Below are 56,783 nucleotides of genomic sequence, written 5' to 3'. Positions count from 1 at the left end.
GCTTTACCAGCTCTTTTGCCAGGTCACCGGCTATGGCGGCACCACGCAGGTAGCGAGCGAGGCGCCCAAAGGCCTCATCGACCGGCAGATGACCGTGCGCTTCGATTCCAACGTCGATGGTGCACTCGCCTGGAGAGTCACGCCCTCGCGCCCCGTCACCGGTCAAGTCGGGGGGCTCGAGACCGTGACCTACCGGGCGACCAATTTGACTGACAAACCCATCACCGGCATGGCCGTGTTCAACGTCACGCCCGAGGCGGCCGGCTACTACTTCAACAAGATGGAATGCTTCTGCTTTACCGAGCAGACCCTCGCCCCTGGTGAGACCGTCGACATGCCCATCGTTTTCTTCGTCGATCCGGAAATCGATGAGAACCACGATCTCGATACCGTGCGCGAGATCACACTCTCCTACACCTTCTACGCTTCAGACAAAGAGGGAAGCTGACCTATGGCCGTCCACGCCAAGAATCACGACTATCACATGGTAGAGCCGAGCCCGTGGCCGATCGTCGGCTCGGTCTCGGCCTTCATCATGGCCATCGGCGGCATTGCCTGGATGCAGGACTGGACCCCATGGGTCTTCTTCATCGGCCTCGCCGGCGTCCTCTACACCATGTACGCCTGGTGGGCGGACGTGGTGAAGGAGGCCAACAACGGTGTCGACCACACGCCGGTCGTGCAGATGCACCACCGCTACGGCATGATCCTCTTCATCGTCTCCGAGATCATGTTCTTCGTCGCCTGGTTCTGGGCCTATTTTGACGGCTTCTTCCGGGGTGACGATGCGCTGCAGGAGGCGCGTGTCGCCTTCACCGGTGGCACCTGGCCGCCGACCGGCCTCGAGCTCTTCGATCCCTGGCATCTGCCGCTCTTCAACACCATCATCCTGCTGACCTCCGGCACCGCGGTCACCTGGGCGCACCATGCGCTCCTCGAGAACGACCGAAACGGCCTGCGCTGGGGCCTGGTGCTGACTGTTTTGCTCGGCGTGCTGTTCTCCTTCGTGCAGGCGCTCGAATACATGAATGCCCCGTTCTCCTTCTCGGGCAATTTGTACGGCGCCACCTTCTTCATGGCCACCGGCTTCCACGGCTTCCATGTCTTCATCGGCACCGTCTTCCTGCTCGTCTGCCTGGTGCGGGCGCAGCGCGGCGATTTCACCCCCCAGCGACACCTCGGTTTCGAGTTCGCCGCCTGGTACTGGCACTTCGTCGACGTCGTCTGGCTCTTCCTTTTCGCTTCGGTCTACGTCTGGGGGGCCTGGGGCGTGGAAATCCATCACTAGCCGCACAGGCGGCAGAGCTGGAGGGCGCGGTAAAGGTCCGCGCCCTTTCTTTTACCGGAGAAAAGGTAAGCGTGAGCGGCGCCTCTCCCCATCCTGCCCGTTTCTGGGCCTTCATCATCTTGATGCTGGCGCTGACCGCAGGCTTCGTTGCCCTTGGCGTCTGGCAACTCCAGCGCCTTACCGAGAAGGAAGCTCTGATCGCAGCCGTCGAGGAGCGCACGGGATTGCCACCCGCACCGCCGCCGCCCGCTGCCGACTGGCCCTCCCTCGACCCGGCTGAGATGAATTTCGTTCCCCTGGCACTCACCGGCAAATTTGCCGACGCGCCCGCCATCCGTGTCTTCACCAGTCTTTCGGCATCGACTGCGAGGGGCGAGTCCTCGGGCCCCGGCTACTGGATCGTTTCCCCCTTCGTCCTCGACGCCGGCGGCACCGTCTTCGTCAATCGCGGCTTCGTCCCGCAGGGGCGTGAAGACGGTTTCGTCACGCCCCCCGCCGGTACGACGACTATTACCGGCCTCGCCCGCGCGCCGGAAGCGGCCGGCCTGTTCACGCCGTCCGCCAATGTTCCCGAACGCATCGAATGGGTGCGCGATCCCACCCGGCTCGCCGCGCTCGTCGATCCGGCGCTCGCACCCTTTGCTCCGTTTACGCTGGATCGGGCGGCAGGCACCGAAGGCGGTCTGCCCCAGGGCGGCGAGACAGTAGTCGAATTCCCCAACAATCACCTCGGCTACGCCATCACCTGGCTCGGCTTCGCCGCCCTCACTCCCGTCCTGCTGGCTTTCTGGATCGGCCGGCAGTTGCGCCGATGATGCCGCAGAGGTTGCGGTAGCGGGCCTCTTTGACTAGGTTGCACACGAGTTTCCTGAGGTTCCTTCCTCGATGCAGTTTGTTTCCACGCGTGGCCAGGCGCCCGCGCTCGGCTTTTCCGACGCGGTCCTGACCGGTCTTGCCACCGATGGCGGGCTCTATCTCCCGCAACAGTGGCCGCAGCTTTCCCATGCTGAGATCGCCGCCCTCGCCGGCAAGCCTTATGCCCACGTCGCCTTCGACATCATTTCCCGGTTCGTCGGTGGCGATATCCCCGACGCGGCGCTGCGCCGTATCGTTGAGGACGCCTACGCCACCTTCCGCCACCCCTCGGTGACCCCGATTCTCGAACTCGAGCCTGGCCACTTCCTGCTCGAGCTCTTCCACGGCCCGACGCTCGCCTTCAAGGACGTCGCCATGCAGTTCCTCAGCCGGGTGATGGACCACATCCTCGCCGAGCGGGGCGTGCGGGCCACGATTATCGGCGCGACCTCCGGTGATACCGGCTCGGCTGCGATCGAAGCGTTCCGCGGGCGCGAGACCACCGACATCTTTATCCTCCATCCCGAGGGGCGTACGTCGCCTATCCAGCGCCTGCAGATGACGACGGTCATGGACGAGAACGTCCACAACATCGCCATCCGCGGCACGTTCGACGACTGCCAGTCGATCGTCAAAGTCCTTTTCAACAACCACGATTTCCGCGACCGCGTGCGCCTTTCGGGCGTCAATTCCATCAACTGGGGCCGCATCGTCGCCCAGATCGTCTACTACTTCACCGCCGCTGTTTCCCTCGGCTCGCCCCATCGCAAGATGAGCTTTACCGTGCCGACCGGCAATTTCGGCGACATCTTCGCCGGCTACTGTGCCAAGCGCATGGGCCTGCCCGTCGAGCGCCTCATCATCGCCACCAACGCCAACGATATCCTGCGCCGTACACTCGAAACCGGGCGCTATGAGATGGCAGGCGTCACTCCCACCACCTCGCCGTCGATGGACATCGAGGTATCCTCCAACTTCGAGCGCTTGTTGTTCGAGAGCGCAGGCCGCGATCCTCAAATGCTGCGGCAGATGATGGAGAGCCTCAAGCAGTCCGGTGGTTTCACCTTGCCGCCATCGGCGCTCGCCGCCATCCGCGCCGGTTTTGCAGCCGGCACCGCCGACGAAGAGGCGACCGGCCGCACCATCGCACGGACCCACGCAGATGCCGGCTATCTTCTCGACCCCCACACCGCCGTCGGCGTTCACGTCGCCGGTGCCGCCCGCGCAGCGCAAGTGCCGATGATCACGTTGGCCACGGCGCATCCGGCCAAGTTTCCGGCCGCCGTCGCGGCCGCCACCGGTATCGAGCCGACCCTGCCGGCCTGGCTCTCCGACTTGGCGCAACGCCCGGAACGACTTAGCGTTCTGGACAACGACCAGAAGCTGGTTGAAGAATTCATTCTGGCGCGCACGCGCGCCTGACCGCAAAAAGAACTCGGGGACCAGACGGCCCACGAGCCGTTGGCGGTCCGGGAGGATTGAGTGACGGTACGACAGACGACCCTCGACAACGGCATGGTGGTGCTGACCGACGATATGCCCCATCTCGAAAGCGCCTCGCTCGGGGTCTGGGTCCGCGCCGGTGCGCGCAGTGAGCGCAAGTCCGAGCACGGGGTTTCCCACCTTCTCGAGCACATGGCCTTCAAGGGCACGGCCAGCCGCTCGGCCCTCAATATCGCCGAGAGCATCGAGAATGTGGGTGGCGATCTCAACGCCGCCACCTCGATCGAGCATACGGGATACTTTGCCCGCGTCCTCAAGGACGACGTGGTGCTCGCCGCCGACATCCTGGCCGACATCCTGCAGAACTCCGTGTTCGACGAGAACGAGCTCGAGCGCGAAAAACACGTCATCGAACAGGAGATCGGGGCGGCGCGCGACAACCCGGACGATCACGTCTTCGATCTCTTCCAGGCCGCCGCCTTTCCCGACCAGCCGATCGGCCGCACCATCCTCGGCACTGTCGATTCGGTGAGCGAATTCACCCCGGATGTCATCCGCAAGTATATGCGCCGCAACTATGTGGGGGACCACATGACCATGGCGGCGGCCGGCAATGTCGACCACGACGAACTCGTGCGTGTTGCCGGGGAGCGTTTCAGCGACCTGAAGCCCAACGGGGCCCCCGCTCCGCAACGCGCCGAATACAAGGGCGGCGAGGAGCGCCTGGTCTCCGATCACGAACAGGCCCATATTGTCCTCGGCTTCGAGGGGCGCGCCTACAACTCGGACGGCTTCTATGCCGCCCAGATTCTCGCCTCCATCCTCGGGGGCGGCATGAGTTCCCGTCTCTTCCAGGAAGTTCGCGAAAAGCGCGGACTTTGCTATTCGGTCTATGCCTTCCACTGGGCCTTCGCCGACAGCGGGGTGTTCGGTGTTGCCGCGGCCACCGGCGAGGACGAAGTTGGTGACCTCGTTCCTGTCGTCGTTGAGGAGCTGCGACGCGCGACCCAGACGATAACCGACGAGGAAGTGGTGCGCGTGCGCAACCAGATTCGCGCCGGTCTCCTGATGTCGCTCGAAAGTCCCTCGGCCCGCGCCGGCCAGATTGCCCGTCAGCAGATCCTCTGGGGCCGCCCGATCCCGCTTCAGGAAACTGTCGAGCGTATCGGGCGCATCACCGCGCAGCGCGTCAAGGACATTGCCGAGCAGATCTTCTCGACCGGCGACATTTCGCTCGCTGGCATCGGGCCCATAAGCGGACTGCCGGATGCCTCGAGCATCGGTAAGACCCTCAAACGCTAGAGCGGGATGCGAAAAAGTGAGAACCCGTTTTTCGCGGAGAATCCCGCGGCAACACAGACTTAGGGCGCGCGATTTGACTACGTCGAATCGTATCGCGCCCTAGAAGGGTTTGGAAATGGCGCATGCCAGGGCCGGAATTGGATTTTGCAAGCACCGCGGTGGTGCGTGCATGGTGGTAGATGAGCGCCGGAGCGCAGCAGGACGCCAATTGCGTCCCGGTGTCGGCCGCTTTCCAAAAGCTCCCTGAGCTGGCGGCGGGATTGGAGGCTCGGCGGCGATGTTCTGGCCTTGGTCGGTAGCCGGCGAAACGCCTGTCCTGCGTGGACCACATGTTCTCCTCCGCCTGCCGCAGATGCGCGACTATGAGCCTTGGTATGCCTTGCGCCGCCAGAGCCGCGATTTCCTCAAGCCCTTCGAGCCGCGTTGGTCGGAAGTTGACCTCGGCCAGCGTGTTTATGCCGCCCGGGTGCGTCGCGCCCGCCAGGAAGCTCTGGACGGCACCGACTACTCCTTTCTTATCTTCCGCATGGATGCCGGCCGCGAGGAGTTGGTCGGCGGCCTGACCCTCTCCAACATCCGCCGCCGGGCCGCCCAGTTCGTCAATCTCGGCTATTGGATGGGCCAGCCCCATGCCGGAAGGGGCCTGATGACCGAGGCCGTCGCCACCGTCATTCCCTTCGCCTTCGATACCCTCGACCTGCACCGCATCCACGCTGCGTTCCTTCCCGACAACACCGCTTCGCGGCGGGTGCTCGAAAAGAACGGCTTCGTCGAGGAGGGTTTTGCCAAGCACTACCTTCAGATCGACGGCCGCTGGGCCGATCACGTGCTCTTCGGGTTGACCCGCGAGCGCTACGACCAGCTGCGCCTTGGTCGCATCCGTTATGTGTGATCGATCTGCAACAGGTATCGATGCTTGTCGGAGCCTGCAAACCCCGCTACCAAAGGCGCCGTCCTGCTGGTCCGCATGCGCGATTGTCCGGCTCTCGGCTGTCCGTCGCGGTGATGGCATAAGAACAAGGACGGCGGCACGGCGCTGCGACATCTTGCGCGCAGGTGGTGCCGCTCAGCGTCACAATGAAGCCTATCGCAGGATATAATCGCCCCGAATGCGTCACCTTCTTGCCCTCGCGACTGTTCTTGCGGCCGTCATTCTCTGCTCTTTCCCGGCCGCTGCTTTCGAGGTCATCACCGTCCCGCCGGACATCAACGCGATCAATCTCACCGAGGCGATCGACATCGAGCCCGGAGAGAACGGGCGCGTGCAGCTTTCGACCGCACCGGGCGAGGATGGCATCATCCGCCGCATCGAGGTTCTGGGGACCGCGCCCGAGGCCGACCCGTTCTGGGCGCTTTTTGCCCTGCGTAACGAAAGCGACCAACAGATCGAGCGCCTGCTGGTCGCGCCGTTCTTTCGCCTCCCCGGCTCCGGCGTCTTCCAACCCGATCTCGGCAATGACCGCGTCCGGGCATTGACCCCCAGCGCCGGCATCCGCCCGGTACGCCTCGCCGACCCCGAAGCGGACGTTTTCGAGATCACCCTCGATCCGGGCGCCACCGTCACCTTTGTGGCCGAGCTCAATTCATCCGAGCTTCCCGAGCTCTATCTCTGGGAACCTGGCGCCTATCGCGATTACGTCAACTCGTTCACGCTCTTTCGCGGCGTCGTTCTTGGCGTCGCCTCGCTCGCCGCCGTGTTCCTGACCACAATGTTCGTCGTCAAGGGCAGGGGGGTCTTTCCGGCGACCGCTGCCTTTGCCTGGGCAGTTCTGGCATACCTTCTCATCGATTTCGGCGTCATGGGACGCCTCCTCGCTCTGCCGGCCGGCGCCATGCCGCCGCTGCGCGCGGCCGCCGAGGCCGGCATCGCCACCACGCTGGCGGGCTTTCTCTTCATTTATCTCAACCTGCACCGCTGGCACCTGCGCTTCATCCACCTGGCGCTGGGCCTCGGCACGCTGTTCCTGGCGCTCTTCGCCTTCGCCTTCTTCCAACCGGCTATCGCTGCCACCATTGCCCGGCTCGTCCTCGTCCTCCTCGGCTTCTCCGGGCTCTTCCTCATCCTGCTGCTGGCGCTACGCGGCTACGACCGGGCGGTGCTGCTGGTGCCGACCTGGATCATCGTCATTGCCTGGTTGTTCTATGGCTTCCTCGTCATTTCCGGCCAGGTCACCAACGATGTCGCCCAGCCCGCCGTCGGTGGGGGACTCGTCCTCATCGTCATGCTTTTGGGGTTCACCGCCGTCCAGCACGCCTTCTCCGAAGGTCAGGTGACCATCGGCACGCTGTCGGAGGTCGAGCGGCGCGCGCTGGCGCTGACCGGCTCGGGCGATTTCGTCTTCGACTGGAACATCGAACGCGACCGCGTAATGGTTTCGGACGAGCTGGCCGTGCGTCTCGGCGAGAAGCGTGGGGCCCTGCGCGGCGCCGTCAAGCGTTGGCTCGACCGCGTTCACCCCGAGGATCGCGACCGCTTCCGCACGGCCTTCGACACGCTCGTCGAACTGCGCCGCGGCAAGGTTTCCGCCGACATGAGGGTCGCCGCGCATGACGGCAGCTACCGCACCTTCCGCATGCGGGTCAAACCGGTGCTCGGCGGCGACGGCCAGGTGAACCGCATCGTCGGCACGCTGCAGGACGTCACCGAAGACCGCGCCACCCGTGAGAGGCTCCTGCACGATGCCGTCCATGATAGCCTGACTGGCCTGCCCAACAAGCAACTCCTCCTTGATCGGCTGGAGCGGGCCCTGGTGCGCGCTCGAACCCCCAACGGCATCAAGCCTGCGGTTTTCCTCGTCGATCTCGATCGCTTCGTCGAGCTCGAGGAGCGCATCGGCAAGACGGCCGCCGACAGCGTGCTGCTTGCGGTCGCGCGCCGCATCGCCCGGCTGATGCGCCCGCTCGACACGGTGGCGCGCATCTCCGGCGACCAGTTCGCCGTCATCCTCGCTTCCGAGCAGGCCGCCGGCAAGATCGCCGAGATGGCCGAGCAGATCCGCAAAGCCCTCAAGGCGCCGTTCAACTTCGGCGACCGGGACCTGACGCTGACGGCCTCGATCGGCGTCACCATCTACGATTCCAATCCGGCAACCGCCGCCGACGTGCTGCGCGATGCCGAGCTTGCCATGTACTACGCCAAGCGCCTGGGCGGCGACCGGATTGAGGCCTACCGCGCCTCGGCCCGCTCGATCAGCGCCTATAACCGCGCCAACGAAGAGGACCTCCAGCGCGGCATGAACGAGGGCGAGCTGCAGGTTGAGTTCCAGCCGATCATGGACATCCTCTCCGGCAAGATCGCCGGCGCCGAGGCGCTCATGCGCTGGAACCATCCAACCCGGGGGCTGGTGGCACCCGAAGAGTTCATCGCCCTCGCCGAACGGGCCAATCTCATCGACCGCCTGGGTCGCATCGCCTTCGAGCAGGCCGCCTTCCACACCCGCGACTGGATGACGGTGATGCCCACCCTGCCGGAGGATTTCTTCGTTTCGGTCAATCTCTCACCCACCCAGCTTGCCAGCGAGACGCTGCTCGGCGACATTCGCAGCACTGTCGGCCAGAACAAGGCTTTGGCGCGGCACCTGAAACTGGAGCTGACCGAGTCGCAGGTGATGACCAACCCGGAGCATTCCGCCTATATGCTCGCGGCCCTCAAAAATCTCGGTCTGGGCCTGGCGCTCGACGACTTCGGCACCGGACACTCGTCTCTCAGCTATCTGCATCGCTTTCCGGTCGATACCATCAAGATCCCGGCCGATTTCGTGCAGCTGAACGAGAGCAAGGGCGTCGCCCACACCCAGGGTCCGATCATTCGCGCCATCGTCGCACTCGCCAACGAGCTCGAACTGTCGGTCGTGGCCGAGGGCGTCGAGACCCTCGACGAGCTCGAGCGCCTGCGTACTCTCGATTGCCGCCTCGCCCAGGGCTTCGCCTTCGGCGCCGCCATGAGCGCCGCCGAGTTCGGCAAGCAGCTCCAGGCGCAACTGTCGCGCTAGGATATTTCTCTCTTTAGGAAAGTGGATCAGCCATGCCCGTCGTTCCGGCCTCAATTCCGCCTGTGGCGAGCCTGACCCAGGGTGTTTGGCTGAAGGGCGACTGGCACATGCATTCGCGCCACAGCACGGATTCCACCAACAACCCGCAAGCCAAGATCATCGGCTTTGCCGAAAAACTCGGGTTCGACTACCTCGCCATCACCGACCACGACGTGCACGTTTTTGGCGATGTCGCCAACAACACCTGGAGCGATCCGGAATTCAGGTCGAGAACGGTGCTGCTGTTCTATGGCGCCGAGCTCACCGCCGCGCGCGGCCACATCAATATCCTGTCCTCGGTCCCTTACGACCATCAGCGGGTCTTCGACGCGCGCGATGCTCGTGACTGGGATCTACTGTCGCTCAAACGAGAGCTTGGCGTCCACTTTTCCGCCAACCATCCCAGCACCAAGAACCACTACGGCTATTCCTTCGATCTGGCCGATTCCATCGAGGTGTGGAATACGTGCGTCTGGCCGAAGAATGTTCCGGGCGTAAGGATCTGGGACGACATGCTGAAATCCGGCCGCATGCTGGGCGCCCGGGGCGGAAGCGACTCGCACCATGGTGTACCCGACACACCAGAGCTGACGACACCCCTCAGTGTCGAAGCCACCGCCAACTATGTCGGCACGCCGACAACTTGGATCTTCGCGACGGCCCGCACCAGGGAGGCTCTTCTCGAGGGGCTGGTGAAGGGACGGGCCTCGGTCAGCGCCAATCCCTACAATCCTCGTGTCGAGTTCTATGCCGATCTCGATCAGGATGGCCGCATGGACATGATGATGGGCGACAACGCCAGGCCAACCGGCGGACCCGTCACGTTCGAGGTGAGGCTGGTCGGTGGCGGCATCGGCGGCGTGTCCTACAAGATCACGGTCGTCAAGAACCGGGACCTGTTCGGCAGCTTCGCCACCGACCCCGACACGGGGACGGTTCGGTTCACCGATACGCCAGAGAGCGATGCCCGCAACTACTACCGCGTCGAGGTGGAAGGGCCGCAGACCCCTTATCCCGAAGTGCCCTATTCCATGGCGCAAAGCGGCAACATGATCGGGCTCTCCAACCCGATCTACTTCAACTACGATCCCAGTTTTTGAGCGCTCCAGTTCTTTCGTATCGCGCTCCAGGGTGTGTTGAGATTCAGGTCAGGCCGAGGCGAAAATGGCTGTTTTCGAGAACCGGAGCGAAGCGTACCTGTTGGTACGTGAGCACCGGCCTATGCCGGCCGTAGCCCTTCCTGGAGCGCTGACGCTCGTGAAAGCTTCGGCCGGCGAAGGCCGGAAGCACAGAAAACGGCCATTTGCAGACCGGCATCACCTGAATATCAACGCACCCTAGGCGTGCCCGGCATCCTGGCTGAAGCTCGCCCGGGTGATGTGGAGCGTTTCGAGCGCCGTGTCGTACCTCTTGTCATAGGGCACGTCGAACAGCAGATCCGGCGAGAAGGATGTCGTCAGCCAACCGTTCTGCAGCATCTCGCTGTCGAGCTGGCCTGGACCCCAACTGCAGCAGCCGAGCGCGAAGAGCGAGGATTTCGGTGCCGGACCGAAGGCGATGGCCCTGAGGATATCGAGTGTGGCGGTCAGGCATATGCCGTTGGCGGTCGGAAACGTGTTGAGACTCGAATAATCGGGTGAATGCAGGACGAAGCCACGCCCGCGCTCCACAGGTCCGCCGCGGAGCACCCGCCGGTCACGGATCGTGTCGGGCAGGCGGATGATCATGTCCGGGTCGCCGAGGTCGAGCTCTTGCAGAATGTCACCGAACTTCATCTCGGCGAATGAGTGGTTGATGACGAGCCCCATCGCTCCGTCGGCGCTGTGCCCAACGAGATAGATGACGCTTTCGGCGAAACGCTCGTCGCCCATGTCGGGCATGGCAACCAGAAACTGGCCTTCGAGACTATCCATATCGTCAGTCTAGGCCCCCCGCCGTCCCCTGCCAATCCCGGCAAGGGGATTTGATCGCGCTCACGAAGGCCTGATGCCTTGGGAAGTTGTTTCTTCATCTTTGGCTGGGCTAAATGCGCGCCATCATGCGCCCACTTCTGCTTTCAGCCCTCATCGTCCTGTCGTCTGTGGCCGCCTCGTGGGCAGGCGAGACCGCTTGGCAGGAGGTCGCCCCCGAGGTCTCGATTCGTCTCGTCAGCACCGGCGAGGTCGCTGCCGACGGACGCACGCTGATTGGCCTCGAGATCGACATGCCCGAGACCACCAAGACCTATTGGCGGATACCCGGCGAGACGGGCATCCCCACCGAACTTGACGTTTCGGGATCGGAGGGCGTCCGCGCCCACCGGGTGCTCTGGCCGTATCCGACTGTCGAGACCCGCGACGGCTATGTCGACTATGTCTATTACGGCCCCCTGGTGCTGCCGGTCGAGCTGACGGTCGAGGGTTCGACCGCCCAACTCGAGCTGAAGGCGCTTCTCGGCATCTGCTCGGACATCTGCGTGCCCGTCACCGCCGCTTTCTCCCTGTCCCTCGCCGGCGAGCGTGATACCGGCAACGCTTTGCGCCTGCGCCAGGCTTTTGCCCTGACGCCCGCCGCGTGGACCGATGCCGACTCTCCGCTCGGCGAAGTCCGCTACGATGGAGAGGCCAAGGCGCTTTCCGTCGAGCTGAAGGGTAAGGAGCTGAACCCCACGAGCCTCATCGGCGCCTTCGCCGATGGCACGCCTCTCCTCGGTCCTGCTGAACCCGACCCTTCCGGGACGCGCGCGGTCTTGCCGGTCCTCGACAAGGTCGATGCGCGCACGCTCGCGGGGCGTCCGCTCGAGCTCGTGTTCCGCACCGACCTTGGCGCCTTCAGTATCGACAGCACTGTCGCCGCGGACTGATGCTGCAGGCAAAACCGTGATCGCGCCTTGCATGCCATGACAAAGCCGCATATCCGGTGGACATGGGCTCGCAGCCACAGGACGACAGGTAATGATTGAAGCCGGCCAAGCTATCCCGTCGGTCGCCGTCAAGCTCGTGACGGGCGAGGGCATCAACGATGCGACGAGTGACGAGGCTCTGGGCGCCGGTCGCGTGGTGGTGTTCGCCGTGCCTGGCGCGTTCACCCCCACCTGCAACGTCAACCATCTGCCGGGGTTTGTCGCCAATACCGGAAAGCTGCGTGCAGCCGGCGTCGACCGCATCGTCTGCGCCTCCGTCAACGATCATCACGTCATGAAGGCCTGGGCGGAAGCCTCCGGTGCGCTCGGCGAGATCGACTTCCTGGCCGACGGCGATGCGGCCCTCGCCAATGCGCTTGGCCTTGCCAAGGACATGCCTGGCATGGGCACGCGTTTCCGGCGCTCGGCCATGATCATCGAGAGCGGCGTCGTTCAGGTGGCGTTCATAGAGGATGCGCCAGGGGTCAACGCCAGCGGCGCGCCGGCGATTCTCATGGCGCTCGAGGCCGCCCGGGTTTAGGCTTTTCTTCAGGAGAAGAACTTTATGCACTATAGCGCATTGGTGTCGGTCGGGACGCGCGGCCTCGCAGCGGGCCTTGTCGGATTGGCGCTCGCCGGCTGCTCGATGGGGTCGATGTTCGGCGGCGGCTCCTCGACTGCCGACGTCAATCTCGTCAATGCCACGCCCAGCCAGACGCAGATCGCGCAGGCCCAGGCCAATGCGCTTCCCGCCATCGCCACCGAATGTCCACCGATCAAAGTCCGCAACGGCGGTGAGGCCATGTTCCGCTATGCCGGCGGCCGGGTGAACGCCCAGTCCTTGCAGTACCAGGGGGTCATCGACGAAGTCAGCCGCAACTGCACAGTCTCCAACGGCCAGATTCGCGTCAATATGGGCGCGGTCGGGCGCGTCCTCCTCGGGCCGGTCGGCAGTCAGTCGTCGGTGACCGCGCCGGTACGCTTCGCTGTCGAGCGCGACGGCCAGGCAGTGTTCAGCGAGAAGTACGACATTCCCGTTGCCATTACCCCGCCCAGCCAGTCCGCCCAGTTCGTCAAGGTGGTCGAGAACGTCGCCATCCCCTATGTCGGGGGAGAGACCATCACCATCTGGGTCGGATTCGACACGCGGGGCTAACTGCTCAATCAACCGTGCGCAGACCGTTGCGCCTGATTGACGCCAGCCGGATTCTCCCCCATGGTGCCTGCGACTACGGGAGAGACTGGTCTTCCAGCGCCGAAGGAGCAACCGCCCCGGAAACTCTCAGGCAAAAGGACCGTAGTCGTTTTGAACTCTGGAAAGCGGACGGATCCTCGGGTCGCGTCCCACCGAAGGAGCAACCGGACATAGGTTCCGGGAAATCTCTCAGGTGAGGGGACAGAGGGGGCACGCGCCGGCCGGAAGGCTGGCCGAGTGTCGACCCTTGTACCCGGAAAGAGTTATGGGCGAACCTTACGCCGAAGACCTCCAATTCACGCCGCTGCACGCGCAGCACATCGCCCTGGGCGGCCGCATGGTGCCGTTCGGCGGCTACGAACTGCCGGTGCAATATCCGACCGGCATCATGGCCGAGCACAAATGGACCCGCGAGCACGCCGGCCTGTTCGACGTCTCGCATATGGGCCCAAGCTTCCTGATGCTTGCCGAACGCAGCGGCGACCCGGAAGCCGATCACGCGGCCGTCGCTGCCGTCGTCGAGACGTTCGTGTGCGGAGACATCAAGGGTTTGAAGCCCGGTCAGGTGCGCTACACGCTGATGCTCAACGCTTCGGGTGGCACCATTGACGACCTGATGGTCGCGCGCCCAGCCGATCCGGCCTGGTCAGGCGTCCTCTACATCGTCGTCAACGCCGGCACCAAGGAGGACGATTTCGCCCTCATCGAGAAAGCCGCCGCCGGCAAGGCGGTCCTCAACCGGGCTGACGACGGTGGGCTCCTTGCCCTGCAGGGGCCTGAGGCGGTCGAGGTCATGGCCGGGTTTGTGCCCGATGCCACCGATCTTTCCTTCATGACCTATGGTTCGTTCGACTGGAACGGCACAAGGCTCGTCATTGCCCGCTCCGGCTATACCGGCGAGGACGGCTTCGAGATCCTGACCGACGCCGAGCACGCCGTTGCTGTCTGGGAGAAGCTCCTGGCCGACGAACGGGTCAGGGCGATCGGGCTTGGCGCCCGCGATAGCCTCAGGCTCGAGGCCGGTCTCCCGCTCTATGGTCACGACCTCGACGAAACCGTCTCGCCCATCGAAGCCCGCCTCGGCTTTGCGGTCTCCAAACGGCGCCGGGAGGCAGCCGATTTCCCCGGCGCCGCGCGTATTCTTCGCGAACGGGACGGCGACCTCAAGCGCGTGCGTATCGGCTTGCTGGTCGAAGGCGCCCCGGCCCGGGAAGGCGCCGAAATTCTCGATGCAGAGGGCGGGGCCGTTGGCGTCGTCACCAGCGGCGGTTTCGCCCCGACGCTGACCCGCGCCATCGCGCTCGGCTTCGTGCCGCCCGGTCACGCCGCTCCCGGCACCATGCTCCAGGTCTCGGTGCGCGGCCGCCTGCAGGCGGCGCAAGTTGTCGAGACCCCATTCGTGCCGCACCGCTATGTGCGCAAGGCACGAGAAACTATCTAAAGAATCGTTGAGGGACGTCATGACCATCAAGTTCACGCAAGATCACGAGTACATTGCCGTCGAGGGTGCATCGGGTACCGTCGGTATCACCGCCTATGCCCAGGACCAGCTCGGCGACATCGTCTTCATCGAATTGCCCGTCGTCGGCAAGGTCCTGAAAAAGGGCGACGAGGCCGCCGTGGTCGAGTCGGTCAAGGCCGCCTCGGAAATCTACGCGCCTGTCTCTGGCACCGTGACGGAAGTCAACGCCGTACTGTCGGGCGAACCCGGTCTCGTCAATCAGGATCCGGCCGGGGCGGGTTGGATGTTCAGGATGTCAATCGCCGACGCCGGCGAGCTCGACACGCTGATGGACGAGGCGGCCTATCAGGACCACATCAAGTAGAAGATTCATGCGATACCTTCCTCATTCCGAAGCCGAACGCGCCGAGATGCTCGGTGTCGTCGGTGCGGCCGGCATCGAGGCCCTGTTCAGCGCCGTGCCCAATGGCGCGCTGCTGAAAGCGCCCGTAGACCTGCCGTCACATAGTCCGGAGTTTCTGGTCGAGGCGCATATGCGCACGCTTGCCGCCAGGAACCAAGCCGCTGGCGATGGCCCGTTCTTCGTCGGCGCGGGCGCCTACCGGCACCACGTGCCGGCTACCGTCGATCACCTCATCCAGCGCTCGGAATGGCTGACGGCCTACACGCCCTACCAGCCGGAGATCTCGCAGGGCACGTTGCAGATGCTCTTCGAGTTCCAGACGCAGGTTGCCAAGATCACCGGCATGGAGGTGGCCAATGCCTCCCTCTATGACGGCTCGACCGGCACGGCCGAGGCGGTGCTGATGGCCCGGCGCCTGACCAAACGCAGCAAGATCATCCTCTCGGGCGGCCTCCACCCGCAGTACCGAGATGTGGTCAAAGCGTATCTCAGGGACGATCCGGGTCTCGTCTGCCTCTCGGCCTCCCCTGATGGCCAGGGTGACATCCTCGACCGTATCGATGTGGACACCGCCGCCATCGTCGTGCAGACCCCCGACTTTTACGGCCACCTGCGCAATATCGAGGCCGCCGCGCAAGCCGCGCATGCCAAGGGTGCATTGCTGATCGTCGTCGTGACCGAAGTGATCTCGCTCGGACTTCTGGAAGCACCCGGCGCGCTTGGCGCCGATATCGTCGTTGCCGAGGGCCAGTCGATCGGCAATGCCCTTAATTTCGGCGGTCCCTATGTCGGCCTCATGGCCACCCGCAAGGAGTTCGTGAGACAGATGCCGGGGCGCCTTTGCGGCGAGACGGTCGATGCCAATGGCGAGCGCGGCTTCGTGTTGACGCTCTCCACCCGCGAGCAGCATATCCGTCGCGAAAAGGCGACCTCCAACATCTGCACCAATTCGGGCCTCTGCGCGCTGGCCTTCTCGATCCACATGGCGCTTTTGGGCGAAGCCGGCTTTACCCGTCTCGCCCGCCTCAACCACGCCCGCGCCTGCGCACTCGCAGATGCGCTCGAGACGGTTGCTGGCGTTGTGCTCCTCAACAGGACATTCTTCAACGAGATGACGATCCGGCTGAACAAGCCCGGCGCCGAGGTCGTCGAGGCACTCGCCGCCAATGGCATCCTCGCCGGCGTACCGGTCTCTCGCCTCGTCCCCGACGATCCGGCCGTCGAGGACCTCGTCGTCCTCGCTGCCACCGAGCTCACCACCGACGACGACATTGCCGCGCTGGTCTCCGGCCTCAAGGAGGTTTTGGCATGAGCATGAACAGTACGGGTCGGCCGACCCATATCGGCACTGGCGCCGATATCACCGCCCATGGCGCCGCGCTCCTGCCAAACGAGCCGCTGCTCTTCGAGATCGGCGATACTCATCACTCGGGCGTCGACCTGCCCGAAGTCCAGATTTCGACCGCACGCCTCGGTGGCTTCGAGCGTAGATCGGATCTCGATCTTGCTGGCCTCACCGAGCCCGAAGCCATGCGCCACTATGTGCGCCTGTCGCGTCTCAACCACTCGATCGATGGCGGCTTCTATCCGCTGGGCTCGTGCACCATGAAGCATAACCCGCGCCTCAATGAGAAGGTGGCGCGGCTGCCGGGCTTTGCCGACATCCATCCGCTGCAGCCGGTATCGACTGTGCAAGGGGCGCTTGAGCTCATGCAGCAGCTCGCCCACTGGCTGATGACCCTGACCAACACCGCCGCGGTCGCCCTGACCCCCAAGGCCGGCGCCCACGGCGAACTCCTGGGAATGATGGCGATCAAGGCTGCCCAGGACGCCAGGGGCCAAGGGCACCGCAAGGTGGTCCTGGTGCCCGAGAGCGCCCACGGCACCAACCCGGCGACCGCCGCCTTCCTCGGCTATACGGTCAAGCCGATCCCGGCACGCGAGGACGGCACGGTCGACGTTTCGGCGGTCAAGGCTGCGCTTGCGCCCGATGTCGCCGCCATCATGCTGACCAACCCCAACACCTGCGGCCTGTTCGAACCGCAGGTCGTGGAAATAGCTGAAGCGGTCCACGAGGCCGGCGCCTATTTCTACTGCGACGGCGCCAATTTCAACGCCATCATGGGGGTGGTGCGCCCGGGCGACCTCGGCATCGATGCCATGCATATCAACCTGCACAAGACCTTCTCGACGCCCCATGGCGGCGGCGGGCCCGGCGCCGGGCCTGTGGTGTTGTCGCAGGCGCTGGCGCCGTTTGCGCCCGTGCCCTTCGTCAGGAAGACCGGTGAGGGTCTGGAGCTCGTCGAGCACGCCGAGGGGGAGGCGTTGGGCCGCATCACCGCCTTCCATGGCCAGATGGGCATGTATGTGCGAGCCTTGACCTTCATGCTCAGCCACGGCGCCGACGGCCTTGCCCAGGCCGCCAAGGATGCCGTGCTCAACGCCAACTACATCAAGGCGCGGCTCGGTGGCGCGTTCTCGCTACCCTTCCCCGATTACCCAACCATGCACGAGGTGCTGTTCGACGACGCGTTTCTCAAGGGCACAGGGATCACCACACTCGATTTCGCTAAGGCGCTGATCGATGAAGGCTTCCACCCGATGACCATGTATTTCCCCTTGGTCGTCCACGGAGCAATGCTCGTCGAGCCGACCGAGAGCGAGAGCAAGCAGACTCTCGATCAGTTCTGCGATGTCATGCTTGAGCTGGCAGAGGACGCCAAGGCGGGGGATGCCACGCGCTTCACCGCTGCACCGATGAAGGCTCCGCGCCGCCGGCTCGACGAGACCCGCGCAGCACGCCAGCCGGTTCTGAGGTGGGATCGCGGGCAGGATTTGCCGCAAGCAGCCGAGTGAGGCGCTATGCCGAGCGCGGAAGGACTATGGGCACGGGCTGCCGGTAGCTTTCGGCGTTGGCGATGAAGCGGTTGAGCAGGGCGTTGAACACTTCCGGCCGCTCGAGGAAGGGCGCGTGGGCGGCGCCCGCGATCACGTGGCAGCGTCCGTCCCAGAGGGTCTGGTAGTCGAGCCCGTCAATATAGCCGAGCCGCACGATCGGCTCGTGCTCGCCATTGACCATGGCGATAGGCACTTCGGCCGTTTCCACCGTGCGCTTCTGGTCGGCGCCGTCGCCGCGCATCATGCCGTTGACCGCTATCGCGCGCACCCGTCCGTCCGCGCGTGCGATCGCCCCCAGCATCTCGGTACTGCCGTGGTCGCCGAAGCACAGGTGATGGAACCGCGCCACGTCGCGCTCGGTGAAGTGCTCCTTGGACGCGAGCAGCATGTCCCAATGCGCCTGGAAGCCGCGTAGCATGCCGAGGGGGCCGGGTGCGATCGGCGGTGTGCCGGTCAGCATGAGCCCCGCGATGATCGGCTGGCGAGCCAGCATCTCGATGGCGATGTGGCCGCCCAGCGACCAGCCGAAGACAGCCATGCGCTTGACGCCGAGCGCGGCGACCACGTCCGCGGCGCTTTCGGCAAAGCCGGTAAGCGTATAGGCCGGTCCGGGATACTCGGCATTGGCCGACTGACCGTGACCCAGCAGGTCGAGGGCGATCAGCCGGTAGCGTTCGGCCAGCGGGCTTTCCAGTTGCGGCAGGAACACTTCCTTGCAGTTGGACGAGCCATGCAGCATGAGCAGGGGGAAACCGCTACCGCCGGTGTCTGCCACACTGACAGCGCCGTGCCGGGTCGCGATCACGCGATACGTTGGAGACATTGCCAGGACCAATATGCTCTGTTGTCAAACGAAGAACATCTTGGCCCACAGAATCTCCACATCACGTCTACAGGGATGGTGAATCAAAGTTTGCTCGCTACGATGCAATCGTGCGCTGGCGAGTTCTAGCGTGGACTGTCGTCCGCACCAGCTTGCCAAGGTTGTAGCGCGGTCTTACGGTCAAAAAGCTGGTTTGAACCAGCCTGGGGGAGCATACGACGGTGCAGTTCTTTTTCGATTTGGTGATTTCGATTGTCGGCGTGGCTGTGGTCAGCCAGTACTCTTGGTCGTTGAGGGCGCATTTTTCCTCCCGGAGGTTGCCTGGCGGAACGATCTTGATCTCAGTCGTGGTGGTGATCACCACGTTTGCGTTTCTTTATCTGCAATGGGCGCTGGTACAGCCACTGCCGGCGGTGCTGGCGGGATTCCTGGTGCAGCTCGCCGGGCTCGCTCTCTTCTGGGCGGCGATCTTTGCCTCGCGCGAAGCGCGCCTCCGCCTGGCGTTCGACGCGGAAAATCCCGACAGCCTGGTCACGAGCGGGCCCTACAAATACCTGCGCCACCCCTTCTATACCTCCTACCTCGTCTTCTGGGTCGGCTGGGCCATCGCTGTCTGGACGCCCTGGACGCTGCCGTTCCTCGCCGTCATCCTCGCCATCTATACGCACGCCGCCCGCGGCGAAGAGCGCAAGTTCTCCAACTCGCCACTCGCGGGCCAGTACGAGGAATATCGGCGGCGCACTGGATTCTTCTGGCCGCGCATGCGGGCCTGAACGCTGGATGTCGGCTGTCACAGGCGCTCTGGCTGTGGAGCCTCAACAAGGGGTGTCTCGGAGAGAGTAAGTCGGCTTCCCGGTTGGTGATATTTTCCTGCCCCGTTACACACCCTGCGGCTGGTGCGGGATCTCCATCGGGCCGCTTGCCATGGCGCGGGCAGCCAGCAGTTCGAAGAGGCTCCGTTGGGCTGGGTGGTCGATGAGCTCTTCCGGATGCCATTGGACGGCGAGGATATTGCGGGCGCCGCTCTCGTATCCTTCGATGAGGCCGTCTTGCGTAAAGACCGTGGCCTTAAGGCCGTGACCGAGGACGTTTATGCCCTGGCGATGGATGCTGTTGACCTCGAACGGATCCTTGCCGAAAACGGCCTGCAACTGGCCGCTGCGCGCATGAACCGTGTGCGCCATGGTATTGCGGGGCGCGTCGGGGCGATGGACATCCTTCCACTGGCCCGCGGCGAGATTCTGGGTGAGCGTGCCCCCGAAATAGACGTTGATCATCTGGAAACCCCGGCAGATGCCCAGGATGGGCAGGTCGCGCGCCAGAGCCTGACCCATCAGGTCCCATTCCATCTCGTCGCGCGGTTCGTCGACGGCCTTCTTGATATTCGGGTCGAGGTCCTGACCGAAGCGGGAGGGGTGCACTGCCGCACCGCCGCAGAACATGATGCCTGCAATGTTCGGGGAGAGCACCGGTCGTTGCGGACCCGGCACGAATACCTCGCCCGTGCATCCGACGCGTTCGATGGCACGAACGTAAGGCAGGGGGTCGGTGGCCGGACCAACGGAAATGGCGATCAGGGCATGTTGCATCGTCACAGCGGTTTCATTCGAGGGCCTGCCTTGTCTAGGACGCGGCGGGGACGCGGTCCACGATATTGAGCGATCGAAACGACCCATCAGCATTGGCAATGGGTCACCGTCGCAAATCTCCAAGATGGAGCCGTATGGCTATAATCCTGCCTTATGGACTCAACGGCTCGTTCAATAACGTTTTTGCACCGACACGGACCCGCTAGTTTTGCTCGCAACGCCCTCAGAGGCGGGACGACACGGAGCCGAACAAAGTGAAGCTGGACGCCGCGCTGATCGAGGACGCCGCGACCGATACCGCGGTGACGGTGAAGTGGGTTTCCGATGCCGCGGTTCCGCTCCTGCTGTCTTTTCCTCATAGCGGCGACCGTTATCCTATTGATTTCGGCTATGCGCAGAGCCTGCCGTTCAACGTCATCGACTATCCATCGGACAAATATGTCGATGAGCTCTTTTCCCATGCCGACGAATTGAAGCTCAGCACCATCAAGGCCAACTTCCCGCGGGCCTATATCGACGTCAATCGCCACCAGCATGATATCGACGAGACCATGCTCGAAGACCCGGCACTCTGGTATGGCCGCCTGCAGCCGACGGCGCTGGCAGACGGAACGACGCTGTTCTGGTCCAAGGCCAAGGAGGTCGACATCTACGACCGAAAGCTCGGGCGCGCGGAAGCCAAGCGGCGGCTTGCCACCTGCTACGTTCTCTATCATCAGGCGCTGACTTCCATGATCGAAACGGCGCGCCGCAGGTTCGGGTGCGCCTATGTCATCGATTGCCATTCGATGATGCAATTCGATACCACCGCCCGGGGCGGACGGGCGCGGCCGCAGATCGACATCGGCACACGGTATGGGGAATCCTGCGCCCCCGAAATCGCCGAAAAGCTGGTCGAGGCTTTCGCGAGGCGCGGCTATGAAGTCGGCCTCAACCGGCGGTTCGCCGGCGGCGAGATCACGCTGCGCTATGGATGGCCGGAGATCGACCAGCATCTCGTCCAGATCGAACTGCGGCGCGACCTTTATATGGACGAGGAAACGCGCCTCAAGACCGACCGTTTCGAGGCAGTCCGGCGCGACTGCTCGGACGTCCTCGCCGAATTCAAGCAGTTCATAACGGATCGCATGGCTGGCCGCGCGCCCGCCAGCGAGGGGGAACATCGAAAAGAAATGGGGAACACCGATGCGTAGATCACTTCTTGCCGCACTTTTGCTGTCCGTCAGCCCGCTGGTCGCCGGCGGCGCGGAGGCGCAGGCTTTGCGGATGGCCTACTCGACGGCGCCGGTCAGCGCCGATCCTTATCCTTATAGCGATACCCACACCGGGGCTCTGGCCGAGCACGTCTTCGAAATGCTGGTCGGGCTCGACGACTCTCCACTGCTTTCGACCGGCTGGACCTGGGAAAGCCCGACCTCGATCGTCTTCGAACTGCGCGAGGGTGTGACCTTCTCCAATGGCGCCCCCTTTACCGCGCGCGACGTCGTCTACAGCATGTGCCGCATGATGTACCGGGTCGACGGGCGCGCCAATGTGGTGACCTCTTCGCTCGGTCCGGTGACGGACGTCGTTGCGGTCGACGATCATACCGTCCGCTTCGAGACCACCGCGCCCTATCCCATCATCACGCAGAAGCTCAAATTCATGAAGGTCCTTTCGGCCGACGCGGCGGGGATCGAAGGGGAGATTGCCTTCGATCGCGAGGGCGATTGCGGGATCGTCGCCTCCTATCCGACGCAGGCCGATTTCGATAACGGCGATGCCGCGATCGGCACCGGTCCCTATGTCTATGAGAGCTTCCAGGCGACCGGAGACGCCGATCTTGTCCGCAACGAGACCTATTGGGGCGAGCCGCCCGAATGGGACCGGGTCGAGATTCGCTCCGTCCCCAACAACGGGGCGCGCATCGCCGGGCTCCTGGCGGGCGACTACGACATCGTCGAGCAGCCGAGCGCGGAAGACCTCGAGGTCATCGGCCGCGAGGAGGCCTTCACCTATAGCGGCGTGCCCGGCCTGCAGACGATCTTCGTCGTTCTCGACACGAGCGCGGACGGCGCCGGCGGCGTCTCGGCGCCGGATGGGTCGAGCCCGCTCGCCGATGTGAGGGTCCGCCAGGCGCTGTCGATGGCCATCGATCGCGAGGCGATTACGCAGAGGCTCTTTGCCGGCAACGCCACCGTCGCAAACCAGTTCGCGCCGCGCTACATGGCCGGGGCCCCCGAGATGCCCGAACTCGAAACCGATGCCGAGGCGGCGCGGGCGCTGCTGGCCGAGGCCGGTTATGCCGACGGCTTCGCACTCGAACTCTCCGTCCCGGCCGACCGCTATACCAACGGCCAGCTGGTGGGGCAGGCGATCACCCAGTACTGGACGCGCCTCGGTCTCGACGTGACGCTGCGTAGCGAGCCGTGGTCGGTGTTCCAGACCCGCCGCACCGAAGGGGAGCTCGGTGTCTTCATCTATGGCTGGGGACATCCGCAGGGGGCCGCCCAGCTGGTCTCAGGCGCCTTCGCCCAGAAGGACCCTGACCTCGGCCTCGGCTCGGCCAACTATTCGAACTACAACAACCCCGCCTTCGAGGAGGCAATCCGTGCCTGGGCGGTTGAGGTCGATCCGGAACGCGCCGAAGAGTATTTGGCAGAGGCGATGGAACAGGCGGTCGCTGACCTGCCCGGCATTCCGCTCTTTTATAACCACGAACTCTGGGCGCATCGCGCCGACCTCGAGCTCACCGGCGGCGCGGAAGGGCGGACCATGGCAACGATGGTGACCTCGAAGTAAGAAGGTCACCGAACAGGCCCGTGGTCGGCTCCGGCGGTGGGCCTCAAGGGGGAGGAGGGGAGCAGGTGCATCGTTCATACACCTCGCGGCTCGGGCGGTATCTCAGCATGGGCCCCTTGAAAACGCTAGAGCTCCAACATCCACGGGGTCATTCCCGCGAAAGCGGGAACCTCCGTTTCCCTTGCCGCTCTGCCAACAGAGGTCCCCGCTTTCGCGGGGACGACTCCGGGGCTGTAGTGTACTCAAGAGCCAATACCCTGGAATGGCTAACCAAGCTGACCCATGGCCGATCGGCCATGGGTGATGCGCGCGGACAGCTAAAACCATGACCAACTTTATCCTGCGCCGCCTCGGTCAGAGCCTCATCCTCCTCATCATCATGTCGGTGATCGTCTTTGCCGGCATGTATGTGATCAGCGACCCGGTCGCGGTGATGGCCGGCGAGGATGCGACCGACGCGGATCGGGAAGCTCTTGCCCGCTCGTTCGGGCTCGATCAGCCGCTGCCCATCCAGTACCTGACCTTTCTCGGCAATATCGCGCGCGGCGATTTCGGCACCTCGTTCGTCTATGGCCGTCCGGTGCTTCCGCTGATCCTCGAGCGCCTGCCGGCAACGCTGGAAGTGGTGCTGCTCGCCGTGGTCGTCGGCCTCCTTGTCGGCATCCCGCTCGGCATCTATTCGGGGCTCAACCGCAGGAAGGTTCCGACCAAGATCATTAGCCTGGGCACCACCGTCGGCTATTCGATCCCCAATTTCTGGCAGGCGCTGCTCTTCATCCTGATCTTTGCGGTGTGGCTGCGTGTGCTGCCGGCCTCGGGCCGGGGGCCGACGACCGAACTGTTCGGCATCGGCTGGTCTATCCTCAACGCCGAGGGGTTCCGCTACGTGATCCTGCCGGCGGCCAATCTCTCAGTCGCGCTGATCTGCATGCAGACCCGGCTCGCCCGGTCGGGAACCCAGGAAGTGATGTACCAGGACTACATGATGTTCGCGCGCGCCAAGGGCATTGCACGCCCGCGCCTCATCGGCCGGCACCTCTTGCGCAACATCCTCATTCCGATCGTCACCATCACCGGCCTCGAGCTCGGCACGCTGATCGCGTTTTCGACCGTCACCGAGACCGTGTTCTCCTGGCCGGGGATCGGCAAGCTCCTGCTCGATTCCATCTATCGCTCCGACCGGCCGGTGGTCGTTGCCTATATGATCCTCATCACGCTGATGTTCGTCCTCATCAACCTTGTCGCCGACATCCTCTATGCAGTGCTCGACCCGAGGATACGCTACGCATGAGCGAGATGATCTCAGAACCGCCCATCGGGCGTCTGGAAGGGTTCCGCGCGGTGTTCGGTGGCTATCCCGCAGCGATCGCCGGGCTTTTCGGCATCGTGTTCTTCAGCCTCATCGCGCTGCTCGCGCCAGTGCTGGCGCCCCAGAACCCGTTCGACCAGAGCCGGCTCGACATCATGGACGGCCTGTTGCCGCCGGTGTCGACGCTGATGGATGGCACCATCAGCGTGCTCGGCACCGATGCGGTCGGCCGCGATATTCTTTCGGCGGTGATGTATGGCATGCGCACGTCGCTCTTTGTTGCCCTCGTTGCCGTTAGCGCCGGCGTTGCGGTGGGCGTTGTCCTCGGGCTCGTTGCGGTGATGCGCGGCGGCTGGATCGATGCTGTGATCATGCGCGCGGTCGATCTCACCCTCAGCTTTCCGGGCGTGCTCCTCGCCCTGTTGCTGCTGGTGGTGTTCGGCTCGGGCGCCGACAAGGTTATCCTCGCGCTCGCCATCGGCATCTGGGCGCAGAACGCCCGGCTGGTGCGCGCGGTGGGCTTGTCCGAAATGAAGAAGGATTATATCGCGGCCGCGCGCCTCGCCGGTATCGGGCAGTTGCGTATCATGTTCCATTTCCTCCTGCCCAACGCGATCTCGCCCGTCCTCGTCATCACGCCGATGGCCATTTCCGGCGCGATCGTTGCCGAGGCGACGTTGTCGTTCCTCGGCGTCGGCGTGCCGATCACCGAGCCGTCGCTGGGCCTCCTGATCGCCAACGGCAACGACTATCTGCTCTCGGGACGCTGGTGGATCAGCGTCGCGCCCGGCCTCGTCCTGGTCATGATGGTCCTGTCGATCAACGTCGTCGCCGACCGGCTGCGCGACCACGCCAACCCCTATCTGCAGGTGAAAGCCTGATGGCCCCGCTGCTTGCGATCGAAAATCTCAGCATCGCCTATATGCTCGGCGACGGGCGAAGCGCTGAGGCGATTTCGGATTTTTCGCTGCGCCTCGAGCGCGGGCGCATCGCGGGCATCGTCGGGCAGAGCGGGGCGGGAAAATCGACGATCGGCAAGGCGATCCTCGGCCTCTTAGGCGAGAATGCCCGCATCACCAGCGGAACCATCACGCTCGATGGCACCGTTATCACGCGTTTTTCCGAAGGTGAATTCGCCGCCATCAGGGGCAAGCGCATCGGCTATATCTACCAGAACCCGATGACGGCATTGAATCCCGTGCTCTCGATCGGCGAGCAAATGATCGAGGCCATCGAAGCCAACACGGCCCGGCGTGGCGAGGCGGCGCGGACCTATGCCCTCGAGCTGTTGAAGAGCGCCGAGGTCAGCCATGCCGAGGAGCGCCTTTCCAAATACCCGCACCAGCTATCGGGCGGCCTTTGCCAGCGCATCGTCTTTGCCATCGCCATTGCCGCGCAGCCCGACCTGATCATCGCCGACGAGCCGACCACCGCCCTCGACGTGACCGTGCAGAAGGCGGTGCTCGCAACGCTCAAGCGGCTCGCCTGCGAACAGCAGATCGCCATCGTCCTCATCACCCATGACATGGGGGTGGTGTTCCAGATGTGCGATGAAGTCAGCGTCCTCTGCCGCGGCCGGCTCGTCGAGCACGGCAGCACGGCTCAGGTGATTGGCGCTCCGCGCGAGCGCTATACCAAGGATTTGATGGCGGCCATTCCCAGCGTCGATCTGAAGCGCGACCGGTTCGATGTCCTCGATTCCTTTGCCAACACACCCGGCAGGCGACGCGGGATCGCGTTCCTCAAATCCGGTATCGCGGCGGCGCGGGGCGGGGAAGCACTCCTTACGGTCAATGGCCTCTCCAAGACATTCGACACGCGCGGCCGGCGCGCGGCATCGGGGGGTTTTCGGGCCCTCGATGATGTCGGTTTCGAGGTCTTTGCCGGCGAAACGCTGGGGATCGTCGGGGAGTCGGGTTCGGGCAAGTCGACGATCGGCCGGGCCATCCTGGGTCTCATCGAGCCAGACGCGGGCGCCGGGATCGCGTTCCAGGGACGCCCGATCGCCGACATGCGCAGCCGCCGTGACCGCATCGCGCTGTCGCGGTCGTTGCAGTGCATCTTCCAGGACCCGTATTCATCGCTCAATCCCAGGATGAGCGCGGGGACCAACATCACCTATGGCATCGTCGCCCAGGGGCTTATTAGCCGCGCGCACGCCAAGGTCCTGGCCGAGGACCTGCTCGAGGTCGTGGGGTTGCCGCGCCAGGCAGCAGGCAGGATGCCGCATGCCTTTTCCGGCGGCGAGCGCCAGCGCATCGGTATCGCGCGGGCGTTGGCCTTCCGGCCGGAACTGATCTTTTGCGACGAGCCGACCTCAGCGCTCGACGTGACCGTGCAGGCCGAGATCCTCAACCTGATGAAGGAGCTGCAGGAGACGCTGGGACTGACACTGGTCTTCGTCAGCCACGACCTGGCCGTGGTACGCCAGATGTGCGACCGCGTGATCGTCATGCGCGCCGGACGCCTGGTCGAGGAGGGCAGGGCCGATCAGGTGCTCACCTACCCGCGCGAGACCTATACGCGCGAACTGCTGGCGGCGATGCCGCGTATCGCGCTCGAGGGAGCGCGGTAACGGATCGTTGTGCTTGAGTTGCCGGCGATGGTGGATAGGTTGGCGACATCTGTAAGGGAGAAAAGATGAGCCAAACCCCGCCGCGCAATATCAGGCGGCTCAAATATATCGAGGCGTTCTCGGCGGTCATCCTCACCGGCTCGATCTCAGCTGCCGCCCGTCAGCTCAACATGTCGCAGCCTGCGGTCAGCCAGCTGATCAGTAATCTCGAAAAGTCAGTCGGGGTATCGCTCTTCGTGCGCCGGAATGGTGCGATCTTTCCGACGCAGCGGGCCGAGGCGCTGAACGACGATGCGCGCGACCTACTGGCGCTGATCGACCGCATCGAGATGCATTTAAAGCCGCGCACCGACAAGCTTTTATCCCACATCCGCATCTCGGCAACGGTCTCGTTCATGAACGAGATCCTGCCGTTGCTGCTGGCCGAAGTGCATCGGCAGCACCCCAAGGGCAATTATTCGGTCGTCTCGCATCCGGTCGATGAAATGACCAATGCCGTCGCGGAGGGACACGTAGACTTTGCCTTCCACACCAGGCCGCTCGAGCATGCGAACATCGTCAACATTCTCCAGTGCGAAGTGCCGCAGGTGTGCGTGATGCATGCTGACCATCCACTGGCGAGCTTTGAGCGCCTCGAGCTCAGCCAGATCAACGGCCACGACGTCATCTGGCCGTCGCGCCGGGACCCCTATTTCCAGTATTACCGGGACCTGTTCAGCCGCAACCGGCTCAACTGCCGGAACGCCCTGCAATCGCCGTTCGCCAGCTTTTCTATCCGCATGACGGAGATGCTCAATGCCCTCTCCTTCAACAACGCCCTGATGGCCTCGATCGTTTGCCAGAAGACCCCTGGCCTCGTCTGGCGCCCGGTCAACGGCATCGAGGCCAAGACCAAATTCTACCTGTCATTCCCCGAAGTGCTGTCGGGGACCGAAACGCAGAACCTCATGCAAAGAAGCTTTGCCGCGGTCACGGCCGATGCGGTCACCGAGCTCGAAGGGGCCGGCGCCAGATGACCTGAGAGAGCTGAGGACAGAGACGAAGATTCCTCCAACCAGGGGGTTACTACTGACGAAGGTTGATCCCCCGTTTCCCTTGCCGCTCTGCCGATGGAGATCCCCGCTTTCGAAAGCGGGATGACCCGGGATTGGCGGTTTCTGTCCGTTCACATACCTCGGTGGCTAGCGCGCGATTGCAGGGCGCCCTATCCAAGGGCAACCAAACCGAGGAGGCATCGAAAGCCATGGGTGCGGAGGACAATGGGTGGGAGGCGTCCGCCTCGGCCTGGATTGCCGACATGGGCGACCTTGGCGACTACGGCCGTCGATACGTGCTTGATCGGCCGATGCTGGAACGCACAAGCGGGCGGGGGTTCGAGAGCGCGCTTGATGTCGGATGCGGCGAAGGCCGTTTCTGCCGGCTTCTGAAGGCCGAGGGAATCGATGCGACGGGCATCGAACCGACGCGCACCCTGCGGGAAACCGCACTCGCTCGCGATCCAACCGGCCGCTATCTCAATGCGCTGGCGGAAGAGCTGCCGTTCGAAGCTCGAACGTTCGATCTTGTGGTCAGCTATCTGACCCTGATCGACATTGATGGAATCGAGGTTGCCATCACGGAAATGGCGCGCGTGTTGAAGCCGGGCGGCTCACTGCTGATCGCCAACCTCAACAGCTTCAATACTGCAGGGGGATGGGAGACGCGCGAGGATGGAACACGATATTTCGTCATCGACAACTATCTCACCGAACGGTCCGAGTGGTTCAGCTGGCGCGGGATTTCGATCCGAAACTGGCACCGGCCTTTGCGGACATATCTCCAATTGCTGCTCGCGACAGGACTGCAACTCGTTCACTTCGACGAACCCGCCCCCACCGGCGGCGATCCGGCGCAGGCCGAGCGCTATCGCAGGTTACCGTACTTCCACATCATGGAATGGACAAAGCCCTGAGGCCGCGTCCCGACGTCAACCACCCTCTACCGCACCGCACGTCAGCGCGGTGAAGAACTCTGCCATGCCGGGTGTCGAGGCCAGGATCGGGCTGCCGGTGTGCAGGCCGTCATTGAGGGGGTAGTCGCTGACGATGCCTCCGGCCTCCGTGACGAGGACGAGGCCCGCCGCGACGTCCCAGGGATGGATGAAGGCTTCCCAGAACCCGTCGAACCTTCCGGCCGCGACATGGGCGAGGGCGAGGGCGCCGGCGCCGGGCATGCGATAGACGGCGCCTGCGGCGAAGAGCCCGGCAAGCACACTGAGGTGGCGCTCGACGGGCGCCTTGAAGTTGAAGCCGACCGAGAGAATGGCCCGCGTCGGATCGCTGGTGGAACTGGTCCGCACGGCCATGCCGTTGAGCATGGTGCCGCCTCCCTTGTGGGCGCAGAACATCTCGTCCCGGCATGGGTCGTAGATGACGCCCACCGCCGGTACGCCATCGATCACCAGGCCGGCGGACAGGCACCAGAACGGGATGCCGCGAACGAAGTTGGTGGTTCCGTCGATGGGATCGACAATCCAGGCGCGGTTCCCGACCGTGCCGCCGTTTTCCTCCCCGAGCACCGTGTCGTCGGGAAAGAGGGTGGTCAGGCTCTCGCGGATGAAGGCTTCCGTTTGCCGGTCGACTTCGCTGACGAAATCCTGGATGCCCTTTTCCTCGATCTCGAAGGCGCGGCTGACGAAACGCTGCTGCGCGCGCTTGCCGGCCTCTCGGAGGACTGCTTCGGCAGCGAGGCGACGCTGCAGCAGGAAAGGTTGGGAAAAGGACAAGGGGCGCTCCTGTTTTGCTGCGGATCAGCGGAAATAGAGATATTTGAGCGGTAGCAGAGCCGCGCCGGTGGCTGCGGGATCGCCTGGCGATTGTCCCATGATGAGCTTGGGGCGCGGCATGCCGACGCCGTAGCGGTGCTCGCCTTCGAAGCGCGCGCTGGCGATCAGCAGTTCGCCTAGCGCTGCGGGTAATTCGCCGCCGAAGACGATCGCCTCTGGATCGAGGACTGCTGACACGGTGTTGACCATGCGATCGAGCTGCGGGCTGACCATCTCGATCCACTCGGCGACACCAGGCCAACTGGGATCGAATCTTTCGCGCAGATCCGCGACGCCTTCGACGGCGACGCCGCGCGCGTCGAGGATCTCGATGAGGGACCGCAGAGCCGGGCGCTTCGTGGATTCGTCTTGGGTATAGATGCCGGAAAACTCACCGGCATTGCCGTGCCGCCCGAGATACGGCCTGCCATCGATGATGACGCCGCCGCCGAAGCCGTAGTTGAAGGAGAGATAGGCAAAGGTTTCATACCAGCGGCCGACGCCGCTGAGGCTCTCGCCGATGGCGCCGGCCGTGGCATTGTTCTCGACATAGACCGGCAGCTCGAAGGCGGCCCTGAACTCGGGCTCGAGCGGCACCAGCGACCAGTCCTGGAGGGGCTCGGGCGCGTTCATCGCCCGCTCGCCATCGACGAAGAAGCCGGCCATCGAGAGGCCAAGCCCGCAGAGCGAGCGCCGGTCGACGCCGCTTTCGGCGATCATCTCGTCGAGCGTTGCCCGCAGCTTCACAATCCCGGCCTTGCGGTCCGAGAGGGGCCCGCGCAGCCGCTTTTCAACGACCGTCCGGCAGTTGAAGTCGACCAGGTTGATGATCATGGAGTCAGTGTTGATCGAAACGCCGACGGCATGGACGGCACCGGCGGCGAGCGACAGATGCGGGCTTGGCTTGCCGCGCCCGATAGGCTTTGCCCGTTCCGACTGGACGAGCCCGTCCCCGATCAGGCCTTCCAGTAGGCGATGCACGGACTGCTGCGTGAGGTCCGTCAGGCCGGTGACCGCGGCGCGGGCAATGGGCTGCTGCCTTCGCACGATGTCGAGGAGCAGCCGCTCATTATTCGAAAAATCCCGCCGCGTCCGAGGTTTATCCGGCATTTCGTTACCGCGCACTGGGCCTCCCTGACGCCTGCTTATACCGCTCGACGCATTTTTTCATTGCTGTCATAAATATTACACGTTAAATGTAATAATCAAGTGCGGATGCGGAATACCGTAGCGTCCAGCGGATCGGGGAGGGGACATGGCCAGGTTAGTGGCAGAAGACATTGCCGTGCGGTTCGGGACTTTCGAGGCCTTGCGGGGCGTCGACCTGACCGCGGAGTCGGGTTCCTTCGTGACCCTCTTGGGTCCCTCGGGTTGCGGCAAGACAACACTTCTCAATGTCATCGCAGGATTTCTGCAGCCGAGCCGCGGGCGCCTTGCCGTCGATGGCAAGGACATCACCGCGCTTCCACCGGAAGCGCGCGATTCGGCCATGTGCTTTCAGTCCTACGCGCTGTTCCCGCACCTCAGCGTTGCCGACAACATCGCCTTCGGACCGCGCCAGAAGCGGGTCGCCCGGGATGAAACCGTCCGCCGGGTCGATGGTCTCGTGCGGCAATTGGGTCTGGTCGATCACGCCGGGAAGCTCCCCAACGCGCTGTCGGGTGGTCAGCAGCAGCGGGTCGCCCTGGCGCGAGCGCTAGCTGTCGCGCCGGGCCTCGTTCTCTTCGATGAGCCGCTCTCCAACCTCGACGCGAAGCTGCGTGACCAGGTGCGTAACGAAATCCGCGCCTTGCAGCGCGACGTCGGCTTCACCGCCATCTATGTGACGCATGACCAGGCCGAGGCTCTGGCCCTCTCGGACATGGTGTGCCTGATGAACAAGGGCGTCATCGAGCAGAAGGGCGCGCCACGCGACATCTATTTCCGTCCGCGCACGCGCTTTGTCGCCGACTTCATCGGTGCCGCCAATTTGCATCGGGGAAAGCTCTGCGGTGGCGCCATGTCGACGCCGTTAGGCGTGCTGCACTGCTGCCACGAGGACGGCGAGGACGTTGAGATCTGCTGGCGCCCCGAGGCTGCGCGCCTCGGCGGAGATCTTTCGGGCACGGTCAAGGCGGTGGCGTTCCAGGGCGCACATGTCGATGTGTTCGTCTCCGCCGGGCCCGAAACCGTCAGGCTGCAGGTCCCGGGTGAGCTCAACGTCTCGATCGGCGACACGCTGCAATTCAGCGTCCCGCCCGAGGGGGTCATCGCGCTCGAGGCAAGCGCCAATGCGTAACGCCATCCGCATCGGCCTGCTACTTGCGCCCGGGGTCGGCCTGGTGCTCGCCTTCATGGGCGCCGTGCTCTATCGCGCGGTCGCACAGGCGTTCGGGCTCTATGATTTTTCCGGCACCAGCGACGGGCTGTCCCTCGCGCACTGGCAGGACGTGCTGACCACAAAACGCTTCTGGCGCGCCTTCCAATGGTCGGCCTATATCGCGGCCTCGTCGGCGGTGATCGCCGTCGCGCTCGCCTATCCGATTGCCCTCTGGCTGCGCAAACCGTTCAGGGGATCCCTGATCCTCTCGGCCATGCTCAAGGCGCCGTTGCTGGTGCCGGGGCTGGTGGCGGCGTTCCTGCTCGTCAATGTCATTTCCTACCACGGCTTCGTCAACGAGTTCCTCGTCTGGGCCGGGGTCTGGGCTGAGCCGCGCCGCATGCAGAACGATTCAAACGGCTTTGCCATAATCGGCCTGCAGGTCTGGAAGCAGATGCCCTTCGCATTCCTCCTACTTTCGGGGGCGGTGCAGGCCATTCCCGATCCCGTGCTCAACGCCGCCCAGGATCTGGGGGCGGGCAAGTTCGCCCGGTTTCGCAAGATCATCCTGCCGCTCACCACCAAGGCCATGCAGGCTGCGCTGGTGCTGATCTTCATCGGAGCGGCGGGCGACTTCAGCTTCCAGACGGTGGCCGGTCCGCCCTCGGTCAACTCGATGGCCAGCTACATGGCTTCGCTGCAGGGAAGCGAAGGCGACTGGAACGGCGCCGCGGTCGTGGCGGTGATGCTGATGGCGCTCTCGCTGTTCGGCGCCATCGGACTGACGGCCCTCGTCCAGCTCATCACCCGCACCCTGGGGAGGCTGGCATGAGGAAATCGCCTTTCAACACAATCCTCTCGGGCCTGCTGATCGCCGTCATGACCGTGTGGCTGGCGGTGCCGTTCGGCATGGCTCTGCTCTGGTCGCTGGTCGACCCGAGCCAGGCCTGGAGCTATCCCGACATCCTGCCGCCCAAGCTCTCGTTCGAGCGCTGGTCCCTGATGTGGGACAGCACCTCGCTGCCGATCGCCATGTTCAATTCCTATAGCTTGGCGCCCATGGCAGGGGTCGGGGCGGTGCTTCTCGCCATGCCGACGGCCTACGCGTTCGGCCGCCTCGAGTTCAAGGGCAAGGCCGTCTGGCAGACGCTGGTGCTCGTTCCGCTGATCATGCCCGGCTTCGTGACGGCGATCTTCTTTGCTTCGCTGTTGTTCTCGATGGGCTTTTTCGCGCGCTATCCGGCGATCCTCGTCGGCCATGTGGTGATGCTCTTGCCCTACGCTGTGCGGATCCTGTCGGTTTCGTTCTCGCTGGTGCGCCAGGATGTCGTCAACGCCGCGCGCGACCTCGGTGCATCACCCATCTCGGTGTTCCGGGTGGCTTACCTGCCCGTCCTCAAGCCCGGGATATTCGCGGCCTTCCTCATCGTCTTCATCCTCTCGATCGAGGAGTTCGCGCTCGCGTTCGTCGTCGGGTCACCCGATTTCACCACGATCCCGACAATTCTCTATTCCTATCTCGGCTATAACTTCATCCGCCCCAACGCGGCCGTTGTCGCCCTGATCCTGGTCGTTCCCAACGTCATCCTGATGCTGATCCTGGAACGGCTCCTGCAATCGGCCAATCCGGCAGGAATTTCCGGCAAGGGCTGACCCTGATGCGCAACGACGGAGGAGCAATCATGCTGCGCAAACTGATGACGACAACGCTCGCCTGTGCCCTGATGGCCGGGCCGGCCATCGCCTACGATCTAACAGAAATGAGCTGGGACGAGATCGTCGACGAGGCCAAGGCCGAAGGCGAACTGACCTGGTACGTCTGGTACTTCCAGCCCGAGTTCCGCCAGGCGGTCAAACCCTTCGAGGAGCAATACGGCATCATCGTCAATATCCCCGACGTCAGCTCAGGCGACGATGCGCTGAACAAGGTGCTGGCGGAAGCGGGCCGCGAGACGGGTGACATCGACATCATCGCGCTCGGCGGCCAGGCCGGCAACCGCATCGACGTCGAAGCGGTTTTCCTCGGGCCGATCCTTCCTCTGCTGCCGGAGGCCGACCGGCTGTCAGACGAGGCCGAGGGCGTCAACTGGCAGGGCTATGGGGTGAAATACTGGGGCAACCAGACCGGCATGGCTTATGACGCCAACCGCGTCGATCCGGAAACGCTGCCGCAGACGCTAGCCGACCTCGAAGCCTGGATCGAGGCCAACCCCTACCAGCTCGGCTTCAACTACGAGAATGGCGGCTCGGGTCCTTCCTTCATCCACAACGTCGCGCGCAACGTCCTCGGCATTACGCCCGACAGCGTCGTCGACGAGGTGCCCGACCTCGTTTCGGTCTATGACTGGTTCAATTCCCGCGAGGACAAGTTCGGCATCACCGCCTCCAATGCCGATAGCCTGACCCGCCTCAACTCGGGCGAGTTCCTCATCGTACCGGCATGGGAAGACATGCTGTTCGGCCTCATCCGCAAGAACGAGGTGGGTGACCACATCGAGTTCTATATTCCCGAATGGGGCATGAACGGTGGCGGCAACGTCATCGCGATCCCAAAGAACGCCCCCCGCAAGGCCGCGGCGCTCCTTTTTGCAGCGTGGTTGACCTCGGCGGAAACGCAGACGGCTCTCAACGGCGTTTTCGGCTCGGCTCCGGCCAACACCGCCGCCGACGACAGCAATGCGCTGGTGCCGAACGATCAGCGCGCCAACAGCAGGGTGTGGTCCGCGCCGCTCTCGGATCGCGACGTCGTTCCCGGTTTCATAGAGAACGTCGTCCAGGACTAACGCTCTTCCCGTCTCTCCCCGGGAAACCTGGGTGGGGGGCTCGCGCTCCCCACCCTCTTCGATACGACTCATGGCCTTCATCGTCCGGCGCAATTACGCCCGCGGCAGGGGCGTCCTCACAGTGGAAACCACACATGCTTCAAACCCCAGGATTGTCCGTCAACAGCGTTTCGGTCCGGGCCCAGGCCGGGCCGCTCATCGTTGCCCATCGTGGCGAATGGGCCGAAATGCCGGAGAACTCTATCGCTGCGATCGAGGCGGCACGGGCGGCCGGTGCCCATATGGTCGAGTTCGATGTGCAACCCTGCGCCGACGGCGACCTTGTCGTCATCCACGACGAGACGCTCGACCGGACAACGAACGGAGCCGGGCCGGTCGCTGAAATGAGCTTTGCCGATATCCGCACCCTCAACCTGCGCGCCGGGCCCGGCGGAGACGGGGCGGCGTTGACCGGGCTTGGCGTGCCGACCCTGCCCGAGGCGCTGGAAGCGGCGCGCGGGCAGATCCTTGTCAATGTCGACACCAAATTCGTGCGCGACCTCGATCGCGTCGCCGAAACCGTCCTGTCGCTCGGCATGGCCGACCAGGTGGTTCTCAAGGGCCCGATCGATGTCGACGGGAACAATGACGTGTTCCGCGAGGCGCCCTGGTACGGCAGGATCCCATTCATGCCGATCATGCCGGCCCGGCCCGGCCGATTTGCCGAGGACGCAGCGCGCGTCATCGACGACTTGAAGCCCGTCATGCTCGAGATCGATTTTTCGAACCTTGAGGACGTGATTGCTGCGCGTTCGGTCCTTGTCGAGCGCGGCGTGCGGCTGTGGACCAATACGCTCGATATCGTCCACTCCCTTGACTATTCCGACAGCCGGGCCCTCAGTGAACCCGGCACGGTGTGGGGCACGCTGATCGCGGCCGGCATCACGGTTTTGCAGACCGACCGCAGCGCCGCCCTGGCGCGATATCTGGCCGGGGCGCGCTGAGCGCCCGAAACGCCAGAGCTCTTCCCGCTCCGATTGAATCGGAACGGGAGCTCCAAAGCCTTGAATTGTCACGTCTTCAGCAAAGGTGGCGTCCACTTTTGCCGAAAACGCTCTAATCCGGGGCGTCGAGGATAGGGCCGCCGGGGGCGTAGTTGAAGAGCTCGAGGCGGAAGGCCGTTTCGCCGGATTTGCGGGCGAGGATCGAGAGGCTGCCCGGTCCGACCGGAATGATGCGCCGGGGCTCGAGCCCCAGCAACGACTGCAGCAGGGCGCGGATGACGCCGCCGTGACAGACCACCAGCAGCCGGTCGGCCGCTTCCATGGCCGGAGCGACGACGCCGGCCGTGCGCGCAACGAAATCGGCCCAGAGTTCGCCGCCGGGCGGCGCCTGTTCTCCGGCGCGCCATCCGCGATAGGCCAGCGGCTCCTCGGCAACGATGTCGACGATGGCGCGGCCGGTCCAGTCACCCACATGGACTTCGCGCAGCCCACTCTCAGCTACCGCATCTCGATAGCCGAGGAGGGCGGCCGTGCGCCGCGCGCGCAGCAGGTCCGAGGTCAGGACGCGGTCTGGCGCCAGCCGACGCACGGTTCCGGCCAGAGCCTCGGCCTGCGCTTCCCCGGCAGGCGACAGGTCGATATCGGCCTGTCCTTGCAGGCGGCGCAGCGCATTCCATTCGGATTCCCCATGACGAACGAGAAGCAGACGTTTCACGACAGGCGCTCCCCGTTGGCGGCAAAGATCGCCGCAGGCTTTGGCGGCAGCACGAAATGGGCGGTATCACCCACCGCAAAGGCCGGCGCCCCGTCCACGACGGCGGTGAGGCGTCTGTCCTCGCGCGTGCCGGTGATCATCACCCGTCCCGCCACCGGGCTTGCCTCGGCGAAATCGAACGCAAGACTGGTGGCGCCGGCTCCTGTCGAGACGCTGAGATCCTCGGGACGATACATGGCGCTGGCGTCGGCCGGCAGGTCTTGCGCCAGCATCGGGGGCAGAGCCGACACCGGCACCAGATTGGCCGGAGGCGTGCCGACAAAGGTGGCAACGAAGGCCGTATGCGGGTCGGCGACCAGCCCGGCTGGCGGGTCGAACTGCTCTACGCGACCGCCATTGAGCACCGCCACATGGCTGGCCATCGTCATGGCCTCCACCTGGTCGTGGGTCACATAGACGGACGTCGCGCCGGTGGCACGGTGCACCCGCAATAGTTCGGTGCGCATCTCGACGCGCAGCTTGGCATCGAGATTGGATAGCGGCTCGTCGAAGAGGAGGATGCCGGGACGCGGCGCGATCATGCGGGCGATGGCGACGCGCTGTTGCTGGCCACCGGAAATCTCGTTGGGATAGCGGCCCGCAAGGCCGTCGATCGCGAGCAGGCGCAACACCTCGTCGGTGCGCTGCCGACGCTCGGGTTTGCCGAGACCGGCAACCTTCAGCGGCCAGTCCACATTGCCGGCCACGGTCATGTGCGGCCAGAGCGCATAGGACTGGAACACCAGCCCGACATTGCGGCGGGCGGGATCGATGGTCCAGCCCTTCTCGCCGTCCGATACCGTGTCTTTGCCAAAGACGATCCTGCCGGAGGTTGGCGTTTCGAGCCCGGCGAGCATGCGCAGCATGGTGGATTTGCCGCAGCCGGAAGGGCCGACCAGCACGAGGAAGGCGCCTTTGGGCACTTCGAGGCTGACCTCCCTGACGGCATCGAATTTGCCGAAGGATTTGCCGAGGTTTTCGAGGCGGATCATGACGGTTCTCAGGATTTGAGCCAGGGTTGCGACTTGGTCTGCAGACGATTGGCCAGCAGGGTCGCAACGATGGAGATGACGAGGATGACGACGGTGATGGCGTTGGCGAACTGCCCGAAGCCTTCCGAGGCATAGCGATAGGCCAGCACCGACAGCAGCGGCGTCGTCGGGGTAAAGAGCAGCACCACCAGCGAGAGGTCACGCATGATCTTGACGAAGACGATGAGGGCGCCGGCCGCGAGGCCCCGGCTAGCCAGCGGCACGGTGATGGCGGCGAGGCGCCGCGGGAAACTCGCGCCGGTCATGCGGGCGCTTTCATCGAGGTCCCCCGACACCTGCTGGATGACGGCGCGGCCGGTCTGCACCGCGAAGGGCATGAGATAGGCCGTGCCCGCCAGCACCAGCAGCGGGAAGGTGCCGTAAAGCGCCGGGAAGGGGCCGATGGGCGCACCGAAGAGGGCGATATAGGCGGCGCCGAAGGCTATGCCGGGCACCAGCAGCGGCAGGAAGCTCAACTGGTTGATGGCGCCGGCCAGCGGCCCGCGCCCATAGCGGGCGAGGACGAACGCCACGAGCAGCCCGGCAACCGTCGTGGTGATGGCAACCGTTGCTCCGAGCGCCAGCGTCATGCTGGTCCCCGAGAGGATGAACGGGTTGGAAAAGATGCCGGGCTGGCCCTGGGCGATAGAGGGGTCGGACGCGCCGATCCAATAGTGCAGCGTCCAGTTGGAAAGGAGTGCCGAGGACGACGGGGCCAGGGAAGAGGCGATGAGGATGACGACCGGCACCACGGTCGTCAGCAGGCAGATGAGGGCCGCAACGACAAACAGGGGTCCGCGAGCGGCGCCGAGTTGGAAGCGCTTGGCGCGGCCACCCTTGCCGGTGATCGTGGCGTAGGACCGGCGGCCGGAGACGACGGCGTTGCCGGCCCACAGGAACAGGGCCGAGATGACGATGAGGAGAATGGCGATGACATAGCCGCGCGCCGTCTGGCCGACTTCAATGAGGCCGAAGAGGCGCGTCGCCATCGTCTGCATGCGCACCGGCAGGCCCAGAAGCGCGGGCGCAGCGAAATTGGAAACGGCACCGGCAAATGTCAGCGATGCGCCCGCGACCACGGCAGGCAGGGCCACCGGCAAAACAATACCGAAGAGGATACGGCTACGCTTGGCCCCGGCGATCTCGGCGGCTTCCACGAGATCCGAGTTGACGGTCGCGAGGGCCGCCGCGATGACGGTGAAGGCCAATGAGTAATAATGCGCGATCAGCACGATCAGCGTCGGCACCATGCCCCAGGAGAGCCAGTCGGGGATGGCCAATCCGAGGCCTTCGAGGAAGCCGGATTGCCCGCCGACGCGCGAATTGCGAAAGAGCGATCCCCAGGCCAGGGCCGTCGCAAAGCTCGGGATCATGAAGGGCAGGGTCGCCATCAGCCCGATGGTGCGGCGCCAGGGCACGTCGGTCATCACCACCAGCCAGGCGAGGAAGCCGCCGATCAGCACGCAGCCGCAAGCAACGACGACGCCGAGGATCAGGGTATTGATGAGGGGTAGCCAGAGCAGGTTACGCGAGAGGCGGCCGGTGGTCACCTCGCTCCAGGCAATGATGGCATCGGGCGCGAGCGTGTCGAGCACGATGCGCAGGAGCGGCGCCGCGATCAGTACGCCGACGAGGGCGAGCACACTGAGCTTGAGCACGGTGACGCCGTCGAGACGCAGCCCGCGCGCGAGGGTAGTGGTGGTCATGATCGGCTCCGGAAGCGGTCCCCGGCGCACCGGGGACCTGGAGAGTACGTTTATTGCAGCGACAGCACGAGGTCGCCGACTTCCTGCCGGATCTGAGCAGTCGCTGCCGGATCGATCGGCCAGGCGATGAACTCGTCGAGCGGCACCGCATCGGGATGGCTGACGACGTCGCTGCGGGTGGCGTAGTCACCCGCAACGTAGAAGGGGGCAAAGCCCGGGCCACCGGTGTCGCTGTCATCGCCCATCAGGAAGTCGATGGCGAGCCGCGCCGCCGCCGGATGCGGAGCATTGGCCGCAACGGCAAGCACCGCCGGGAAGATGATGCCGTTGGACGGCTCGACGGTATTGGCCACCTGCAGCGCCCAGCCCTCGTCCTCGTTGTCGCGACGGTCCGAATAGGAAGTGAAGCCGATGGGCGGGTTGTCCTGGCCGACGACGCCGATGGCCGCGTTCACGTCGTCGGTGGACGAGACCAGGATCAGGTCGTTGGCGAAAAGGTCGACGATGAACTGCTCGCCGGCATTGGCGATGCCCTCGTCCAGCGTTACGGGCTCGCCGAACTGTGCTTCGTGGGCGGCGGCCATGGCGTCGGCCTGCAGTACGAACTCGGTCATGAGGTCGAGATAGTCGCCGCGCTGCAGCGGATCGACCATGATGACGCGCCCGGTCCAGTCGGGCGTGGTCAACTGCCAGAGATTGGTGACGGGCGAGCCGTTGGGATGAGCTTCCTCGTTATACATCAGCACTTTGGTCGAAAGGCGCTGTGCGAGGAGCGGAAACTTCTCGCTGTCGTCGAGCAGCGGCACCACGCGCGGCGGCACATAGGGCAGGACGAGGCCGGGGCCGAGCAGCTCGGTATAAACCACCGGCGCGTCCGAGATATAAACCACATCCACATTGGCGATGCCGGCCGAGGCCTCGGCCTTGATGCGGGTGATCTGCTCGGTAGAGGACATGTCATAGGCGATCATGTCGATGCCGGGATACGCCTCCTCGAAGGCCGTCTCCACCCGCGCGATGCGGCTGGTGAAGGCGTAGACGGTCACCGTCCCTTCTTGCCTGGCGCGGGGCAACAGTTCTTCTGCCGTCATGGCGTCGAGCGCCGCGTCCTGCTGGGCGAACGCCGGCAGGGCGATGCCGGCCAGAAGCGCGGCGACGAAATATCTGCGGATGGTCATAGGTTCTTCCTCCTCTTCGACTGGAGCGCCCCATGCGCCCCTTGCACGTTTCTTTTCATGGGTTTGTGATTCGTGCATGAAAACTTGCAGGCTTCGAGAGTGCTTGTAAGCGGCACGGCAAAGGCAGAGCCGGCTACTCGAAGGCTTCGATCAGCTGTCCGAGCTTCTCCAGATTTTCGAGCGACACGCGTGGGTCGATCTTGGCCATGGCCAGCACGAGCGCGTTGCATATGGCCATCGGAACGGTCAGTGTCTGAAACGCATCCTGCCCGCCGGCGCGCGGCGCAAACAGCAGATGGTCGGCTGCCGGGCGCAACGAAGGTCCGACGGTGCCGGAGATCACCAGCGTTGTCGCGCCGGCCTTGCGCGCATGCTCGAACAGCGGCGCATAATGGGTTGGTTGGCGCCGGAAGGCGAAGCCGAGCAGGGCATCGCCGCTACCCAGCCCCAGCCCCTGTTCGGCAATATCTCGCCCGTCGCCGCCGAGCTGCGTGACCGCCCGTCCCATGCGGCGCAGGCGGCGCTCCATCAGCACGGCGAGCGCCTGCGCATTGCCGCGCGCGAAGATGAAGACGCGCCGCGCGGCCACCAGCGTCTGGGCGGCCGTCAGCAGGGACTGGTCGTCAACATATTGGTCGAGCCGAGCCAGCGCCTCGACCTCCTGCTGGATGAGATCGGAGAGCGGCCCCGCTTCCGTCCCCTGCCGCAGGGTATTGCGCACGCGCGCCGCCGGGTCCGTGCGCACGATGAAGTCTTCCTGGATGGCGGCACGAAAGCCGGCGTAGTTGGGATAGCCGAGTTTCTTGGCGAGCCGTGACGCCGTGGCTTCATGCACGCCAATGCTTTGGGCCAGGTCGCTGGCCGTCCCCAGCGCCACGTCGCGCGGGCTGGCGAGTATCTGCTTGATGAGCTGATGCTCTGCCGGCGTCAGTTGCTCGGCGACTTCGCGAAATCGGTCGACTACGGATGTCATGTCTGCCCTCCGGCGGCAGAACTACCTCAATGCAAGTTAATTTGCAACATACTTCAATCATGCAAGAAATCTTGCTCGGCATGGGCCCAGGCACCCGCCTGCAGATGCGCTCACAGCGCCGGCGGAGCGGCCGCGGCTACGCGCACGAACTCGGGGATGCGGAAGCGGCGGCGGTAGTCGCCGGGGGCGAGGCCCGTCAGGCGTCGGAACAGGCGCCGGAACGAGGCGGCGTCCTCGTAGCCGACCTCGCGGCCGATCGCATCGACCGGGGCGGCGTCGGTCTCGAGCATTTGCTTGGCCTCCTCGATGCGCAGCGCCTGCACATAGGCGAGCGGCGAATAGCCGGTTGCTGCCCGGAACCGGCGGTCGAAGGTGCGCTTGGGCAGGCCCGACACGCGCGCCACCTCGGCGATGACATCGGCGTGCGCATAATTGTCGCCAAGCCAGCTCTGGCACTTGAGGATGACGGCATCGCCATGGACGACGTTGACGGCCATGGAGGCATAGGGCAGCTGCCCGTCGCGGTGCCACTGGTAGAGGAAGAACCGAGACATGCGGATGGCTTCCTCGCCGCTGCCATAGCGGGCAACGAGCAGGAGAGCGAGGTCCTGCCAGGAGGAGGCACCGCCGCAGGCGATAATCCGGTGGCCGTCGCCGGTCTGCACCAGGATGCGGTCCTCGTGCAGGCGCACATCGGGGAACTCGCGTCGAAAGACCGGGACGTGGCTCCAATGCGTCGTGGTCTCACGCCCGGAAAGGAGCCCAGCGGCGGCCAGCACCAAAGAACCGCCGCAGGCCGAGCAGATCAGGGCGCCCTGGCGGTGCATCCTGGCGATCCAGTCGATGAGACGGCGATCGAGGGCGTGCAGTTCCTCCGACGTCAGGACGATCACATTGGGCACGAAGACGATGTCTGTATGCCCGATATCGTCGATCGAATCCTGCGGAACGATGCTGACGCCGGTAATGAGCTCGAGCGGCCCGGGCTCGGCCGCAACGATACGCGGTTCGAACAGCGGCTCCGCCGGCGGCTCGCCTGGCGGGTTCTTATAAAACGTCCCCGCCGCCCAAAGCGTATCGAAGACGCCGTAGACGATCGAAGGGTCGCATTCGCGAAAGACCACGATGCTGACGCGCTTTGGCACGGGCTATCCGTCCTCCCTAGAACGCGATGCGATTCTGATTGAATCAAATCGCACGCTTCTCACCTTTGTTGTCGCGGGATGCTTCGCGAAACCGGTCCTACCTTCTCGGATCCCATTCCAGTTGCTGAGTGGTCGCGTCTTCTAACCGCAAAAGTGGCATCCGCTTTTTGCCGAAAAGCTCCAGTTGGCTCATCTCGCACGGTTCCGGCCATTGTGCCTCTCTCGCGCGGACTGCGCCCCGTCTATTCCCACGCCTCCATGTGCCGACGGCACGACTACGAATGGAATGGACGGATGACTATGACGAGACTCGAACCGCGGCTCAAGGCGCATCCTTACGCCCCCGCAGCCGATCGGCCGGCAACAGGGCGCCTGCGGCGCCCGATCCAGGCCCGACCAACTGCCACAACCCTCAACACGCAAGGCGAGGCTCAGCTCTTCTGAGCGGTCTCGATAGGAGCAACCATGAACCACATCCACCACGATGGACACACCCACGACCACGCCGCCTTCGATGCGGCCAAGCTCGATGCGCTGGTCGCTCGTGCCTTCGGCGATCTTTCGGCCGGCTATGGCGGCATCATGATCAGCCTGGGCAACCGGCTCGGGCTATACAAGGCCATGGCCGGTGCCGGACCGCTGACCGCCCTTCAGGTCGCCGACCGCGCCCGCTGCGCCGAGCGCTATGTGCGCGAATGGCTCAACTCGCAGGTGGCGGGCGGATACGTCGCTTTCCATCCGGACAGCAACACCTATGAGCTGACCCGCGAGCAGGCGATGGTGCTGGCCGATGAGGACAGCCCCGCATTCTTTCCCACGGCATGGGCGGTTCCCGCCTCGATGTGGGCCGACGAGGACAAGGCCGTCGAGGCCTTCCGCACCGGCAAGGGCATCGCTTGGGGCGACCATGACGGACGGCTCTCCTGTGGGGTGGCCTCGTTCTACCGCAATGCTTACAAGGCGAGTCTCGTCTCGCAATGGCTGCCGGCACTCGACGGCGTCGTCGACAAGCTCAACGCCGGGGGCCTCGTTGCCGATATCGGCTGCGGCCACGGCCACTCGACGGTTTTGATGGCCGACGCCTTTCCGGCCTCGCAGTTCCGCGGCTTCGACAATCACCAGGCGTCGTTGGTCGAGGCGCGCAAAGTCGCGGGTGAAGCGGGCGTCGCGGATCGGGCGAGTTTTTCGGAAGCGCGGGCCGACACCTATCCCGGCACGGGGTACGACCTCATCTGCTTCTTCGATGCGCTGCACGACATGGGAGATCCGGTCGCGGCGGCCGAGCATGCCGCCCAGGCGCTGGCGCCCGACGGCGCGGTGATGCTGGTCGAGCCCTTCGCCAACGACCGGGTCGAAGACAACGTCTCGGCCGTGGCGCGGCTCTACTATGCCGCATCGACGACCATCTGCGTTGCCCATTCGATCGCCGACGGCGGTCACCTGGTGCTCGGCGCCCAGGCCGGCGAGGCGCGGCTGGCGGAGGTTTTCCGCAAGGCAGGCTTCACCCGCTTCCGCCGCGCGTTCGAAACGCCGTTCAACCTGATCCTCGAGGCGCGCCTTTGAGACAGAAGATCACGGCGGGGACGCAACAGGACCGCGTCGCGGTCCGCGCCCCCGCCGGCAGCAACGGCGCTGCACCTCCCGTAGGCCTGGGCGGCTGACGACAAGCTTTCCATCCACAACGAGACATCGCCCGCTGGAGCTTTTGCCGTTCTGACCGAGTCAGAACGGAAGCTCTACTGATTCACCGGGCGATTTACCGGCTCCGCCGCGTGAAGGGGCGCGCGGGGACGGAGAAGCTTTGCCCCTTCGAACGCAAGACTGAAACAGGAAAGACTCATGAAGAAGACTATCGCAATCGTGGCGATCACCGTTATGACCGCGTTCGCCGCGCCCTTCACCGTCGCGCAGGAGTTGCCGACGGCCGAAGAGACCTACCAGGAAATCGAGGCGGCGATCGGCATCGTGCCGCGCCACTTCAAGGCCTATCCCCCATCGGCGGTCGCAGGCGCCTGGGCCATGACCAAGGGGCTCGACGTCGGCGAGGACGCCGCGCTCGAACCCAAGACGCGCTCGCTGATCAACCTGGCTGTGGCCGCGCAGATCCCGTGCCGCTACTGCATCTGGCTCGAGACCAAGATGGCCAAGGATCGCGGAGCCTCCGATGCGGAGGTCGCCGAAGCCGTGGCGCTGGCCGGCTATGTCCGCCACTGGAGCGCCGTGATCAACGGCCTGCAGATCGACCTCGAGACCTTCAAGGCCGAGTTCGGCGGCGAATGATCGCTTTCGGCAACGCCCGGTGCCATGCGCCGGGCGTTGCTTCACACCTTACGGCTTTGGCAGTATCTCGGATCTTAGCTCAACCCCGCAAAACCGTGGGCACGCCATGCATACCGAAATTGTCGCCTCCTATATGCAATCCTGGCTGGACCAGGACGAGACGCGCTTCCTCAGTCTCCTTTCACCCGATGTCCTGATCGTTGAGAGCTATGGCCCGACTTATCGAGGGCATGCAGAATGCTCTGCCTGGTTCCGGGGATGGCACGGATCGCCCGCATTCGGACGCGTGACACGGTGGGAGCTGGGGCGTTGCTATGTCGACGAAAAACGCTCGGCGGTATTCTGCGAATGGGACTTTGAATGCGTATACGAGGGAAAGACCGGCGGGTTTCTCGGAGCAAGTCTTTATCTCGTTCGCGATCGTCTGGTGACTGAACTGCGCGAGTATAAGACCGAGCGCGAGCAGTTTCGCCCTATCAATTTGGCCGGTAGACCATGAGTGTGGCGCCGCTTGGGAAGGGGGTGACCTCCACGCGCTCGAGGTCCACCCGCTCATCGATGCGCTCGAACAGCCGCCGCCCGCCTCCGACGAGCACCGGATGGACAAGAAGGTGGTACTCGTCGACCAGTCCCATCTTCGCCAATTGCTGGAGCACCCCGACGCTACCGTACATCACGATGTTCTTGCCCGTACCTGCCTTGAGATCTGCAACCGCATGGGTAGAGAGCTCCGCAAGGATCGACGCGTCCTTCCAGATGGTGTCCTTGAGCGTCCGCGACACCACGACCTTGTGCAGCTCATCGACCTTCTGGCCGTAGGCTTGCTCCCACGCCGGCGCATCGGGGTTCCTTGCCGTCGCCGGCCAGTATCCGGCGAAATCGAGATAGGTCTGCCGCCCGAGCATCAACGTATTGGCATCGCTGACGAGGCCGATCTCGTATTGGCTCATGTGGTCGTCGCCCCGGATCCAGTCCATCTCGCCCTCCGGCCCATCGACATAGCCATCGAGAGTGATCCAGGCCGAGTAAATCAGTTTTCTCACTTTGGATTGTCCCTGTCTGAGGGTCCGACCGTCCTCCCGCCGGTCGGTTAAGCATAAACTTAACTGATGATGCTCTGCCATGCAAGTGGACGGGTTTCTGATCGGCTCCCCTTGTCCGTCCGGCCTCTCGTAACTATCGGTAAGAGGGGTAGGGATCGAACTGGGAGTGGTCATGCTCGACGCCGAGGGTGCTGTCGCCATCCATCTTCATCAGGTGACCGGCGCCGGAAGCGTGCCGCTGGTCTACCGGGAATATCTGCCTTCCAGCGCGGCGCGCGCCGATGTGTTTCTGGTTCATGGGCTGGCCTCTTCCGGGGCGCAGTTCGAAGCAGAGGCATTGCGTTTTGCCCGCCAGGGGTACCGGGTGCTGGTGCCGGACCTGCGCGGTCACGGCGCTTCGGGCGTGCCGCAGGGATCGATCCAGAAAGCCGATTTCGCTCCGGCGGTCATGGCGGCCGACATGATCGAAGTGCTGGATCATGCCGGTGCGCGGGAGGTCCACTGGGTGGGCAATTCGTTGGGGGGCATCCTGGCGCTGTACCTGCTGGGGACGGCCCATCGTGACCGCATCCGAACCCTGACGCTGTTTGGAACCTGCTTTTCCATGAACCTGCCGGCCCGGGTGTCGCAGGTGCTGCGTCTCACCTTCCTGCCGGGCGCAGGCGTAACCGGATGGATCACTGCGCTGACTACGACCGGCAACCCTGCGGGCCGTCGGGCCATAGCGGCGGCCATCGCGCAATTCAACGTCGAGGCCGGCGCCGCCATTGCCGCCAATGTGCGCAACTATGATTTCGTTGCCAATGCCCTGGCTTTCAACCGGCCGCTGCTGGTGCTGTGGGGCGGGCGCGACCATGCGGTCAACCTCGGCCTCAAGGCCGACATCGGCAAGTTTGCCGGCAGGGCGAATTTCCGGCGCGTCGACCTGCCGTTCGGCGGCCATTGCTCCAATTTCGACATGCCCGAAGAATTCAGTGCTGCCCTCGCCACGCATTGGGCAGGCGTCAACGCCGAAGACATGCATCCCGCAAACGCAGGCGGGTGAGTATTTTCTAAATCATTCCAGTGGTTACTGTGCGCGATCGCTGAGTTTCCGACACATGATTGAGCAAGACGGGAATGCGTCGCGTACGCGGGGAGGAATAGCTGGCCAATCTCATCCCGGGGACTGTGCTGCGCATGCTGGAGCGGTTGCGCAGCCGTTCCGAACACACCGATTTTTCCGCACAGCTGGCGGCGTCGGCCGAACGCCAATTGCCGGCGCGCATCCGGCCGCGCCAGAAGGCGAGCGCCGAAACGGCCCGGGCCCTGTGGACGCAGTTGCGGGCCCAGAGCTCGGCGCGCGCCGAGGATGAAGATGCCATCGCCGACACTGAAAGTCTGGCGCTGGCCGAAACCTATGGGCGCAACATCGAGAACTTCATCGGTACGGTGAAACTTCCGGTGGGCGTCGTCGGGCCGCTGCGCATCAATGGCCTCAACGCCGTCGGGGATTATTACGTCCCGCTCGCCACCACCGAGGCGGCCCTGGTGGCATCCTACGGACGCGGCATGGAAGTGACCGCTCAGGCCGGCGGCGTTACCTCGGCGATGATCGGGGAGGGGGTGCTGCGCACGCCCGCCTTCGTCTTTGCCGATATGGTGCAGGCGGGTCGTTTCATCGACTGGGTCGCCGGCAATGCCGAAACGCTGAGAACCGTGGCCGAGGCGACGACGCGGCATGGCAAGCTCGTTACCATCGAACCATTCATGGATAGCGACACGGTGTTCCTCATCTGCCGCTACAGCACGGGCGATGCGGCAGGCCAGAACATGGTGACCGTCGCGACGCAGGCGTTGTGCGCCCATATCATCGAACACGGACCGGTCAAGCCGCGCCACTGGTTCATTGAAGGCAATTTCTCGGGCGACAAGAAGGCATCCTATCTTGGCCTGCACATGGGCCGGGGCCGCAAGGTGACCGCAAGCATCGAGCTGCCGGACGGCCTGATCCGCAAATGCCTGCATGTCGAGCCCGAGGCGATGCTGGCCTATGGGCGGGTGGCAGCGCTCGGTTCCACCCTCAGCGGTCAGCTGGGGACGCAGGCCCATTATGCCAATGGCCTGGCGGCACTCTATATCGCCACGGGCCAGGATGCGGCGTGCGTCGCAGAGTCGGCGGTCGGCTTCACCCGGGCGGAGCGGCGCGACGGGTCGATATTCTTCTCGGTCACCATGCCCAACATCGTGGTGGGATCGGTCGGCGGCGGCACCGGCTTGCCGAGCCAGTCGGCGGCGCTGGGGCTGATGGGGCTCAAGGGCGCGGGCAAGGCTGCAGCGCTCGCCGAAGTGGTCGGGGCGCTCTGCCTTTGCGGTGAGATCTCCATCATCGCCGCCATCGCCGCGGGCCATTTCACCCGTGCCCATGCCAAACTGGCGCGGCTGCGGTGATGCCGGTGGCAGCGACCCATCCGCAGGCCTCGGCGAGCCTCTGGCAGCGCCTCTGGCTCTACCAGGCCGAGCGTTTTCCGCTGGGCAGGACGGCGCTGCTGCTCGCGGCCTTCTCGGCCTCGAGCATCAGTGTCTCGGCGCATCTTGCCGAGAGGCCGCTGCCGCACCTCAGCATCTTCGCGGCGGCCTGGCTGGTCGCCGTGATCTTCTTTTTTCAGTTGCGTGCCTGCGACGAATACAAGGACCTCGAGGATGATCGGGCCTACCGGCCGGAGCGACCGATTCCCTCGGGCCTGGTCAGCCTGCGGCTGATCCTCTCGATTGCCGCTTTGGCGGTGGTGCCGGCCATTGCGCTCACCTTGACCATCACTCCGGCGCTGCTGGTGCCGCTGGCGCTGGTCTGGGTGTGGCTGGGATTGATGACGGCCGAGTTCTTCATGCCCGCGTGGCTCAAGGCGCGGCCCTTCGTTTACCTCGTGTCGCACATGGCGATCATGGCGCTGATCGATCTCTACCTGACCGGAGCTGAGTGGGTGCCCCACAGCCTGTTGCCGCCGGCCGGCATGTGGGCGTTCCTGGCGCTGAGCCTCATCAACGGCTGCGTGCTGGAGATTGGGCGCAAGACGTGGGCGCCAGAAAGTGAGCGGCCTGGGGTCGAGACCTATTCCGCGCTACTTGGACATGACCGAGCAGCCCGGCTTTGGCTGGCGACATGCGTGGTCGCCTGGCTGCTTCTCCTCGCGGTCGGCGCCATGGTCGGATCGCCCTTGATCGTGGGCGGGGGGAGCGCCGTTGTCCTCGCCGCCATTGCCACAACCGTGCGAACTTTCATGCGCAAACCCACGCAAGCGGTGCAGCGCCGCATCGACACCCTTGCCGGCGTCTGGGTTCTGGCCTGCTATGTGCTCGCCGGCTTCGCGCCCTTCCTGCCACAGGTAATTGCACCATGACCGAGCGGTTTCATGACATGAGCCCCGCCCGGACTGCGCAGGTCGTTGGCGGCAAGGCTGCGGTGTTGATGGATCTGGTGGAGATGGGTTTCGATGTTCCCGCCTTCCTGGTGGTGACGCCTGACGCCTTCGCAGATCGCAAGCTTGCCGATGAGCAGGCTGCCGCCTTGATCGGCAAACTGCCGCAACTGGGCCCCGGACCCTATGCCGTCCGTTCTTCGGCGCGCGAGGAGGATGGCAAGAGCCATTCCCATGCCGGTCAATTCCTGTCGGTGCTGGAGGTTATAGCCGGCGATGTCCCGCAGGCGGCGGCCCGCGTGCTCGCCAGCGGACTTGCAGACAATGTCGCCGGATATCGGGCTGCGCAAGGGCTCGCTAGCGATGGCGGCCTGCCGGCGGTGCTGGTCCAGCAGATGGTCGATGCCCGCTGCGCTGGTGTGGCATTCACCGCCGATCCGGTCAGCGGCCGGACCGACCGGATCGTCGTTTCGGCTATTGAGGGCCTCGGGGACCGGCTCGTCGGTGGCGAGGAGGACGGCCAGACTTATGACATGGACAAGGCTACGGGCGCCGTCGCCGCCATGCCGGAAGATGCGGTGCTGACCCGGAACGACCTGCAGGCTCTTTCTGACCTCAGCCAGAAACTCGAGACCGCGCTGGGTGGTCCGCAGGATTTTGAATGGGCGTTCGAGGGCGAGCGCCTGCTTCTGCTGCAGGCCCGGCCCATCACCACGAGGCTGCGCGTGCCGCCGGTCAACGACGACACCCTATTGGTCTTCGACAATTCCAATATCGTCGAAAGCTATCCCGGACTCGTCTCGCCGCTGACCTATAGTTTCGCCCAATACGCCTATGCGCGGGTCTATCGCGCCTTCGTGCGGCTTGTCGGGGTCCGCGAGGACGTGGTGCGCGAGAACGCGGCCGTGTTCGACAACATGCTCTCGCGCATCGACGGCAGGGTCTACTACAATCTCGGCAACTGGTACCGTGCTTTGGCGCTGCTGCCGGGCTTTTCCGCCAATCGCGGTTATATGGAAACGATGATGGGGGTCAACGAGCCCCTGCCGGCCGAGTTCGTCGCCGCCATGGCGCCACCACCGGCCGGAGCCCTGGCGCGCCTTAGCGAGGGGCTGCGCGTCGCCGCTGTCGGGCTGCGCCTCGGCTGGGCGGCGTTGCGCCTCAATGCGACCATCAAGGATTTTTACCGGCGGCTCAATGATGCCTTGTCGGAGCCGGCGGCGAGCTATGATAGCCTGCCCGCATCCGCTCTTGTCGCACGTTACCGACGGATCGAGGCGGACCTCCTCGACCGGTGGGATGCGCCGCTCGTCAACGACTTTCTCTGCATGATCGCCTTCGGCGCCTCGCGCAAACTGCTCGAGCGCTGGGCAGGTCCTGCCGGGCTCGACCTCCACAATGAGATCATGATTGGGCAGGGCGACATGATCTCGGCCGAGCCGGCTCGCCGCATCCAGTCCATGGGGCGGCTCGCCGCGGCCGATGCGGAGCTGCGCGTGGCCCTTGCGGACGGGCGCGGCGACCGGCTCGAGACCATGCCGGTCCTGGGAGAGGCTGTTGACGACTATCTTGCCAAATTCTCCGAGCGCTGTACCGAGGAGCTCAAGCTCGAAAGCGTAACCCTCGACCGCGATCCGTCGCCGCTTTATCGCGCTATCGCGGCGGCGGCCGAAGCGCCGGCGGAAAAGTCGGGGCCTTCGGCGCAACACGTTACGCTGGCCCAGCTCTTTGCGGGCAGGCCCGTGCGCCGTGCCGTTGCCGGCCTGGCGTTGGGCTGGGCGAAGCGCCGGGTGCGTGACCGAGAGAATCTGCGGTTCGAACGCACCCGCATCTTCGGGCGGGCACGGCATCTGCTGCGGGCCGCTGGCAGGCAGTTCTACGCTGAGGGCCTGATCGAGGCCGAGGACGACGTCTTTTTCCTCACCATCGCAGAAGTGCTGGGCGCCATTGAAGGCTTTGCAGTCGACCAGGACCTGGCGGCCATCGTGCGGTTGCGTAAGCAGGAGGCAGCGGCAGCGGAGGCGCGTCCCGATCCCGGCGAGCGCCTGCTGGTGCGCGGTGGCGCAGTTGCCGGTTTGCGCTCGCTGGTGCCGGCGGGACCGCGCGAGCACGATACGGCCCGCGAGCGGCGTGGTACGGGGTGCAGTGCCGGCAGGATCACCGCGGTGGCGCGGGTGGTGCGCGATCCACGGGCAGAGGGTCTGCAGCGCGGGGAGATCCTGGTGGCGCGTCATACCGATCCCGGTTGGATCGCCATTTTCAGCAATGCCGCGGCCATCGTCGTCGAACGCGGCAGCCTGCTGTCGCATTCGGCCATCGTCGCGCGGGAGCTGGGCATTCCCTGCGTCGTCGGCCTCAAGGGGGCAATGGACTGGATCGAGGACGGCGAGACCATCGAGGTGGACGGCGCCACCGGTCAGGTGCGGAAACTGCCATGACTGGTGCCGATATAGCCGGCCGTGCTCGGTTCGACGACATCCGCTATGCCCAGCTGTGGGAAGATGCCGATGTGCTGGTGGAGGCCCTGGCGAACTCGCCGGGCGCCACCCTGGTCTCGATCGCCTCGGCCGGCGACAATGCACTGGCCATGCTGCTGCTCGATCCGGCGCGGGTCGTGGCGATCGATCTGTCGCCGGCCCAGATCGCATGCCTGTCCATCCGCATCGCCGCCTACAAACGGCTCGACCACCCCGGTTTTCTGGAATTGATGGGGTCGCGTCGCTCTACGCGCCGTGGCGAGCTCCTGAGCGAGGTTGCAGCCGGGCTCGACACATCCGACCAAGCTTTCTGGTCGGCGCGGCGCGATGACGTCATCGCCCAAGGGTTGGGTGGCGTCGGCAAGTTCGAGAACTATTTCCGGCTCTTTCGCACCTATATCCTGCCTTTGGCGCAGAGCCGCGCCGCGATCGACGAGGTGTTCCGCTCCAAGCCGAAATCCGAACGCGAGGCGTTCTTCGATCGGCGCTGGAACAACTGGCGCTGGCGGCTGGCGCTGACGCTGTTCTTTTCCAATGCCGTCATGGGGTGGTTGGGACGCGATCCGGCCTTCTTCGATCATGTCGAAGGGTCCCTCGCCGACCACGTCGCCCGCCGGCTGCGCCATGCCGGGGTGGACCTCGACCCCGCGGACAACCCCTATCTGCACTGGATATTGAAGGGCGACCACGGGACGGCGTTGCCGCTGGCGTGGCGGGCGGAACATTTCGACACCATCCGCGACCGCGTCGACCGGCTCGAGCTGCGCTGCGGCGCGCTGGAGGCGTTCGTTGCCACCGGCGAGAAGGCTGACGGTTTCAACCTCTCCGACATCTTCGAATATATGGACGAGGACGTGTTCGCGTCCGTCTATGGCGCGATCCTTGAAGCGGCGAAACCCGGCGCGCGGCTGGTCTACTGGAACATGATGGTGCCGCGGCGCGCGCCACGCCAATGGGCCGGCCGGGTCGAACGGCTCGAGGCCGTCGAGGCGGCGGGCAAGGCGCACGACAAGGCCTTCTTCTATTCCGACTTCGTCGTGGAGCGGGTGCGGTGAGCCTGACGATCGCCGACGGCTTGCTGATCGCGGCCATTCTCGTTGCCATCCCCGCCTTGATGCTGCTGGTGCGGATCCTCGGGCGGCGGTTCAGCTGGGATCCCGAGGTCAGCCGCAAGCTCGTCCACGTGGCGACCGGCTGCCTGGCGCTGACCTTTCCGCTGCTGTTCTCCAACCCGCTGCCGGTGCTGGTGCTGCTGGCGATCGCCATCCCGTTGATGTTCGCCATCCGCCGCGGTCTCCTGGGTCCGGTGGGATCGGCGCTGCACGGGGTCGAGCGCCACTCCCATGGCGAGATCTACCTGGCGCTCGCCATCGCCATCACCTTCCTGCGGGCGGGGGAGCAGCCGGTCCTCTATGTCCTCCCCATTCTGGTCATCACCCTTTCCGACACCGCCGCAGCGCTGGTCGGCACCGTCTATGCGCGTCAGCGCTTTGCGGTGGAGGGCGGGGCCAAAAGCGTCGAAGGCGTCGTCGTCTTCTTCGTCGTCACCTGGCTCACCAGCCTCATCGTTCTGGTGCTGATGTCGAACGCACCGCCGCTCAACCTGGTGCTGATCTCGATGCTGGTGGCAGCCTTCTGCGCCCTGGTCGAGGTCGATTCCTGGCGGGGCCTCGATAATCTGTTCGTGCCCATTGGCGCTTTTCTGCTGCTCGCTCAACACCTGGACAGCAGTCCGGCGGACCTGGCGGCGAGTGCGGCGGTGTTTGTCCTCTTTCTCGGCGCCGTGCTGGGGCTTGCCCCGATGCTGCGTATCCCGCTGCAGGCGGCGCGCGCCTATGCCATTTTGCTCTTTCTGATCATCTCGATCGTTTCGCTGCACAATGTCATCCTGCCGGCGTTGACCATCGCCGCGCACCTGGCCGCACAGGCGTCACGCCCCTCAAAGAGCAAACGGCCAGATTTCGACCTGCTGTTCGTTGCGGCCATAGTATCGCTGTTCTGGATGTTCGTCGGTGACGCGATGTCCCGGTCGGTGATCAGCCCCTTCAACCTCACCTTTGCCGGCGCCCTGCTGGGGTTCCTGGCCGTGGCGCTCAAGGGGTATTGGCGCCCCGCCATCGTGCCGGCGGCGATAGCAGCAAGCGCCGCGGCGCTTTGGATTGCCGAGGTCAATCTGCCTTATTCGCAGTGGTTCATGCCGACGGCGACGGAAGTCGGCGTAGCGCTGATCGTCGCTATGGTCCTGCCGCTTTTGCGTCCTTCCTGGTTCGACCAGCGGCGAAGCCTGTCTCTCTTCGGCCTGGCGATGATCGGGCCGCTGTTTCTGTGCCTCAAGGGAGTTCTGCTGCCATGACCGAACCGGAAACCGTGGCACGCCCCGGCGCTGCCCTGCGCCTCCATCGCGACGCACCCGCCTGGGGCGGGCTGGCCTGCGCCGCGGTTGGAGGCCTGGAATTCGAGGATCCCGATGCCGCCGTCGACCTGCTGAGCCAGACCATCCGCAAGGTGAAGGACGAGGGCTTCGGCGGTCTCATCGGCCCGATGGACGGTGACACCTGGCACAGCTATCGCACTATCACCCAGTCCGACGGCTCGCTCCCCTTCGCCATGGAGCCGCGCAGCGGCCGATATGATCACGCCGCGTTGGTTGCCGTGGGGTTCGAGCCGATATCGAATTACCTCTCCGCGCGTGCCCGGCTCGTCGACACAATCGGGGCCGAGCCGGTGCGCATGGAAGGCGTGTCGGTAACGGCCTGGGACGGCACCGGCGCCGAACAGCTGATCGCACGCCTCTTTGCCGTGTCGGGACAGGCCTTCGCGGGCAACCATTTCTTCAAACCGATCGGGCTCGAGGCGTTTCTCGATCTCTATCGTCCTATCCTGCCGATGCTCGACCCGCGCCATATCCTTTTTGCGCATAACGGGTCGGGCGATCTCGTCGGCTTCCTCTTCGGCTTTCCCGATCGGCTAGGTGGCGAAAAGCCCGCCGCCGTGCTCAAAACCTATGCGAGCGGGCTGCGCGGTGTCGGGCATGTGCTGGCCGATCAGTATCATCGGCGCGCCTTGGACATGGGCTATGAGGAGGTGATCCACGCCCTCATGCACGAAACCAACATATCCAGCGAGCGCAGCGCCCGCCACAACGCGCGCATCTTCCGGCGCTACGCCCTGATGGGACGCAGGCTCTAGGCGATGAACCTCATCGCCTCCTTCCTCGACACCGCTGAGCGGCACGGCGAGCGGACTGCAATCGTGGCAGGTCCTGGTGAAACGATCAGCTTTTCCCAACTCGCACGGCGGTCGGGAGCGCTGGCGCAGGGCTGGCATCGGGCCGGGCTGCGCCCAGGGGATCGCGTGCTGGTGGCGATGCCGGTCGGCATCGATCTTTACGCCGCGATTGCCGGGCTGTGGCGGCTGGGCGCCTCTATCGTCTTTCCCGAACCGGCATTGGGGTTTGCGGGTCTGCGCCACGCCGTGCGCATGACGCAGCCGCGCGCATTGCTGACATCGGGTGCCTACGGCCTGGTACGCCTCGCGGTTCCCGAGCTCTGGAGGATCGGACTGCATCTGGGGTTGGACGACGGCATGGTCGGCGACCTACTGACGAGTGTGGAAGCGGACCATCCGGCACTGATCTCCTTCACCAGCGGCTCGACCGGCAAGCCCAAGGCGATCGTGCGCACCCACGGGTTCCTCGCTGCCCAGGACGCGGCGCTCGATCCACTCATCGCGCCGCAGCGCCAGGACGAGGTGGACCTCGTCGCCTTCCCGGTCTTCGTCATCGCCAACCTTAAGCGCGGCACCACCTCGGTGCTGCCGAACTGGCGCCTGCGCCGGCCGGACCAAGCCCGAGACGCCGATATGCTGCGGCTGATGGTCGGTCAGAAGGTCACCCGCGCACTCGTGCCGCCGTCGATCGGGGAGGTCCTGGCCGGAGCCGGTGCCCTGCCGTTGCAGACGCTGTTCACCGGCGGCGGCCCGGTGTTTCCCGATCTGATCGAACGGCTTGGGAGTGCCATGCCCCCGGGGGCGGACGTCGTTTCCGTCTATGGGTCGACCGAGGCCGAGCCGATCGCCTGGCAGCCGGCCAGCGCAATATCGGCTGCCCAGTGGACCGCCATGAAAACCGGAGCGGGGCTGCTGGCGGGTCGCCCCGTTGCCTCCATAGGCCTGAAGCTGTTCGATGACGAGATCCTGGTCAGCGGCGACCACGTCAACAAAGGCTATCTCGGAGGCGAGGGCGACGCCGACAACAAGCGCAACATCGATGGCGTCATCTGGCACCGCACCGGCGATGCCGGTCGGCTCGATGCGGATGGCATGCTGTGGCTGCGCGGCCGGATCTCCGGACACTGCGCCGGGCTCTATCCCTTCGAGGTGGAAGCTCCATCACGCTTCTGGCCGGGTGTGAGGCGGTCCGCTCTGGTAGCACTCGAGGGGCGGTCGGTCTTGGCGGTGGAGGGTGATGCAGCCTGTTTGCCCGCCTGGCAGGAAGCGGCTTCGGCGTTTGGTGTCGATATGGTGGTGCCCCTCGCCCGAATTCCACTCGATCGTCGCCATCGATCCAAGATCGACCATCTGACGCTCAAGAAGCATCTGGCCGGCCAGTGAGTGGCCGAGTCAGCGCCACACCGCCAGCAGCGCCCCCATGAGGATGAGCGCGATGAGGTTGTTGCCGAGGTTGATGGCGGTCAATTGCAGCGAGCGGTTCTCGTAACCCCAGAGGGAAACGAGAACCGTGGCGATGAAGCCGAGCCAGACCCAGAAGCCGGCGAGGGCGCCGTCGAGCCAATCGGTAATGCCCGAGGCGCCGATGATGTTGGCGAGTGCGAAGGCCATGATCAGCGAGGCGATGACGTCGACAACCATGGCCTTGCCCAGCCCGGCGCGCATGGTCTCGGGCGTCACGCCCGTCAGCGCCTGCCAGGGCTTCAACAGCAGCGGCGGCGAGTACCAGGCGAAGCCGACCGCCATGCGGATGATGGCGGCGACCAGAACCGCCCAATAGTTGATTGGTATCGCGTTCATGGCCTGCCTGAGTTCACGCGGCAAGTGCAACACCTGCTAAGGTGTTGCCTGCAATGGGACAAAATTA

Annotated in this window: 53 protein-coding genes and 1 riboswitch (1 of these 54 running past the window's edge); of the genes, 40 read left to right on the top strand and 13 right to left on the bottom strand. The window is 64.6% G+C overall.

Annotated elements, in window-relative coordinates; genetic code table 11:
• The 8 genes from QQK18_RS00900 to QQK18_RS00865 form a co-directional block, all read left to right on the top strand.
• Positions 1-448, top strand: partial view of a cytochrome c oxidase assembly protein gene (locus QQK18_RS00900; protein WP_284338392.1) — the 3' portion only. The gene continues 95 nt to the left of window position 1, outside the view; 448 of the gene's 543 nt are visible here — the last part of the coding sequence; the start codon falls outside the window, past its left edge; the stop codon is at positions 446-448.
• Positions 449-451: 3 nt separating this feature from the next.
• Positions 452-1,288: a cytochrome c oxidase subunit 3 gene (locus QQK18_RS00895; protein WP_284338391.1), complete on the top strand. Its 837-nt coding sequence runs from the start codon at positions 452-454 to the stop codon at positions 1,286-1,288.
• A 71-nt stretch (positions 1,289-1,359) separates the two neighbouring features.
• Positions 1,360-2,103 carry an SURF1 family protein gene (locus QQK18_RS00890; RefSeq protein WP_284338390.1) on the top strand — a complete coding sequence of 248 codons (744 nt, stop codon included), beginning with the start codon at positions 1,360-1,362 and terminating at the stop codon, positions 2,101-2,103.
• Between the two features lie 70 nt (positions 2,104-2,173).
• A complete protein-coding gene (gene thrC / locus QQK18_RS00885; RefSeq protein ID WP_284338389.1) occupies positions 2,174-3,565 on the top strand; it encodes a threonine synthase in 1,392 nt (463 codons plus the stop codon).
• A gap of 60 nt (positions 3,566-3,625) precedes the next feature.
• Positions 3,626-4,888, top strand: a complete 1,263-nt coding sequence (locus QQK18_RS00880) for a M16 family metallopeptidase (RefSeq protein ID WP_284338388.1) — start codon at positions 3,626-3,628, stop codon at positions 4,886-4,888.
• A 277-nt stretch (positions 4,889-5,165) separates the two neighbouring features.
• Entirely contained in the window at positions 5,166-5,780 is a 615-nt protein-coding gene (locus tag QQK18_RS00875; protein WP_284338387.1) for a GNAT family N-acetyltransferase, read from the top strand.
• Positions 5,781-5,997: 217 nt separating this feature from the next.
• On the top strand, positions 5,998-8,880 hold the full coding sequence (locus QQK18_RS00870; RefSeq protein ID WP_284338386.1) for an EAL domain-containing protein: 2,883 nt from the start codon (positions 5,998-6,000) through the stop codon (positions 8,878-8,880).
• Between the two features lie 32 nt (positions 8,881-8,912).
• On the top strand, positions 8,913-10,019 hold the full coding sequence (locus tag QQK18_RS00865; protein WP_284338385.1) for a CehA/McbA family metallohydrolase: 1,107 nt from the start codon (positions 8,913-8,915) through the stop codon (positions 10,017-10,019).
• Between the two features lie 237 nt (positions 10,020-10,256).
• Here the strand turns inward: QQK18_RS00865 and QQK18_RS00860 are convergent, their stop codons facing one another.
• The gene (locus tag QQK18_RS00860) at positions 10,257-10,832 is read right to left on the bottom strand and encodes a YqgE/AlgH family protein (protein ID WP_284338384.1); all 576 of its coding nucleotides are present in this window, start codon (positions 10,830-10,832) and stop codon (positions 10,257-10,259) included.
• Between the two features lie 113 nt (positions 10,833-10,945).
• Here QQK18_RS00860 and QQK18_RS00855 point away from each other — a divergent pair, with 113 nt between their 5' ends.
• From QQK18_RS00855 to gcvPB, 7 genes are all read left to right on the top strand, one after another.
• The gene (locus QQK18_RS00855; protein WP_284338383.1) at positions 10,946-11,761 is read left to right on the top strand and encodes a protein-disulfide reductase DsbD domain-containing protein; all 816 of its coding nucleotides are present in this window, start codon (positions 10,946-10,948) and stop codon (positions 11,759-11,761) included.
• A gap of 91 nt (positions 11,762-11,852) precedes the next feature.
• The gene (locus QQK18_RS00850; RefSeq protein ID WP_284338382.1) at positions 11,853-12,341 is read left to right on the top strand and encodes a peroxiredoxin family protein; all 489 of its coding nucleotides are present in this window, start codon (positions 11,853-11,855) and stop codon (positions 12,339-12,341) included.
• 24 nt (positions 12,342-12,365) lie between these two features.
• Positions 12,366-12,956: a hypothetical protein gene (locus QQK18_RS00845; protein ID WP_284338381.1), complete on the top strand. Its 591-nt coding sequence runs from the start codon at positions 12,366-12,368 to the stop codon at positions 12,954-12,956.
• Between the two features lie 66 nt (positions 12,957-13,022).
• A riboswitch (glycine riboswitch) is annotated at positions 13,023-13,108 on the top strand.
• 152 nt (positions 13,109-13,260) lie between these two features.
• Positions 13,261-14,436, top strand: coding sequence for a glycine cleavage system aminomethyltransferase GcvT (gene gcvT, locus QQK18_RS00840; RefSeq protein ID WP_284338380.1), 1,176 nt, complete (start codon positions 13,261-13,263; stop codon positions 14,434-14,436).
• 19 nt (positions 14,437-14,455) lie between these two features.
• Positions 14,456-14,821, top strand: coding sequence for a glycine cleavage system protein GcvH (gcvH, locus tag QQK18_RS00835; RefSeq protein ID WP_284338379.1), 366 nt, complete (start codon positions 14,456-14,458; stop codon positions 14,819-14,821).
• Positions 14,822-14,828: 7 nt separating this feature from the next.
• Positions 14,829-16,172 carry an aminomethyl-transferring glycine dehydrogenase subunit GcvPA gene (gcvPA, locus tag QQK18_RS00830; protein ID WP_284338378.1) on the top strand — a complete coding sequence of 448 codons (1,344 nt, stop codon included), beginning with the start codon at positions 14,829-14,831 and terminating at the stop codon, positions 16,170-16,172.
• Positions 16,169-17,716: an aminomethyl-transferring glycine dehydrogenase subunit GcvPB gene (gcvPB, locus tag QQK18_RS00825; RefSeq protein WP_284338377.1), complete on the top strand. Its 1,548-nt coding sequence runs from the start codon at positions 16,169-16,171 to the stop codon at positions 17,714-17,716. The genes gcvPA and gcvPB overlap by 4 nt, the downstream gene beginning before the upstream one ends.
• A gap of 4 nt (positions 17,717-17,720) precedes the next feature.
• Here the strand turns inward: gcvPB and QQK18_RS00820 are convergent, their stop codons facing one another.
• Entirely contained in the window at positions 17,721-18,581 is an 861-nt protein-coding gene (locus QQK18_RS00820; protein WP_284338376.1) for an alpha/beta fold hydrolase, read from the bottom strand.
• Positions 18,582-18,916: 335 nt separating this feature from the next.
• Between QQK18_RS00820 and QQK18_RS00815 the strand changes: the two genes are divergently transcribed.
• On the top strand, positions 18,917-19,354 hold the full coding sequence (locus QQK18_RS00815; protein WP_284338375.1) for a methyltransferase family protein: 438 nt from the start codon (positions 18,917-18,919) through the stop codon (positions 19,352-19,354).
• Between the two features lie 105 nt (positions 19,355-19,459).
• Here the strand turns inward: QQK18_RS00815 and QQK18_RS00810 are convergent, their stop codons facing one another.
• On the bottom strand, positions 19,460-20,170 hold the full coding sequence (locus tag QQK18_RS00810; RefSeq protein ID WP_284338733.1) for a gamma-glutamyl-gamma-aminobutyrate hydrolase family protein: 711 nt from the start codon (positions 20,168-20,170) through the stop codon (positions 19,460-19,462).
• A gap of 254 nt (positions 20,171-20,424) precedes the next feature.
• Here QQK18_RS00810 and QQK18_RS00805 point away from each other — a divergent pair, with 254 nt between their 5' ends.
• From QQK18_RS00805 to QQK18_RS00775, 7 genes are all read left to right on the top strand, one after another.
• A complete protein-coding gene (locus tag QQK18_RS00805; RefSeq protein ID WP_284338374.1) occupies positions 20,425-21,363 on the top strand; it encodes an N-formylglutamate amidohydrolase in 939 nt (312 codons plus the stop codon).
• A complete protein-coding gene (locus QQK18_RS00800; RefSeq protein ID WP_284338373.1) occupies positions 21,356-22,951 on the top strand; it encodes an ABC transporter substrate-binding protein in 1,596 nt (531 codons plus the stop codon). The genes QQK18_RS00805 and QQK18_RS00800 overlap by 8 nt, the downstream gene beginning before the upstream one ends.
• 325 nt (positions 22,952-23,276) lie before the next feature.
• A complete protein-coding gene (locus tag QQK18_RS00795) occupies positions 23,277-24,242 on the top strand; it encodes an ABC transporter permease (RefSeq protein ID WP_284338372.1) in 966 nt (321 codons plus the stop codon).
• Entirely contained in the window at positions 24,239-25,141 is a 903-nt protein-coding gene (locus QQK18_RS00790) for an ABC transporter permease (protein WP_284338371.1), read from the top strand. Before QQK18_RS00795 ends, QQK18_RS00790 begins: the two co-directional genes overlap by 4 nt.
• Positions 25,141-26,835, top strand: a complete 1,695-nt coding sequence (locus QQK18_RS00785; RefSeq protein WP_284338370.1) for a dipeptide ABC transporter ATP-binding protein — start codon at positions 25,141-25,143, stop codon at positions 26,833-26,835. Before QQK18_RS00790 ends, QQK18_RS00785 begins: the two co-directional genes overlap by 1 nt.
• Before the next feature lie 65 nt (positions 26,836-26,900).
• Positions 26,901-27,851, top strand: a complete 951-nt coding sequence (locus QQK18_RS00780) for a LysR family transcriptional regulator (protein WP_284338369.1) — start codon at positions 26,901-26,903, stop codon at positions 27,849-27,851.
• A gap of 227 nt (positions 27,852-28,078) precedes the next feature.
• On the top strand, positions 28,079-28,786 hold the full coding sequence (locus tag QQK18_RS00775; RefSeq protein ID WP_284338368.1) for a class I SAM-dependent methyltransferase: 708 nt from the start codon (positions 28,079-28,081) through the stop codon (positions 28,784-28,786).
• Between the two features lie 15 nt (positions 28,787-28,801).
• Here the strand turns inward: QQK18_RS00775 and QQK18_RS00770 are convergent, their stop codons facing one another.
• Together QQK18_RS00770 and QQK18_RS00765 are read right to left on the bottom strand one after the other, a co-directional pair.
• Complete coding sequence (locus QQK18_RS00770; protein WP_284338367.1) at positions 28,802-29,599, bottom strand: inositol monophosphatase family protein; 798 nt, start codon at positions 29,597-29,599, stop codon at positions 28,802-28,804.
• A gap of 24 nt (positions 29,600-29,623) precedes the next feature.
• Complete coding sequence (locus QQK18_RS00765; protein ID WP_284338366.1) at positions 29,624-30,748, bottom strand: ROK family protein; 1,125 nt, start codon at positions 30,746-30,748, stop codon at positions 29,624-29,626.
• Between the two features lie 145 nt (positions 30,749-30,893).
• Here QQK18_RS00765 and QQK18_RS00760 point away from each other — a divergent pair, with 145 nt between their 5' ends.
• From QQK18_RS00760 to QQK18_RS00740, 5 genes are all read left to right on the top strand, one after another.
• Positions 30,894-31,916: an ABC transporter ATP-binding protein gene (locus QQK18_RS00760; protein ID WP_284338365.1), complete on the top strand. Its 1,023-nt coding sequence runs from the start codon at positions 30,894-30,896 to the stop codon at positions 31,914-31,916.
• Entirely contained in the window at positions 31,909-32,769 is an 861-nt protein-coding gene (locus tag QQK18_RS00755; RefSeq protein ID WP_284338364.1) for an ABC transporter permease, read from the top strand. The genes QQK18_RS00760 and QQK18_RS00755 overlap by 8 nt, the downstream gene beginning before the upstream one ends.
• Positions 32,766-33,590, top strand: a complete 825-nt coding sequence (locus QQK18_RS00750) for an ABC transporter permease (RefSeq protein WP_284338363.1) — start codon at positions 32,766-32,768, stop codon at positions 33,588-33,590. Before QQK18_RS00755 ends, QQK18_RS00750 begins: the two co-directional genes overlap by 4 nt.
• 29 nt (positions 33,591-33,619) lie before the next feature.
• The gene (locus QQK18_RS00745) at positions 33,620-34,720 is read left to right on the top strand and encodes an extracellular solute-binding protein (RefSeq protein WP_284338362.1); all 1,101 of its coding nucleotides are present in this window, start codon (positions 33,620-33,622) and stop codon (positions 34,718-34,720) included.
• 134 nt (positions 34,721-34,854) lie between these two features.
• A complete protein-coding gene (locus QQK18_RS00740) occupies positions 34,855-35,703 on the top strand; it encodes a glycerophosphodiester phosphodiesterase family protein (RefSeq protein WP_284338361.1) in 849 nt (282 codons plus the stop codon).
• A 112-nt stretch (positions 35,704-35,815) separates the two neighbouring features.
• On the opposite strand, the gene QQK18_RS00735 is transcribed toward QQK18_RS00740, so the two are convergent.
• The 6 genes from QQK18_RS00735 to QQK18_RS00710 all read right to left on the bottom strand — a co-directional run bounded on the left by QQK18_RS00735 (position 35,816) and on the right by QQK18_RS00710 (position 42,490).
• Positions 35,816-36,418: a histidine phosphatase family protein gene (locus QQK18_RS00735; RefSeq protein WP_284338360.1), complete on the bottom strand. Its 603-nt coding sequence runs from the start codon at positions 36,416-36,418 to the stop codon at positions 35,816-35,818.
• A complete protein-coding gene (locus tag QQK18_RS00730; RefSeq protein ID WP_284338359.1) occupies positions 36,415-37,449 on the bottom strand; it encodes an ABC transporter ATP-binding protein in 1,035 nt (344 codons plus the stop codon). Before QQK18_RS00730 ends, QQK18_RS00735 begins: the two co-directional genes overlap by 4 nt.
• Positions 37,450-37,457: 8 nt before the next feature.
• Positions 37,458-39,194 carry an ABC transporter permease gene (locus QQK18_RS00725; RefSeq protein WP_284338358.1) on the bottom strand — a complete coding sequence of 579 codons (1,737 nt, stop codon included), beginning with the start codon at positions 39,192-39,194 and terminating at the stop codon, positions 37,458-37,460.
• Between the two features lie 50 nt (positions 39,195-39,244).
• Positions 39,245-40,372, bottom strand: a complete 1,128-nt coding sequence (locus tag QQK18_RS00720) for an ABC transporter substrate-binding protein (RefSeq protein WP_284338357.1) — start codon at positions 40,370-40,372, stop codon at positions 39,245-39,247.
• 133 nt (positions 40,373-40,505) lie between these two features.
• Positions 40,506-41,345 carry a MurR/RpiR family transcriptional regulator gene (locus QQK18_RS00715; protein ID WP_284338356.1) on the bottom strand — a complete coding sequence of 280 codons (840 nt, stop codon included), beginning with the start codon at positions 41,343-41,345 and terminating at the stop codon, positions 40,506-40,508.
• 110 nt (positions 41,346-41,455) lie between these two features.
• The gene (locus QQK18_RS00710) at positions 41,456-42,490 is read right to left on the bottom strand and encodes a GlxA family transcriptional regulator (RefSeq protein ID WP_284338355.1); all 1,035 of its coding nucleotides are present in this window, start codon (positions 42,488-42,490) and stop codon (positions 41,456-41,458) included.
• Between the two features lie 300 nt (positions 42,491-42,790).
• Here QQK18_RS00710 and QQK18_RS00705 point away from each other — a divergent pair, with 300 nt between their 5' ends.
• The 4 genes from QQK18_RS00705 (at position 42,791) to QQK18_RS00690 (ending at position 45,269) form a co-directional block, all read left to right on the top strand.
• On the top strand, positions 42,791-42,934 hold the full coding sequence (locus QQK18_RS00705; protein ID WP_284338354.1) for a hypothetical protein: 144 nt from the start codon (positions 42,791-42,793) through the stop codon (positions 42,932-42,934).
• 21 nt (positions 42,935-42,955) lie between these two features.
• Positions 42,956-44,053: a class I SAM-dependent methyltransferase gene (locus tag QQK18_RS00700; RefSeq protein ID WP_284338353.1), complete on the top strand. Its 1,098-nt coding sequence runs from the start codon at positions 42,956-42,958 to the stop codon at positions 44,051-44,053.
• 276 nt (positions 44,054-44,329) lie between these two features.
• Positions 44,330-44,770 carry a carboxymuconolactone decarboxylase family protein gene (locus tag QQK18_RS00695; protein ID WP_284338352.1) on the top strand — a complete coding sequence of 147 codons (441 nt, stop codon included), beginning with the start codon at positions 44,330-44,332 and terminating at the stop codon, positions 44,768-44,770.
• Positions 44,771-44,876: 106 nt separating this feature from the next.
• Entirely contained in the window at positions 44,877-45,269 is a 393-nt protein-coding gene (locus tag QQK18_RS00690; RefSeq protein ID WP_284338351.1) for a nuclear transport factor 2 family protein, read from the top strand.
• On the opposite strand, the gene QQK18_RS00685 is transcribed toward QQK18_RS00690, so the two are convergent.
• Entirely contained in the window at positions 45,247-45,813 is a 567-nt protein-coding gene (locus tag QQK18_RS00685) for a dihydrofolate reductase family protein (protein ID WP_284338350.1), read from the bottom strand. The two genes, QQK18_RS00690 and QQK18_RS00685, sit on opposite strands and share 23 nt — an antisense overlap.
• Positions 45,814-45,985: 172 nt before the next feature.
• Between QQK18_RS00685 and QQK18_RS00680 the strand changes: the two genes are divergently transcribed.
• From QQK18_RS00680 to QQK18_RS00645, 8 genes are all read left to right on the top strand, one after another.
• The gene (locus QQK18_RS00680) at positions 45,986-46,858 is read left to right on the top strand and encodes an alpha/beta fold hydrolase (protein WP_284338349.1); all 873 of its coding nucleotides are present in this window, start codon (positions 45,986-45,988) and stop codon (positions 46,856-46,858) included.
• Between the two features lie 134 nt (positions 46,859-46,992).
• A complete protein-coding gene (locus QQK18_RS00675) occupies positions 46,993-48,243 on the top strand; it encodes a hypothetical protein (protein ID WP_284338348.1) in 1,251 nt (416 codons plus the stop codon).
• A 5-nt stretch (positions 48,244-48,248) separates the two neighbouring features.
• Positions 48,249-49,193 carry a UbiA family prenyltransferase gene (locus tag QQK18_RS00670; protein WP_284338347.1) on the top strand — a complete coding sequence of 315 codons (945 nt, stop codon included), beginning with the start codon at positions 48,249-48,251 and terminating at the stop codon, positions 49,191-49,193.
• The gene (locus QQK18_RS00665) at positions 49,190-51,649 is read left to right on the top strand and encodes a PEP/pyruvate-binding domain-containing protein (RefSeq protein ID WP_284338346.1); all 2,460 of its coding nucleotides are present in this window, start codon (positions 49,190-49,192) and stop codon (positions 51,647-51,649) included. The genes QQK18_RS00670 and QQK18_RS00665 overlap by 4 nt, the downstream gene beginning before the upstream one ends.
• On the top strand, positions 51,646-52,743 hold the full coding sequence (locus QQK18_RS00660; RefSeq protein WP_284338345.1) for a BtaA family protein: 1,098 nt from the start codon (positions 51,646-51,648) through the stop codon (positions 52,741-52,743). Before QQK18_RS00665 ends, QQK18_RS00660 begins: the two co-directional genes overlap by 4 nt.
• Entirely contained in the window at positions 52,740-54,041 is a 1,302-nt protein-coding gene (locus tag QQK18_RS00655) for a diacylglycerol/polyprenol kinase family protein (RefSeq protein ID WP_284338344.1), read from the top strand. Before QQK18_RS00660 ends, QQK18_RS00655 begins: the two co-directional genes overlap by 4 nt.
• Positions 54,038-54,877, top strand: coding sequence for a hypothetical protein (locus QQK18_RS00650; protein WP_284338343.1), 840 nt, complete (start codon positions 54,038-54,040; stop codon positions 54,875-54,877). Before QQK18_RS00655 ends, QQK18_RS00650 begins: the two co-directional genes overlap by 4 nt.
• Positions 54,878-54,880: 3 nt before the next feature.
• On the top strand, positions 54,881-56,299 hold the full coding sequence (locus QQK18_RS00645; RefSeq protein ID WP_284338342.1) for an AMP-binding protein: 1,419 nt from the start codon (positions 54,881-54,883) through the stop codon (positions 56,297-56,299).
• A gap of 9 nt (positions 56,300-56,308) precedes the next feature.
• Here the strand turns inward: QQK18_RS00645 and QQK18_RS00640 are convergent, their stop codons facing one another.
• Positions 56,309-56,716 carry a DUF1761 domain-containing protein gene (locus QQK18_RS00640; protein WP_284338341.1) on the bottom strand — a complete coding sequence of 136 codons (408 nt, stop codon included), beginning with the start codon at positions 56,714-56,716 and terminating at the stop codon, positions 56,309-56,311.
• Positions 56,717-56,783: the final 67 nt, after the last annotated feature.

Origin of the sequence: Devosia nitrariae (assembly GCF_030160115.1) — a bacterium.
GTDB lineage: Bacteria > Pseudomonadota > Alphaproteobacteria > Rhizobiales > Devosiaceae > Devosia > Devosia nitrariae.
This window is presented reverse-complemented; position numbering and strand designations above follow the sequence as displayed.

Coding starts and splice junctions, on each gene's coding strand:
- QQK18_RS00895 (WP_284338391.1), top strand. CDS start 452: ATGGCCGTCCACGCCAAGAATCACGACTATCACATGGTAGAGCCGAGC.
- thrC (WP_284338389.1), top strand. CDS start 2,174: ATGCAGTTTGTTTCCACGCGTGGCCAGGCGCCCGCGCTCGGCTTTTCC.
- QQK18_RS00875 (WP_284338387.1), top strand. CDS start 5,166: ATGTTCTGGCCTTGGTCGGTAGCCGGCGAAACGCCTGTCCTGCGTGGA.
- QQK18_RS00870 (WP_284338386.1), top strand. CDS start 5,998: ATGCGTCACCTTCTTGCCCTCGCGACTGTTCTTGCGGCCGTCATTCTC.
- QQK18_RS00865 (WP_284338385.1), top strand. CDS start 8,913: ATGCCCGTCGTTCCGGCCTCAATTCCGCCTGTGGCGAGCCTGACCCAG.
- QQK18_RS00860 (WP_284338384.1), bottom strand. CDS start 10,832: ATGGATAGTCTCGAAGGCCAGTTTCTGGTTGCCATGCCCGACATGGGC.
- QQK18_RS00855 (WP_284338383.1), top strand. CDS start 10,946: ATGCGCGCCATCATGCGCCCACTTCTGCTTTCAGCCCTCATCGTCCTG.
- QQK18_RS00850 (WP_284338382.1), top strand. CDS start 11,853: ATGATTGAAGCCGGCCAAGCTATCCCGTCGGTCGCCGTCAAGCTCGTG.
- QQK18_RS00845 (WP_284338381.1), top strand. CDS start 12,366: ATGCACTATAGCGCATTGGTGTCGGTCGGGACGCGCGGCCTCGCAGCG.
- gcvT (WP_284338380.1), top strand. CDS start 13,261: ATGGGCGAACCTTACGCCGAAGACCTCCAATTCACGCCGCTGCACGCG.
- gcvH (WP_284338379.1), top strand. CDS start 14,456: ATGACCATCAAGTTCACGCAAGATCACGAGTACATTGCCGTCGAGGGT.
- gcvPA (WP_284338378.1), top strand. CDS start 14,829: ATGCGATACCTTCCTCATTCCGAAGCCGAACGCGCCGAGATGCTCGGT.
- gcvPB (WP_284338377.1), top strand. CDS start 16,169: ATGAGCATGAACAGTACGGGTCGGCCGACCCATATCGGCACTGGCGCC.
- QQK18_RS00820 (WP_284338376.1), bottom strand. CDS start 18,581: ATGTCTCCAACGTATCGCGTGATCGCGACCCGGCACGGCGCTGTCAGT.
- QQK18_RS00810 (WP_284338733.1), bottom strand. CDS start 20,170: ATGCAACATGCCCTGATCGCCATTTCCGTTGGTCCGGCCACCGACCCC.
- QQK18_RS00800 (WP_284338373.1), top strand. CDS start 21,356: ATGCGTAGATCACTTCTTGCCGCACTTTTGCTGTCCGTCAGCCCGCTG.
- QQK18_RS00795 (WP_284338372.1), top strand. CDS start 23,277: ATGACCAACTTTATCCTGCGCCGCCTCGGTCAGAGCCTCATCCTCCTC.
- QQK18_RS00790 (WP_284338371.1), top strand. CDS start 24,239: ATGAGCGAGATGATCTCAGAACCGCCCATCGGGCGTCTGGAAGGGTTC.
- QQK18_RS00785 (WP_284338370.1), top strand. CDS start 25,141: ATGGCCCCGCTGCTTGCGATCGAAAATCTCAGCATCGCCTATATGCTC.
- QQK18_RS00780 (WP_284338369.1), top strand. CDS start 26,901: ATGAGCCAAACCCCGCCGCGCAATATCAGGCGGCTCAAATATATCGAG.
- QQK18_RS00775 (WP_284338368.1), top strand. CDS start 28,079: ATGGGTGCGGAGGACAATGGGTGGGAGGCGTCCGCCTCGGCCTGGATT.
- QQK18_RS00765 (WP_284338366.1), bottom strand. CDS start 30,748: ATGCCGGATAAACCTCGGACGCGGCGGGATTTTTCGAATAATGAGCGG.
- QQK18_RS00760 (WP_284338365.1), top strand. CDS start 30,894: ATGGCCAGGTTAGTGGCAGAAGACATTGCCGTGCGGTTCGGGACTTTC.
- QQK18_RS00755 (WP_284338364.1), top strand. CDS start 31,909: ATGCGTAACGCCATCCGCATCGGCCTGCTACTTGCGCCCGGGGTCGGC.
- QQK18_RS00750 (WP_284338363.1), top strand. CDS start 32,766: ATGAGGAAATCGCCTTTCAACACAATCCTCTCGGGCCTGCTGATCGCC.
- QQK18_RS00745 (WP_284338362.1), top strand. CDS start 33,620: ATGCTGCGCAAACTGATGACGACAACGCTCGCCTGTGCCCTGATGGCC.
- QQK18_RS00740 (WP_284338361.1), top strand. CDS start 34,855: ATGCTTCAAACCCCAGGATTGTCCGTCAACAGCGTTTCGGTCCGGGCC.
- QQK18_RS00730 (WP_284338359.1), bottom strand. CDS start 37,449: ATGATCCGCCTCGAAAACCTCGGCAAATCCTTCGGCAAATTCGATGCC.
- QQK18_RS00725 (WP_284338358.1), bottom strand. CDS start 39,194: ATGACCACCACTACCCTCGCGCGCGGGCTGCGTCTCGACGGCGTCACC.
- QQK18_RS00720 (WP_284338357.1), bottom strand. CDS start 40,372: ATGACCATCCGCAGATATTTCGTCGCCGCGCTTCTGGCCGGCATCGCC.
- QQK18_RS00715 (WP_284338356.1), bottom strand. CDS start 41,345: ATGACATCCGTAGTCGACCGATTTCGCGAAGTCGCCGAGCAACTGACG.
- QQK18_RS00705 (WP_284338354.1), top strand. CDS start 42,791: ATGACGAGACTCGAACCGCGGCTCAAGGCGCATCCTTACGCCCCCGCA.
- QQK18_RS00700 (WP_284338353.1), top strand. CDS start 42,956: ATGAACCACATCCACCACGATGGACACACCCACGACCACGCCGCCTTC.
- QQK18_RS00695 (WP_284338352.1), top strand. CDS start 44,330: ATGAAGAAGACTATCGCAATCGTGGCGATCACCGTTATGACCGCGTTC.
- QQK18_RS00690 (WP_284338351.1), top strand. CDS start 44,877: ATGCATACCGAAATTGTCGCCTCCTATATGCAATCCTGGCTGGACCAG.
- QQK18_RS00680 (WP_284338349.1), top strand. CDS start 45,986: ATGCTCGACGCCGAGGGTGCTGTCGCCATCCATCTTCATCAGGTGACC.
- QQK18_RS00675 (WP_284338348.1), top strand. CDS start 46,993: ATGCTGGAGCGGTTGCGCAGCCGTTCCGAACACACCGATTTTTCCGCA.
- QQK18_RS00665 (WP_284338346.1), top strand. CDS start 49,190: ATGACCGAGCGGTTTCATGACATGAGCCCCGCCCGGACTGCGCAGGTC.
- QQK18_RS00660 (WP_284338345.1), top strand. CDS start 51,646: ATGACTGGTGCCGATATAGCCGGCCGTGCTCGGTTCGACGACATCCGC.
- QQK18_RS00650 (WP_284338343.1), top strand. CDS start 54,038: ATGACCGAACCGGAAACCGTGGCACGCCCCGGCGCTGCCCTGCGCCTC.
- QQK18_RS00645 (WP_284338342.1), top strand. CDS start 54,881: ATGAACCTCATCGCCTCCTTCCTCGACACCGCTGAGCGGCACGGCGAG.
- QQK18_RS00640 (WP_284338341.1), bottom strand. CDS start 56,716: ATGAACGCGATACCAATCAACTATTGGGCGGTTCTGGTCGCCGCCATC.